The organism is Vibrio palustris, from assembly GCF_024346995.1.
Taxonomy (GTDB): Bacteria; Pseudomonadota; Gammaproteobacteria; order Enterobacterales; family Vibrionaceae; genus Vibrio; species Vibrio palustris.
The window spans coordinates 2,189,963-2,247,633 of the sequence record NZ_AP024887.1 but is presented as its reverse complement, the minus strand read 5'-3'; the positions used below and the strand labels follow the sequence as shown (position 1 = coordinate 2,247,633).

At 44.0% G+C, this 57,671-nt stretch carries 50 protein-coding genes and 1 other RNA gene (2 of these 51 running past the window's edge); 33 read left to right on the top strand and 18 right to left on the bottom strand.

The features are described 5' to 3' along the window. The 3 genes in view from leuC to leuA are tightly spaced (at most 49 nt apart) and all read right to left on the bottom strand, a layout consistent with a single transcriptional unit that may run on beyond the window. A protein-coding gene (gene leuC / locus OCU30_RS10445; protein WP_077315657.1) for a 3-isopropylmalate dehydratase large subunit crosses the window boundary here: on the bottom strand, positions 1–621 show its 5' end (the start). Its footprint begins 786 nt before the window's first position; the window shows 621 of its 1,407 coding nt (coding positions 1–621); the start codon lies at positions 619–621; the stop codon falls past the left edge of the window. A gap of 49 nt (positions 622–670) precedes the next feature. Continuing rightward, positions 671–1,762 carry a 3-isopropylmalate dehydrogenase gene (leuB, locus tag OCU30_RS10440; protein ID WP_077315656.1) on the bottom strand — a complete coding sequence of 364 codons (1,092 nt, stop codon included), beginning with the start codon at positions 1,760–1,762 and terminating at the stop codon, positions 671–673. A gap of 31 nt (positions 1,763–1,793) precedes the next feature. After that, positions 1,794–3,341, bottom strand: a complete 1,548-nt coding sequence (leuA, locus tag OCU30_RS10435; RefSeq protein WP_077315655.1) for a 2-isopropylmalate synthase — start codon at positions 3,339–3,341, stop codon at positions 1,794–1,796. 499 nt (positions 3,342–3,840) lie between these two features. On the opposite strand from leuA, the gene OCU30_RS10430 reads away from it, so the two are divergent. From OCU30_RS10430 to ilvN, 6 genes are all read left to right on the top strand, one after another. Beyond that, on the top strand, positions 3,841–4,374 hold the full coding sequence (locus OCU30_RS10430) for a phosphatase PAP2 family protein (RefSeq protein ID WP_077315654.1): 534 nt from the start codon (positions 3,841–3,843) through the stop codon (positions 4,372–4,374). Continuing rightward, positions 4,371–5,441 (top strand): MJ1255/VC2487 family glycosyltransferase, encoded by a 1,071-nt coding sequence (locus OCU30_RS10425; RefSeq protein ID WP_077315653.1) that lies wholly within the window; start codon positions 4,371–4,373, stop codon positions 5,439–5,441. The genes OCU30_RS10430 and OCU30_RS10425 overlap by 4 nt, the downstream gene beginning before the upstream one ends. 378 nt (positions 5,442–5,819) lie before the next feature. Then, complete coding sequence (gene leuO, locus OCU30_RS10420; protein ID WP_077315652.1) at positions 5,820–6,788, top strand: transcriptional regulator LeuO; 969 nt, start codon at positions 5,820–5,822, stop codon at positions 6,786–6,788. A gap of 164 nt (positions 6,789–6,952) precedes the next feature. Beyond that, the gene (locus tag OCU30_RS10415) at positions 6,953–8,743 is read left to right on the top strand and encodes an AMP-dependent synthetase/ligase (protein WP_077315651.1); all 1,791 of its coding nucleotides are present in this window, start codon (positions 6,953–6,955) and stop codon (positions 8,741–8,743) included. Positions 8,744–9,148: 405 nt separating this feature from the next. After that, positions 9,149–10,870, top strand: coding sequence for an acetolactate synthase 3 large subunit (locus OCU30_RS10410; protein ID WP_077315650.1), 1,722 nt, complete (start codon positions 9,149–9,151; stop codon positions 10,868–10,870). Beyond that, positions 10,870–11,364 carry an acetolactate synthase small subunit gene (gene ilvN / locus OCU30_RS10405; RefSeq protein WP_077315649.1) on the top strand — a complete coding sequence of 165 codons (495 nt, stop codon included), beginning with the start codon at positions 10,870–10,872 and terminating at the stop codon, positions 11,362–11,364. The genes OCU30_RS10410 and ilvN overlap by 1 nt, the downstream gene beginning before the upstream one ends. A 72-nt stretch (positions 11,365–11,436) precedes the next feature. Here ilvN and serA read toward each other — a convergent pair whose 3' ends face one another. The 5 genes from serA to OCU30_RS10380 all read right to left on the bottom strand — a co-directional run bounded on the left by serA (position 11,437) and on the right by OCU30_RS10380 (position 14,784). Then, positions 11,437–12,666 carry a phosphoglycerate dehydrogenase gene (gene serA, locus OCU30_RS10400; protein ID WP_077315648.1) on the bottom strand — a complete coding sequence of 410 codons (1,230 nt, stop codon included), beginning with the start codon at positions 12,664–12,666 and terminating at the stop codon, positions 11,437–11,439. 230 nt (positions 12,667–12,896) lie between these two features. Further along, positions 12,897–13,553 (bottom strand): ribose-5-phosphate isomerase RpiA, encoded by a 657-nt coding sequence (gene rpiA, locus OCU30_RS10395; protein WP_077315647.1) that lies wholly within the window; start codon positions 13,551–13,553, stop codon positions 12,897–12,899. 136 nt (positions 13,554–13,689) lie between these two features. Further along, positions 13,690–14,274 (bottom strand): 5-formyltetrahydrofolate cyclo-ligase, encoded by a 585-nt coding sequence (locus OCU30_RS10390; protein WP_077315646.1) that lies wholly within the window; start codon positions 14,272–14,274, stop codon positions 13,690–13,692. 3 nt (positions 14,275–14,277) lie between these two features. After that, positions 14,278–14,461: non-coding RNA, 6S RNA (gene ssrS, locus OCU30_RS10385), on the bottom strand. 23 nt (positions 14,462–14,484) lie between these two features. Beyond that, positions 14,485–14,784: a cell division protein ZapA gene (locus tag OCU30_RS10380; RefSeq protein WP_077315645.1), complete on the bottom strand. Its 300-nt coding sequence runs from the start codon at positions 14,782–14,784 to the stop codon at positions 14,485–14,487. Positions 14,785–15,024: 240 nt separating this feature from the next. On the opposite strand from OCU30_RS10380, the gene OCU30_RS10375 reads away from it, so the two are divergent. Genes OCU30_RS10375 through OCU30_RS10365 form a run of 3 tightly spaced genes read left to right on the top strand, consistent with a single transcriptional unit; the run spans position 15,025 to position 18,042 of the window. After that, the gene (locus OCU30_RS10375) at positions 15,025–15,609 is read left to right on the top strand and encodes a YecA/YgfB family protein (protein ID WP_077315644.1); all 585 of its coding nucleotides are present in this window, start codon (positions 15,025–15,027) and stop codon (positions 15,607–15,609) included. 19 nt (positions 15,610–15,628) lie between these two features. Then, a complete protein-coding gene (gene ubiH, locus OCU30_RS10370; protein WP_077315643.1) occupies positions 15,629–16,804 on the top strand; it encodes a 2-octaprenyl-6-methoxyphenyl hydroxylase in 1,176 nt (391 codons plus the stop codon). 14 nt (positions 16,805–16,818) lie between these two features. Continuing rightward, positions 16,819–18,042 carry an FAD-dependent 2-octaprenylphenol hydroxylase gene (locus OCU30_RS10365; protein WP_077315642.1) on the top strand — a complete coding sequence of 408 codons (1,224 nt, stop codon included), beginning with the start codon at positions 16,819–16,821 and terminating at the stop codon, positions 18,040–18,042. Positions 18,043–18,102: 60 nt separating this feature from the next. On the opposite strand, the gene OCU30_RS10360 is transcribed toward OCU30_RS10365, so the two are convergent. The 3 genes from OCU30_RS10360 to ygfZ form a co-directional block, all read right to left on the bottom strand. Next, entirely contained in the window at positions 18,103–18,312 is a 210-nt protein-coding gene (locus OCU30_RS10360) for a DUF1107 domain-containing protein (RefSeq protein WP_077315641.1), read from the bottom strand. A gap of 494 nt (positions 18,313–18,806) precedes the next feature. Then, the gene (locus OCU30_RS10355) at positions 18,807–19,292 is read right to left on the bottom strand and encodes an aminoacyl-tRNA deacylase (RefSeq protein ID WP_077315640.1); all 486 of its coding nucleotides are present in this window, start codon (positions 19,290–19,292) and stop codon (positions 18,807–18,809) included. Continuing rightward, positions 19,279–20,256, bottom strand: coding sequence for a tRNA-modifying protein YgfZ (gene ygfZ / locus OCU30_RS10350; protein ID WP_077315639.1), 978 nt, complete (start codon positions 20,254–20,256; stop codon positions 19,279–19,281). Before ygfZ ends, OCU30_RS10355 begins: the two co-directional genes overlap by 14 nt. Before the next feature lie 155 nt (positions 20,257–20,411). Here ygfZ and OCU30_RS10345 point away from each other — a divergent pair, with 155 nt between their 5' ends. Both OCU30_RS10345 and OCU30_RS10340 read left to right on the top strand, forming a co-directional pair. Next, positions 20,412–20,672, top strand: coding sequence for an FAD assembly factor SdhE (locus OCU30_RS10345; protein ID WP_077315638.1), 261 nt, complete (start codon positions 20,412–20,414; stop codon positions 20,670–20,672). A gap of 148 nt (positions 20,673–20,820) precedes the next feature. Continuing rightward, positions 20,821–21,060 (top strand): hypothetical protein, encoded by a 240-nt coding sequence (locus OCU30_RS10340; RefSeq protein WP_077315637.1) that lies wholly within the window; start codon positions 20,821–20,823, stop codon positions 21,058–21,060. Here OCU30_RS10340 and nadB read toward each other — a convergent pair. Further along, entirely contained in the window at positions 21,057–22,673 is a 1,617-nt protein-coding gene (nadB, locus tag OCU30_RS10335; RefSeq protein ID WP_077315636.1) for an L-aspartate oxidase, read from the bottom strand. The genes OCU30_RS10340 and nadB overlap by 4 nt on opposite strands. 369 nt (positions 22,674–23,042) lie before the next feature. Here nadB and rpoE point away from each other — a divergent pair, with 369 nt between their 5' ends. The 11 genes from rpoE (at position 23,043) to acpS (ending at position 32,193) form a co-directional block, all read left to right on the top strand. Continuing rightward, complete coding sequence (gene rpoE, locus OCU30_RS10330; RefSeq protein WP_077315635.1) at positions 23,043–23,615, top strand: RNA polymerase sigma factor RpoE; 573 nt, start codon at positions 23,043–23,045, stop codon at positions 23,613–23,615. Positions 23,616–23,649: 34 nt separating this feature from the next. Beyond that, on the top strand, positions 23,650–24,255 hold the full coding sequence (locus OCU30_RS10325) for a sigma-E factor negative regulatory protein (protein WP_077315634.1): 606 nt from the start codon (positions 23,650–23,652) through the stop codon (positions 24,253–24,255). 12 nt (positions 24,256–24,267) lie between these two features. Then, a complete protein-coding gene (gene rseB / locus OCU30_RS10320; protein ID WP_077315633.1) occupies positions 24,268–25,227 on the top strand; it encodes a sigma-E factor regulatory protein RseB in 960 nt (319 codons plus the stop codon). Between the two features lie 2 nt (positions 25,228–25,229). Then, a complete protein-coding gene (locus OCU30_RS10315; protein WP_077315632.1) occupies positions 25,230–25,700 on the top strand; it encodes a SoxR reducing system RseC family protein in 471 nt (156 codons plus the stop codon). 112 nt (positions 25,701–25,812) lie between these two features. After that, on the top strand, positions 25,813–27,606 hold the full coding sequence (gene lepA, locus OCU30_RS10310; protein ID WP_077315631.1) for a translation elongation factor 4: 1,794 nt from the start codon (positions 25,813–25,815) through the stop codon (positions 27,604–27,606). Between the two features lie 91 nt (positions 27,607–27,697). Continuing rightward, positions 27,698–28,594 (top strand): signal peptidase I, encoded by an 897-nt coding sequence (lepB, locus tag OCU30_RS10305; protein ID WP_077315630.1) that lies wholly within the window; start codon positions 27,698–27,700, stop codon positions 28,592–28,594. Between the two features lie 34 nt (positions 28,595–28,628). Continuing rightward, positions 28,629–29,306 (top strand): ribonuclease III, encoded by a 678-nt coding sequence (gene rnc, locus OCU30_RS10300; protein WP_077315629.1) that lies wholly within the window; start codon positions 28,629–28,631, stop codon positions 29,304–29,306. Further along, positions 29,299–30,267 carry a GTPase Era gene (era, locus tag OCU30_RS10295; protein WP_077315628.1) on the top strand — a complete coding sequence of 323 codons (969 nt, stop codon included), beginning with the start codon at positions 29,299–29,301 and terminating at the stop codon, positions 30,265–30,267. The genes rnc and era overlap by 8 nt, the downstream gene beginning before the upstream one ends. Before the next feature lie 86 nt (positions 30,268–30,353). Continuing rightward, positions 30,354–31,079, top strand: coding sequence for a DNA repair protein RecO (gene recO, locus OCU30_RS10290; protein WP_077315627.1), 726 nt, complete (start codon positions 30,354–30,356; stop codon positions 31,077–31,079). After that, a complete protein-coding gene (gene pdxJ / locus OCU30_RS10285) occupies positions 31,076–31,807 on the top strand; it encodes a pyridoxine 5'-phosphate synthase (RefSeq protein ID WP_077315626.1) in 732 nt (243 codons plus the stop codon). The genes recO and pdxJ overlap by 4 nt, the downstream gene beginning before the upstream one ends. A gap of 2 nt (positions 31,808–31,809) precedes the next feature. Further along, entirely contained in the window at positions 31,810–32,193 is a 384-nt protein-coding gene (gene acpS, locus OCU30_RS10280; RefSeq protein ID WP_077315625.1) for a holo-ACP synthase, read from the top strand. 123 nt (positions 32,194–32,316) lie between these two features. Here the strand turns inward: acpS and barA are convergent, their stop codons facing one another. Further along, a complete protein-coding gene (barA, locus tag OCU30_RS10275) occupies positions 32,317–35,094 on the bottom strand; it encodes a two-component sensor histidine kinase BarA (RefSeq protein WP_077315624.1) in 2,778 nt (925 codons plus the stop codon). A gap of 171 nt (positions 35,095–35,265) precedes the next feature. Here barA and rlmD point away from each other — a divergent pair, with 171 nt between their 5' ends. From rlmD to eno, 5 genes are all read left to right on the top strand, one after another. Next, positions 35,266–36,585, top strand: coding sequence for a 23S rRNA (uracil(1939)-C(5))-methyltransferase RlmD (gene rlmD, locus OCU30_RS10270; RefSeq protein ID WP_077315623.1), 1,320 nt, complete (start codon positions 35,266–35,268; stop codon positions 36,583–36,585). A gap of 67 nt (positions 36,586–36,652) precedes the next feature. Further along, positions 36,653–38,878, top strand: a complete 2,226-nt coding sequence (relA, locus tag OCU30_RS10265) for a GTP diphosphokinase (protein ID WP_077315622.1) — start codon at positions 36,653–36,655, stop codon at positions 38,876–38,878. A 102-nt stretch (positions 38,879–38,980) separates the two neighbouring features. Further along, complete coding sequence (gene mazG / locus OCU30_RS10260) at positions 38,981–39,805, top strand: nucleoside triphosphate pyrophosphohydrolase (RefSeq protein ID WP_077315621.1); 825 nt, start codon at positions 38,981–38,983, stop codon at positions 39,803–39,805. Between the two features lie 179 nt (positions 39,806–39,984). Beyond that, positions 39,985–41,622: a CTP synthase gene (locus tag OCU30_RS10255; RefSeq protein WP_261821302.1), complete on the top strand. Its 1,638-nt coding sequence runs from the start codon at positions 39,985–39,987 to the stop codon at positions 41,620–41,622. A 74-nt stretch (positions 41,623–41,696) separates the two neighbouring features. Next, complete coding sequence (gene eno / locus OCU30_RS10250; RefSeq protein WP_077315775.1) at positions 41,697–42,998, top strand: phosphopyruvate hydratase; 1,302 nt, start codon at positions 41,697–41,699, stop codon at positions 42,996–42,998. 77 nt (positions 42,999–43,075) lie between these two features. On the opposite strand, the gene OCU30_RS10245 is transcribed toward eno, so the two are convergent. Beyond that, on the bottom strand, positions 43,076–44,305 hold the full coding sequence (locus tag OCU30_RS10245; RefSeq protein ID WP_077315774.1) for a multifunctional CCA addition/repair protein: 1,230 nt from the start codon (positions 44,303–44,305) through the stop codon (positions 43,076–43,078). Positions 44,306–44,396: 91 nt separating this feature from the next. On the opposite strand from OCU30_RS10245, the gene OCU30_RS10240 reads away from it, so the two are divergent. Both OCU30_RS10240 and OCU30_RS10235 read left to right on the top strand, forming a co-directional pair. After that, a complete protein-coding gene (locus OCU30_RS10240; protein ID WP_077315773.1) occupies positions 44,397–46,034 on the top strand; it encodes an ExeA family protein in 1,638 nt (545 codons plus the stop codon). Beyond that, positions 46,024–46,800 (top strand): general secretion pathway protein GspB, encoded by a 777-nt coding sequence (locus tag OCU30_RS10235; protein ID WP_159439156.1) that lies wholly within the window; start codon positions 46,024–46,026, stop codon positions 46,798–46,800. Before OCU30_RS10240 ends, OCU30_RS10235 begins: the two co-directional genes overlap by 11 nt. A gap of 63 nt (positions 46,801–46,863) precedes the next feature. Here the strand turns inward: OCU30_RS10235 and OCU30_RS10230 are convergent, their stop codons facing one another. The 3 genes from OCU30_RS10230 to OCU30_RS10220 all read right to left on the bottom strand — a co-directional run bounded on the left by OCU30_RS10230 (position 46,864) and on the right by OCU30_RS10220 (position 49,715). Continuing rightward, positions 46,864–47,472: a TIGR04211 family SH3 domain-containing protein gene (locus tag OCU30_RS10230; RefSeq protein WP_077315771.1), complete on the bottom strand. Its 609-nt coding sequence runs from the start codon at positions 47,470–47,472 to the stop codon at positions 46,864–46,866. Between the two features lie 167 nt (positions 47,473–47,639). Further along, a complete protein-coding gene (locus OCU30_RS10225; RefSeq protein ID WP_077315770.1) occupies positions 47,640–48,899 on the bottom strand; it encodes an inorganic phosphate transporter in 1,260 nt (419 codons plus the stop codon). A 135-nt stretch (positions 48,900–49,034) separates the two neighbouring features. Next, positions 49,035–49,715, bottom strand: a complete 681-nt coding sequence (locus OCU30_RS10220; protein ID WP_077315769.1) for a TIGR00153 family protein — start codon at positions 49,713–49,715, stop codon at positions 49,035–49,037. Between the two features lie 203 nt (positions 49,716–49,918). On the opposite strand from OCU30_RS10220, the gene OCU30_RS10215 reads away from it, so the two are divergent. The 4 genes from OCU30_RS10215 to hldE all read left to right on the top strand — a co-directional run bounded on the left by OCU30_RS10215 (position 49,919) and on the right by hldE (position 57,442). Then, positions 49,919–51,439 carry a CYTH and CHAD domain-containing protein gene (locus tag OCU30_RS10215; protein WP_077315768.1) on the top strand — a complete coding sequence of 507 codons (1,521 nt, stop codon included), beginning with the start codon at positions 49,919–49,921 and terminating at the stop codon, positions 51,437–51,439. A 245-nt stretch (positions 51,440–51,684) separates the two neighbouring features. Next, entirely contained in the window at positions 51,685–52,941 is a 1,257-nt protein-coding gene (locus OCU30_RS10210; RefSeq protein WP_077315767.1) for a methyl-accepting chemotaxis protein, read from the top strand. A 154-nt stretch (positions 52,942–53,095) separates the two neighbouring features. Next, complete coding sequence (gene glnE, locus OCU30_RS10205; protein WP_077315766.1) at positions 53,096–55,945, top strand: bifunctional [glutamate--ammonia ligase]-adenylyl-L-tyrosine phosphorylase/[glutamate--ammonia-ligase] adenylyltransferase; 2,850 nt, start codon at positions 53,096–53,098, stop codon at positions 55,943–55,945. A 66-nt stretch (positions 55,946–56,011) separates the two neighbouring features. After that, the gene (gene hldE, locus OCU30_RS10200; protein ID WP_077315765.1) at positions 56,012–57,442 is read left to right on the top strand and encodes a bifunctional D-glycero-beta-D-manno-heptose-7-phosphate kinase/D-glycero-beta-D-manno-heptose 1-phosphate adenylyltransferase HldE; all 1,431 of its coding nucleotides are present in this window, start codon (positions 56,012–56,014) and stop codon (positions 57,440–57,442) included. A gap of 77 nt (positions 57,443–57,519) precedes the next feature. On the opposite strand, the gene tolC is transcribed toward hldE, so the two are convergent. Continuing rightward, a protein-coding gene (gene tolC, locus OCU30_RS10195) for an outer membrane channel protein TolC (protein WP_077315764.1) crosses the window boundary here: on the bottom strand, positions 57,520–57,671 show its end. 1,183 nt of this gene lie beyond the right edge of the window; 152 of the gene's 1,335 nt are visible here — the last part of the coding sequence; its start codon lies beyond the right edge, outside the window — the gene reads right to left on this strand; its stop codon occupies positions 57,520–57,522.

The window sequence follows — 57,671 nt, the reverse complement described above, 5'->3', positions numbered from 1 at the left end:
ACCACAGAATTCAACCACATAGCCAGTACCACCTGCTGCGGTGGTTTTGCCAATGATGGCTAGCACGATATCTTTGGCGGTAATGCCCTTTGAAACTTTGCCTTTTACTTCAATTTTCATTGTCTTAGCACGAGCTTGTTTCAATGTTTGCGTGGCTAGGACATGCTCGACTTCAGAGGTGCCGATACCGAAAGCAAGTGAGCCAAATGCACCATGTGTTGCGGTATGAGAATCACCACACACAATCGTCATCCCTGGTAGAGTAATACCCAGCTCAGGTCCCATAACATGCACAATACCTTGATATTTATGATTAATATCAAACAGAGTGACACCAAACTCTTCGCAGTTTTTTGACAGAGTTTCCATCTGGATACGTGCCATCTCACCAGAGGCATTGATATCTTTAGTTGTGGTGGATACGTTGTGATCCATGGTAGCAAAGGTTTTACTTACCTGACGTACTGGGCGTCCTTTTTCACGTAACCCATCAAACGCTTGTGGTGAAGTAACTTCATGAACTAGATGGCGATCGATGTATAAAATTGGATTTTCACCCGCTGCTTCGACGGCGACATGGGCATCGTAAATTTTTTCGTATAATGTTTTTGCTTGTGACATTGCTTTATTCCTTTAACTCGCACAGTAGGGGCAGCTCAGCCCCTACCTATTATTCGTGAGAAATATAATTTGCGATGATATCGCCCATCTCACTGGTAGACAGTGCTGGTTTCTCGCCCGCTAGATCGCCAGTAAGTTGACCGGCTGCAAGCGCTTTGCCTACTGCAGCTTCAATATCTTGCGCCGCTTGCTCTTCACCTAGGCTGTAACGCAGCATTAGGGCGGCAGAGAGAATTTGGGCGACAGGGTTTGCAATGTTTTTACCGGCAATATCTGGGGCACTACCACCGGCTGGTTCGAATAAACCAAATTTACTTTCATTGATGCTAGCCGATGGCAGCATTCCCATTGAGCCTGTTATCATTGCGCACTCATCCGATAAAATATCCCCGAACAAGTTCGAACACAGTACAACGTCAAATTGCGATGGGTCTTTGATTAGCTGCATAGTGGCATTATCGATGTACATATGTGTGAGTTCGACATCTGGATAGTCTTTGGCAATTTGTGTGACGACTTCACGCCAAAGGATAGAGCTTTGCAATACGTTGGCTTTATCAATTGAGCAAACTTTTTTTGTACGTAGCTGTGCCGACTCAAAGGCAATACGTGCAATACGTTCGATTTCGTAGCGGTGGTAGACTTCAGTATCAAACGCTTTTTCGTCAGCTCCTGAGCCTTCACGACCTTTGGGTTGGCCAAAGTAAATACCACCAGTGAGCTCACGCACAACGACAATATCAAAGCCTGTTGCTGATATATCAGCACGTAAAGGAGAGAAACCTTCTAATCCTTTATGAATTTGTGCCGGGCGCAAGTTACAGAAAAGTTGAAAGTGTTTGCGCAGTGGTAATAGAGCGCCACGCTCTGGTTGATCATTCGGTGGTAAATTTGCCCATTTAGGACCGCCGACCGAGCCAAATAAAATGGCATCCGATTCTTCACACGCAGCTAAGGTGCTATCAGGAAGTGGCTGGCCATGATTATCAATGGCAATGCCGCCAATGTCGTGTTCGGTACGTGCGAACGTCAATTGGTATTTTTTCTCAATTGCGTCCAATACTTTATTGGCTTGTTGCATTACTTCTGGGCCAATGCCATCTCCCGGCAAAACGGCAATAGTATGTGTTGTGTTTGTCATGCGAATCCTATTCGTCTTAATTGTTTTTATTTTATGCTTCAGTGTGTTTGCGCTGTTTGATTTGTTCTATCTCATCAGCACGATGCAGGCTATTAATAACATGCAATAAGGCTTCACCAGCCGCTTCAACAATATCTGTTGAGACACCGGTGCCGTGATATTTACGCCCTTTATAGTTGGCAATAATATCGGCTTGGCCTAATCCGTCTTCACCTTCACCTTTAGCGGTTAAATCGAATTTATCCAGCGTAATGTCGTAGCCTGTGACACGGTAGATACATTGGTATAGGGCATCTACAGGACCATTTCCGACAGCTGCTTCACATTTCTCTTCATCGCCGCACTGTAGTTTAATACTTGTTGTCGACATTACACTACCAGATTGCACACTCAAATAGTTCAATTTAAAGAAATCATCTTCATCTCGTAGGTTGGAGAAATACATTAGTGATTCAAGATCATAATCGAAGACTTGGCCTTTCTTATCGGCTAATTTTAAGAAGTTTTCATACAATACGTCTAGGTTATAGTCACCGTCTTTATAGCCTAATGTATCCATATGGCTTTTGACCGCTGCTCGACCACTGCGGCTTGTTAGGTTTAAGCCTTGGTTTTTTAAACCAATAGATTCGGGGGTCATGATCTCATACGTATTTTTGTTTTTTAGCATGCCATCTTGGTGTATGCCTGACGAGTGGCTAAAGGCGTTAGCGCCGACAATCGCTTTATTACTTTGAATCGGCATGTTACACAACTGGCTAACCAGTTTACTGGTACGACTGATTTCCTTGGAATTGATATTGGTGGACGCAGAGAAAAAATCACCGCGCGTTTGCAGAATCATTGCAACTTCTTCTAATGCAGTGTTACCTGCTCGTTCACCTAGGCCGTTAATTGTGCCTTCTACTTGACGTGCACCCGCTTGAACAGCAGCAATCGAGTTTGCCACGGACAAACCTAAATCGTCATGGCAGTGCACAGAGATGACGGCTTGATCAATATTCGGAACTCGGTTAAACAATTGCTCAATAATATGGCCAAACTCACTTGGAATGGTGTAGCCCACAGTATCTGGAATGTTGATGGTTTTTGCACCCGCGCTAATCGCTGATTCAACAATACGGCATAAATTATCAATCGGAGTACGGCCAGCATCTTCACACGAAAATTCGACATCATCCGTGTATTTACGCGCATGTTTGATGGATTTCATTGCCATATCTAGGACATCATCAAACGTGCGGCGTAACTTATCTTGTACGTGAATCGTCGATGTTGATAGGAAGGTATGGATACGGAATTCATCCGCGACTTTCAGTGCTTCTGCAGCAGCATCAATGTCTTTCTCAACGGCACGAGCGAGGGCACAGATACGACTACCTTTGATATTTTCAGCAATGGTTTTTACTGAATTGAAATCACCTGGTGATGACACCGGAAAGCCTGCTTCAATGACATCAATCCCTAAACGCTCTAGAGCAAACGCAATTTGCAATTTCTCTTTGACGGTTAAGCTGGCTGATAGTGCCTGTTCACCATCACGTAGCGTTGTATCAAATAATATGACCTGGTCGTTCATGTTCGCATCCTCGTTGAGATTGTCGTGTGCTTCCTGAATTTAGCTATAAAAAAACCCGCCTATTCAGCGGGTTTTTGTAATTCTGTTTAGTGGCGTCTTTCGCCCACAGCCTACCCGCGCGATGATTTCACGATAAGGAGGAGGTTGAGGAGCTGAGAAAAACGAATTGTCATAGTGATCAATATTCCACAAAATTTATTTACTAGATTAGTACCGCACTCTGTATGTAACGTCAACCCTAAAGACGTTTTTTGTCCAAATATTTATTCATAATGAGATCATTTCCTTGCAAAACAAGGTAACGTAAACATCGTCTAAATTGATGAATAGATGAACATAATTACTATGAATGCGACGAAAAACACAAAAGAATAGGGCATATACCGAGATCAAGCTTCATCACATCTACAAGAAAAGATCACGGGGCTGTCATATCCATTCACTAACGTTAGTTAAGTACCGTCACTATTGACGATGTTAGGGAAGGAGTAAAACGCTTATGAGAGTGGTTCAACCTATCGTAAAACTTGATTTGATACTGTCATCATTTTGTTTACAGCATCGTTATAGTCATTCCATTGCTCGCGTCAGTCGAGCGGTATCGCATACCGGTGACGGACACTTGTACGTGATGTTTGCCATACTCGCTTGGATGCTCGATACCTCCGATGGTCACGCCTTTGTGATGGTCGGTTTACTGGCATTCACGATAGAGCTGCCGTTGTATTGGGTATTGAAAAATAGTTTCCAGCGTCGTCGCCCACAAGAGTTCTCGCCACCTCTTCCTGCTTTTATTACTCCTTCGGATCGCTATAGTTTACCGTCGGGGCATACTGCTGCGGCATTTTTAATGGCGACAATTATTGGCCATTTCTATCCGGACTTATCGCTCGTCATGTTGACATGGGCACTGACGATTGGTGGCTCACGAATTTTCTTAGGAGTACATTTTTTAAGTGATGTAGTGATTGGAGCTCTGCTTGGCAATACCTGTGCGCTGATTGCGATTCTCCTTATGGAGAATGGAGTATGAAAATTTTGTACGGAGTGCAGGGGACGGGAAATGGTCATATAGCTCGTGCTCGTGCGATGTGCCAAGCCTTTCGTCAGCATACTGGTGTCGAGGTTGATTTCTTTTTTACAGGAAGAGATGCAGAGAAATATTTTTCCATGGAGGAATTTGGTGACTATCAAACCCGCCAAGGTATGAGTTTTTCGACCGCTCATGGCAAAGTTCGCTATGGTAAAACCGCGATTAATAATAATATGGTACGTGTCTATAAAGACATTCAAGAGCTCGATTTATCCTCTTATGATGTTGTTTTGAATGATTTTGAACCGATCTCGGCTTGGGCGGCAAAAAAACAAGGGGTTCCCTCGATTAGTATCAGCCATCAAAATGCTTTTCGTTATGATGTTCCTCTCAAAGGGGCAAGCTGGTTAGATAAGGTGATCATGAATCATTTTGCCCCTTCGGACTATTATATCGGGTTACATTGGTATCATTTTGATCAACCTATTTTACCTCCCATCGTGCATACCACTCACTCTCCACCATGCCTTAAGAATTTCTTTCTTATCTACCTACCTTTTGAACTATTGTTGGATACCATCAATTTAGTCGAGCGTTTCTCCTATCATCAGTTTATTTGTTATCACCCAGATATTACCGAGATAGAGCAGCATAAGAACTTACAATTGAGGCCATTATGTCGTGATAGTTTTCAAGAGCATTTACGAACTTGTGCTGGGGTCATTGCTAATGGCGGATTTGAGTTACCTTCAGAAGCGTTGTCTTTAGGCAAAAAAATGCTGTTAAAGCCTCTAAATGGTCAATTTGAACAACAGAGTAATGTGGCGACTTTAGAGCAGCTCGGTTTGGCATCGGGCATGGAGTATTTAGACCCTAGTGCAGTGCGACAATGGATTGATGAGGCGCCAGGAGAAAAAGTGATTTATCCCGATGTGGCATTCGCTATTTCTGCTTGGGTTGTTGCAGGTCACTGGGAAGATCAACGCTCATTATTCGACACATTATGGTCTCAGGTCAGCTACCCTTCACGCACTGAACTTCACAGTGAATCTATATTGTATCCATAAATGTGGACTCTTTTCTCGCTGAGATAATCCAATTCAAAATAGAATATATTGTTTAGATGAATACGGCTTTGGTCTATCAGGTGACTGTTAGCACACACCATAGTCGTAATAGTTTGATTGAAATCACAATTTATATTTTTTTACAATTTACTAAAGTGTTGTTTTTATATGGTATTTTCTCGTGTTGTTATAAAATAACATGAGTTTTTATCAATCGTCTTGCCATTCGTATATGAATTAGTTGATAGTAAGTTCCGAAGTTAACTCATCCAATACATAAATAATACTAACCCGGGTTATCTATTCGTATTTTACGTTCGGATATTCTATCCATCGTCCCAAGTTGATTGACGTTCCCGAAAGAGGCATAGCCCAGTTATGTTAGAAAAAGTAGACAATCAGGAAGCGATGAACACCATCGCAAGTTATCGAATGGAAAGCACGCTACGAGGTGTGGATTTAAATTTACTTACTGTCTTTGATGCCGTAATGCAGGAACAGAATATTACGAGAGCGGCACAGAATTTAAATATGTCTCAACCGGCTGTGAGTAATGCTGTGTCGCGCTTAAAAGTCATGTTTAATGACGAATTATTTATGCGCCAGGGGCGAGGTATTCAGCCGACGCAGCGAGCTCGCCAGTTATTCGGGCCAATCCGTCAGGCGTTGCAATTAATTCGTAATGAATTACCGAGCTCTGTTTTTGCTCCTGAAACGTCAACCCGCTTATTTAAACTCGCTATTTGCAGTCCATGCGATATTCGCTTTGCACCAAAAATCATGTCGTCATTACAGAAGCAAGCCCCGCACGTGCAGTTGCACTTAGATGCTGAGTTTGATCGCAATGTTGCCGAACGTATGCGTTATCAAGAAGTGGATTTTGTCATTGATTACGCTCGTTTTGATGAACAGGGCTTTTCCAGTACCGAGATTTTCCGTGATGAATTAGTCGTTGTGGCTTCTAAGCATCACCCAAGAGTGAACGGCAGCATTACGCGCGATGATCTTTTTATTGAAAAGCACGCTAAGCTGTCGAAAGTCCATGGCCAGCATAGCTTCTCCGAGCAGGCATATCGCTCATTAGATTGCCGCGCAAGTTATGAAGGCACCAGTTTGAGCAATGTTTTATATGTTGTTAGTCAATCTGAATTAGTCACTATTGCCCCGCGCTGGATGGTCGAAAACTCGGCTAATAAAGAGCAGTTACAAGTCGTGCGCTGTCCTTTTGAGAATGTCAGTATTAGTGGGTATCTAAGCTGGCATGAGTCTAGTGAAAAAGACAAAGGACACATCTGGTTACGAGATCAATTAATGTTGGTCTGTGGAGATATTGTCGCGAACGATTAATTATACGATAATATATCTAGCCCCAAGTATTCTATGAATACTTGGGGCTTTTGTTTTTTATAGATGTACGAGCGCCGAATGGGGCATAAGTTGCCTTTTCAATCTGTCCCTGTAAACTGTGCGGCCTTATTATGCCTGTACTATAGGCTTATGGTGGAAGTGAGATGACCGAAATAGATTTTCATATAGTAAAAAAAATCCGTCAAAATGTACGCGAATGTGCAGAGCAGGGAGCAATGCAGTACAGCTCTGAGCACGTATGGCATGAGTTGTCTTGGGCTCAGATGGGAGCGCAAATCGATTCGGTTTCTTTCGCTTTAATCAGTGCGGGTATCCAAGTACAAGATAAAGTCGGCATTATGGCGTCGAACACCCCACGTTGGACCATCATTGATCTAGCCGCCATGCAGGTACGCGGGGTTGTTGTCCCCATTTATCCGACGAGCCCAGTCAGCCAAGCCGCATATATAACCAATAATGCGGATATAAAAATTATGTTCGTTAATGGGCAAGAACAACTCAACATGATGGTTGAGTTGTTTTCTAATTTGCCAATATTAGAACGAATAGTGGTTATGGGGGATGATCTCGAATTACCCGATGTTGATTACGTACAAACTTGGCAAGCCTTTATTGAAATGGGGCAGTCGTTAACCCAAGCTGCCTTAGATGAGCGTTTAGACTCTTTACAGAGAGAGGATTTATTCACCTTAATTTATACGTCAGGTACCACAGGTGAGCCTAAAGGGGTGATGCTCAATCATCATAACCTTAATGCTCAATTAGTTGGGCATGATCAGAAAGTGAATACGAGCTCTGGCGATGTCTCTTTATGTTTCTTGCCTCTATCTCATGTTTTCGAGCGAGCATGGAGTTTATATGTGCTTTATAAAGGCGCTAAAAACTGTTACTTACATGATGTGCGTGCGGTAAGAGATGCACTAGAACAAGTTGCGCCAAACGTGATGTGTGCGGTGCCACGTTTCTACGAAAAAATTTACTCGGCTATTCATGATAAAGTATCCCAATCTTCTTGGATAAAAAGACACTTATTTCGTTGGGCGGTTAGAGTCGGTAAGCAGGTCTCGTCTGCTAAGCAACAGCAGCGTAATCCTAGCGCTTGGTTAGCACTTAATTATGCATTGGCTGATCGGTTAGTACTGAAGAAGTTACGTAACTTATTGGGCGGTCGTATGCGCTTAATGCCTTGCGGAGGAGCCAAATTAGAAGCGGAAGTCGGCCGTTTTTTCCATGCGATTGGTATTAATGTAAAACTTGGTTACGGTATGACCGAAACGACCGCGACCATTTCTTGTTGGCCAGATAATACGTTTGATGCTGAGTCCATTGGCGATGTTATGCCTAATGTGGATGTTAAAATTGGCGCGGATAACGAAATCTTGGTAAAAGGTTCTATTGTGATGCAAGGCTATTACAAGCTGCCTGACGCAACCAAGCAAGCCTTTGATGAGCAGGGATACTTTAAAACAGGTGATGTTGGGCATTTAGGCGATGACGGTACTTTGTTTATTACCGATCGTTTAAAAGAGCTGATGAAAACCTCGGGTGGGAAGTATATTGCGCCGCAGAGAATTGAAGGTAAGTTGGGTCAAGACCACTTTATTGAGCAAGTCGCCGTTATTGCCGACACCCGAAAATTTGTCTCAGCCTTGATTGTTCCTTGCTATGATTCGTTAGAAAATTACGCTAAGTCTTTGAACATTCGCTATCATGACCGCTTAGATTTACTTAAACATCATAAGATCATCGAGCTGTTTGATCAGCGCTTGGAGCAGTTACAAACTGAGTTGGCAGGGTTTGAACGCGTAAAACGATTCACCTTATTACCGAAAGAGTTCTCGTTGGATTTAGGTGAGCTGACCCCAACGTTGAAGCTGCGTCGCAAAGTAATTCAGCATCACTATGCCACTGAAATTAATGCCATGTACCATTAACTACGCGTACCAAGTGATGAGAAAGCTCAAAAAAACGGGCCGCTAGCGGCCCGTTTTTTTATTGTTCAGAACAACCAAGTCGCGTAAACCGTTTTTTAAGTATTACAGGGTAATATTTAATGTTATTTTTCAATATAACTCATAACTTAAATGCTGTGTTGTATTTTCTTTGTGGTTGTTTAGTTTGATTTTTTACATATATATGGATGTTTATCTATTTTGTGCGTTGGAGCACGTTAGACCCCCTCACGTTTAATCGTTACAGTACTCTCTATTCGTGACCGTTATGACGGCACGACCATAGCCGAAAACGAACGTTTTTCATTTAGGCTAAAAATAAGCCCTAAACTATGTAAATCACCGATGGTGGCCGACCGAGTTATCTAGGTGTATAGAGGAGACAATATGGCAATGCTATCTGGCGCGGAGATGATCGTGCAATCTCTTATTGAAGAGGGAGTTGAACAGATATTTGGCTATCCAGGCGGTTCCGTTTTGGATATCTACGATGCGCTACACGAAAAAACAGAGCAAATTAAGCACGTTTTAGTGCGTCATGAACAGGCCGCAACTCACATGGCTGATGGGTATGCACGTGCGACGGGTAAAACCGGTGTGGTCTTAGTGTGCTCAGGGCCAGGGGCGACCAATACGGTAACAGGTATTGCGACAGCCTACATGGACTCGATCCCAATGATTGTGATCTCCGGTAACGTTCCTAATAACTTAATTGGTAATGATGCCTTTCAAGAGTGCGATATTGTCGGGGTTTCCCGTCCCATCGTTAAGCACAGCTTTCTAGTTAAAAAAGCGGAAGATATACCTGAAATTGTGAAAAAAGCATTTTATATCGCCTCAACGGGTCGTCCTGGTCCGGTGGTGATTGATCTTCCGAAAGACGTCATGAATCCGCAAGTTAAATTGCCGTATCAGTATCCCGAAGAAATAAAAATGCGTTCTTATAATCCCACTACCACAGGGCATAAGGGACAAATTAAAAAAGCATTGAAAGCGTTACTCGACGCGAAGAAGCCGGTTTTATATATTGGTGGTGGTGCGATTATTTCAGAAGCGGATAAACAAATCCTTAAGTTATCCGAAGCGCTAAACTTACCCGTTGTAAGTACGCTGATGGGGCTAGGCGCTTTCCCAGGAACTCATCAACACTCCCTTGGTATGTTAGGTATGCATGGAATGTATGAGGCGAATATGGCCATGCATAATGCGGATCTCATTTTTGGCATCGGAGTCAGGTTTGATGATCGTACGACGAATAATCTTGAAAAGTATTGTCCAAATGCCAAAGTGATGCATATCGATATCGATCCGTCATCGATCTCGAAGAATGTTCCCGTCGATTTACCGATTGTGGGCTCTGCCGATCAAGTGCTTGATACGATGCTTAAGTTATTAGCTGATAGCAAAGAAAGTAATGATGCATCCGCATTAGAAAGCTGGTGGCAAGAGATTCAAGTATGGCGTCAACGTGAGTGTTTGTCTTATAGCCAAGACAGTGAACGAATTAAACCTCAACAAGTGGTTGAAACACTCTATCGTTTAACAAAAGGCGATGCTTATGTGGCTTCTGATGTTGGTCAACATCAAATGTTTGCCGCCCTTTACTATCCTTTTGATAAACCAAGACGTTGGATCAACTCTGGTGGCCTGGGCACCATGGGCTTTGGCTTGCCCGCAGGCATGGGAGTGAAGTTTACTCATCCTGATGAAGAAGTAGTTGTCATTACTGGGGATGGCAGTATTCAGATGAATATTCAAGAGTTATCGACTGCACTTCAATACGATATCCCTGTTAAAATTATCAACTTAAATAACCGTTTCCTTGGTATGGTCAAACAGTGGCAAGACATTGTTTATCAAGGGCGCCACTCAAACTCCTACATGAGCTCTGTTCCGAATTTTGTCGCTATTGCTGAAGCTTATGGTCATGCAGGTATCCGTATTACGTCTCCTGATGAGCTAGAGTCTGGATTACAAAAAGCACTGGATATGAAAGATCGCTTAGTCTTTGTGGATATCAGTGTCGATGAGACGGAGCACGTTTACCCTATGCAAATTAAGGGTGAAGGTATGGATAAAATGTGGCTAAGCAAAACGGAGAGAACGTAATGAAACATATTATTTCACTACTATTAGAAAACCAACCTGGCGCTTTGTCTCGTGTCGTTGGCCTGTTTTCTCAGCGTGGCTACAATATTGAAAACCTGACGGTGTCGCCAACGGAAGATGATACTTTGTCTCGCTTAAATATTACGACTGAATCTGATGACTTACAGCTCGAACAAATACAGAAGCAGTTGCATAAGCTGATTGATGTGCTCAAGGTTCAAGATGTCAGTGAATTTGATCATATTGAGCGTGAGCTCATGTTGGTTAAGGTCCGAGCTTCTGGTGCTGTGCGTGAAGAGGTGAAAAGCATGGCCGATATTTTCCGTGGCCAGATTGTCGATGTGACACCGAGTCATTACACGGTACAAATGACAGGAGACGGTGAAAAGCTTGATGCTTTTGTAGACTCAGTGGCTAAGTTTACAGATGTGGTAGAAGTGGCGCGTAGTGGCATTGTTGGTATTGCACGCGGTGAACGCTCGCTTAAAAGCTAAATCCGATTGCTCGGATGTGGTGACACATTAAAAAAACCAGCCTACTTAGGCTGGTTTTTTTATACGCGATGACTAGAACAAAATACGTGTACGTATCGTCCCGTCGATCTGGGCGAGCTTGTCGAGAACATCTTGAGAATGCTCGGATTGTACATCAACCACAACGTAGCCCATGCTTGGCGTGGTTTGTAGGTACTGAGCTGAGATATTGATGCCTTCTTCGGCAAAAATAGTATTAATCTTATTTAGAATACCAGGGCGGTTTTCGTGGATGTGCAATAAACGTGAGCTGTTACGTTGCTCGGGTAGCGACACTTCAGGAAAGTTCACACTCGATAACGTAGAACCATTATCTGAGTATTTAGCCAGCTTGCTTGCCACTTCTAATCCAATGTTTTCTTGAGCTTCTTGTGTTGAACCACCGACATGTGGTGTTAGAAGAACATTATCAAATTTGGTAAGAGGGGATACAAACTCTTGTGCATTAGATCCAGGCTCCACAGGGAATACATCCACGGCAGCGCCAGCGAGGTGTTTACTTTCTAAAGCGTCACACAACGCAGGGATATCAACGACCGTGCCACGTGCCGCGTTGATGAAGATAGAGCCCGGTTTCATGCGAGAGAATTGCTCTGCTCCCATCATATTTTTGGTTTCATCGGTTTCGGGTACGTGCAAAGTGATGACATCACACATGTTCAATAGCTCGGTCATATTGTGCACTTGAATGGCATTGCCTAATGACAATTTATTTTCGATATCATAATAGTATACCGACATACCAAGCCCTTCAGCCAAGATGCTGAGCTGTGTACCAATATGCCCATAACCAATGATACCTAATTTTTTACCACGCGCTTCAAATGAATTGTCAGCACTTTTTTTCCAGATACCGCGGTGAGCCAACGCATTTTTCTCTGGTACGCCGCGTAATAAAAGAATGGTTTGGGCTAATACCAATTCTGCCACACTACGTGTGTTGGAGAATGGAGCGTTGAAAACAGGAATACCGCGCTCAGAGGTAGCGTCAAGATCAACTTGGTTCGTGCCAATACAAAAGCAGCCAATCGCAACGAGTTTATCAGCGGCTTCAACCACTTTACGAGTCAGGTGAGTACGAGAACGTAGGCCTACAAAATGCGCGTCTTTGATTGCTTCTAGTAATTGTTCTTCAGGAAGAGCGCCCTTGTGATACTCGATATTGGTGTATCCTGCGGCTTGTAATGCTTCAACGGCCGTTGAATGCACGCCCTCGAGGAGCAGGATTTTAATTTTGTCTTTTTCCAGTGAAACTTTAGCCATTCTTCTCGTCCTTAAATATGGTAAGGGAAAAAATTATAAATACTGTTATTTTGAGGAAATGTTGTGTTTTTATCATACGCAAACGTTTTCCTTTGGTATGTACACTCCATAAATTAACAAAAAAAACGGTGTTTGGGTAAGAAAATTACGGAATAAGACAGAAATAAAATGAGCCATAAGCATAAAAAAACGGTACCAATTGGCACCGTTTCTTATATCAAACGTCAGTATTACTTAATAATACGTGCACCCTGCGAGGAGCCAACAATCACGATATCTGCACCCCGAGCAGCAAACAACCCGTTGGTCACCACCCCAGGTAGCGCGTTCAGTTGACGCTCCAGTTCTTTAGGATTCGCAATTTTCATATTGTGAATATCAAGGATAATATTGCCATTGTCTGTAACGACCCCTTCACGATAGGCAGGATCGCCACCTAATTTTACAATCTCACGACCAATATAAGAACGTGCCATTGGGATAACTTCAACGGGCAATGGAAACTCACCTAGCATATCGACGGTTTTTGTTTCATCGATAATACATATAAATTTATCAGCAATAGCGGCGACAATTTTTTCACGGGTTAATGCTGCACCACCGCCTTTAATCATATCTTTATAAGGATTGATTTCATCGGCGCCATCGACATAAATATCAAGGTGGGAGACTTGGTTGCAATCGAATACTTCGATACCCAAAGCTTTTAACTTCTCTGTTGAAGCTTCAGAACTTGAGACAGCACCTTCAATATCATTTTTTATAGAACCAAGTGCATCGATGAAGTGATTCACTGTTGAGCCGGTGCCCACGCCGACAATACTGCCTTTTTCTACGTACTGTAAAGCGGCCCAACCAGCGGCTTTCTTCATTTCATCTTGCGTCATACCAATCTCCTGATAGCAAATAAATAGGGTGCATGAGTGTGATTATATACTGAAAGCGAAGGCTGTGACGAGGGATAAGTCGCGATGTTGGCTCTCGTAACTCTTTCTTTGGGAAAGAAAGAAACGACAGATATATTTAGCGTTGCCAGATATGAGTAGGAGTGATGATCTGTGGGAGTGGGATATCCCACGGTTCAATCGGAATGTTATCAACACGCTGGCAGTCATGGGCAAGACCGAGCGGTTTAGCGCCAACGCCAGTTGCAAACCATCGGGATAGTGTACGGTCGTAATAGCCGCCTCCCATACCTAAGCGTTGACATTGACTATCGAAAGCGACTAAAGGTGTACAAATGAGATCTAATTGCTGCGCCGGGATAATGGCTCGTTGATCGAGCTTGGGCTCAGCAATGCCAAAACAGTTGTCTACCATTGTACTTTGTGGCGTGTAATGTAAAAACAATAATTGTCCCTTTGCGAAAGGGTGCAATACGGGTAAATAAAGAGATTTACCTTGTAACCAAAGTGCTTGGATAAGTGGAGCTGTGTCTAATTCGCCATCATTGGATAAGTACAAAGCTATATGTTGGCTATCGATGAATGCTTGTGAGGTTACGCATTGTTTGACCAGTTGCTCGGCAGCGCTTTGCTGGAATTGAGGTGTTAACTTTTGACGCAGAGTACGGACGTGCGAGCGAATGTCTTGACGAGATTGTTGCATAGAGGGTACCCCAGAGTGCCGTTTAGGATTTTGACCCTTGAACCAGTAGGTTCAAGGCGGATCAGACTGTTAACCGTAGGCTTCTCGATACGAGCCGAGCTTGCTCAATAGCTACCAAGTACTAACCCTTGTTTGTTGCTTATCGGCTCAGGGACGTAAATCCTAGTCACGTACACCCCAGGGTAAATTCTTTTGTAGTACAGGTTTACGCTATCCTTGCTTAACCTTACTTAGCGCGTTTTCTAACGCTGTCGTTAGATTTTCCATGCGCTGTTGCATTTTTTCATTATCGCTTTGTTCTTGCTTTGCTTCATTTAGCTCATAGCTAATATTTAAAGCCGCAATAGTCAGTAACTTCACTTCATTTGTTACTTTAGTACGTTCAGCCATTTCTTTCAATCGATGATCGAGTTCCATAGCAGCATTAATCAATGACTCTTTCTGCCCGTCAGGACAGTTAACTCTAGTGATTTTTCCTAAAATTTCAACGTCAACCGCTTGATTACTCATGATTAATGACTCTGTTAGCGTACATCAAGATGCTATCTGTCGAATAACACCGAGAGGGAACTATAGGAAAAGCGGACCTAAGATTCAAGCCTTTAAAACGCTTAAGTCGATATTAAGGGAATAAAAACTCAGTTATTGGTCAATTTGGGCAAAAGCTAAACATAATTGCCAACATGGTCGTTTAAGCAGGATCCGTGAAGTGGTAGGATAGGATTTATTTTTTGCGAAACAGATCCGATTATGAGTGATAACAAACTGCCAGATTACGACCTCCTTACCACCGAACTTAAGCAAGCGGGGATTGCTGTCAATGCCGCCGAACTGCATGGATTGTTGACCGGCATGCTCTCTGGAGGGATCGATATCACAGAGAATGATTGGCAAGCCGTATTATTTGATTATACCAATGAGGGATTGGCGTGGCCGAGTCATCTTTTGCAACAAGCTAAAGCATTACTCACGTTTACCCATGAAGAAGTAAGCGAACTGAGTTTATCACTGAGTCTCGTTATCCCTGATTCTGACGATAGTGCCGATGTGATGGCGATAGCTGATGGTGTCGCCGATTGGGTAAATCATTTCATTTCGGGTATCGGTCTTAGCAAAGCGGAAGTCAAAAAAGGCTCAGAAACAGCTAAGGAAGCGTTGGGCGATCTTGAAGAGATCTCAAAGCTTGCCGTGGACGAAGATGACGATCTAAAAGAACAGGCTGAATTGCTGGAGCATGTTATTGAGCATACTAAAGCTTGTGCTCTCGCTTTACATGCTGAATTTGCTATTCGTGCTGAAGAGCCAGAGCAGCCAACACAACCGACATTGCATTAATTGAATTGGAGAATCTTGGGTGAAAACATTTGATGTCATCATCGCTGGTGGAGCCATGGCTGGGGGAACCCTTGCTTTAGCAATAAGTCAATTGAGCCATCAAACCTTATCTGTTGCTGTTATTGAAGCTTATCAGTCTGATAATCAGTCTCACCCAGGATTTGATTCTCGAGCGATTGCCTTGTCTTATGGTACGGTTGAAACCTTAAAAACATTTGGTATCTGGCCGCACCTTGCTGGGGTTGTTACGCCGATTAAGCATATTCATGTGTCTGATCGTCAGCATTTCGGTATGACAGACATTGATCATAATGATGTTGATTTAGAAGCATTAGGTTATGTGGTGGAACTTGCCGATGTTGGTAATGTATATAGTGAGCTATTATCTCATCATGAGAATATCGATGTCTTCTGTCCTGCAAAAGTGGCAGGTATCGAGCGCTTTCAAGATAGTGTAACGGTGTCTTTATCAAATGGTGAGCGGGTTCAAGGTCAATTATTGGTAGCAGCGGATGGTGCGTTATCGACGTGCAGTGAATTAGTTGGGCTTGAATTTACTGACCATGATTTTGGACAGCACGCGATTATTGCCAATGTTGTCGCCAGTGAGTTACATCAAGGCCGCGCATTTGAGCGGTTTACTGAGCATGGCCCCATCGCGATGTTACCAATGAGTGATAACCGTTTATCTCTGGTGTGGTGCGTCCCTCCTGAAAAAGTTCACGAGATAATGAACTGTGCAGATGATGCGTTCCTAGCAGAGCTGCAACGTATGTTTGGTTGGCGTTTGGGAGAGTTTAAGCGCGTTGGAGCGCGGACCAGCTACCCACTGCAGTTACGGGTGCGTGATAAAAATATTAGCCATCGGTTTGCTATTGTGGGTAATGCTGCCCAAACTTTACATCCTATAGCAGGTCAAGGATTTAACCTCGGTATTCGAGATGTTGCTACCTTAGCGGAAGAGATTACCGCGAATGATTGTATTGGTGAATATCGTCAATTAGCGCGTTTTCAACGCCGCCGAGAGGAAGATCGTCATGCGACGATCACACTGACTTCGTCATTGGTCCATCTATTTTCTAATCAGTGGGCAACATTATCGTTAAGTCGTAGTCTTGGTCTTTTTACTGTCGACAATATTCCTCAGTTAAAAGCACCGCTGTTGAAGCGAACATTAGGGATCGTTAACCGATAGAAGGTAATCAAATTATGATGCAAAGTGTGGATATTGCGATAGTTGGTGGCGGAATGGTTGGGCTCGCATTGGCGGCAGCGTTTAAGCATACCGATGTCAGAATTGCGGTCATTGAAGGTAAAGTACCGGATGAAACGCTGAATAATACACCGGATGTTCGAGTGTCAGCATTAAGCCGCTCGACTGAGATGGTTTTACGCAACCTTAACGCATGGGATGGTATTATCGCGCGCCGCGCCGCCCCTTACCAAGCGATGGAAGTATGGGAGCAAGATAGTTTTGCGCGTATCGAATTTAGTGCCGAACAAATGACTCAACCGAATCTCGGGCATATTGTTGAGAATCGCATCATTCAATTATCTTTGTTGGATCAAGTAAAAAAGCAAGCCAATGTTTCTCTATACATGCCATCTAAAGTGCAATCTTTAGCCATTGGAGAAAGCGAATCTTGGTTGGCGCTCGATGATGGTCAGGCCATTACCGCTAAACTCGTTGTTGGCGCTGATGGTGCCAATTCCTGGGTGCGTAAACAGTTAGATATTCCATTAACACATTGGGATTATGGTCATTGTGCCGTAGTGGCTAATATTCGTACTAGCTCTGCTCATGATGCTGTAGCAAGACAAACTTTTACGCCTGATGGGCCTTTAGCATTTTTGCCTTTTGCGGATCCTCATTTAAGTTCGATTGTTTGGTCAACGGATCCAGTAAGAGCGGAACGTTTGATAGAAATGAGCGATGCGCAATTTAATAAAGCGTTAACGGCCGAATTCGATGCTAAGTTGGGATTATGTGAAGTGGTCGCAGAGCGTCAAGCCTTTCCCCTTAAAATGCGTTATGCCCGCGATTTTGTTGCAGAGCGAGTCGCATTAGTGGGTGATGCCGCCCATACCATTCATCCACTGGCAGGCCAAGGGGTCAATTTAGGCTTATTGGATGCGGCGAGCCTTGCACAAGAAGTGATCGCTTTGTGGAACAATGGGCAAGATATTGGTGCAAAACGTAACTTGCGTGAATATGAGCGTTGGCGTAAAGCTGAGGCAGCCAAGATGATTGCCGCTATGCAAGGGTTTAAAGATTTATTCGAAGGAAATAATCCGGCTAAAAAACTTATTCGAGGCTTAGGGATGCACCTGGTGGGTCAGTTGCCAGGAGCTAAAGATGAGATTATGAAACGTGCTTTAGGTCTAAAAGGTGAGTTGCCTAATTTAGCGAAAAGTGTCCCTAGCGTGCATTAGAGCGAGAGTCTGTTTATTGATGAAGAAAAGGGCTGATGGTTATCAGCCCTTTTTTTATAATTAATTAGATACAGCGCAGCGTAATTTTTTCACTTCTTGGTTGATTTCGTTTACTGCTTGATAATGTCGAGTATCTGCACACGATGGAAGGATGAGTTTACCGTTATCAAACTCGAATTTGCCAATATCATTAATGTAGATGTTTCCTTTAAAAAGCCGACTGATGTGTTTAGCAATCATACTAGGAGCGTAGTGCGTAAACAGTCTCATTACTGAGGTCCTTATTGTTCTTAAGCCAGAGTCAGAGTAAGCCTAGTTGATTTTCAAAAAAGATACTCAGCGAATGGCGGAGCACCTGTGAAGAAAATACAAAAGTGTGTGGTCATAGGCACTTTTACTAGTCTTTGGTTCCTTCATTGATGCAAGATTTCTTCCAACTTTTATTTTTATACCATTTAGTAGGTGAGAGCAGGCGTGGGTAAAGTCAGATTGGCCGAGCGAGGGAGTGGCAGATAGATAAAAAAATGCCCGCACTGATGCGGGCCAATAGTCACAGATGCATTACACAAAAAGTGGATTACTGAAAGCTCAGTGGACTCACTTTTGCAGTTGGTTTATTCAACGTTTAGGTTTATTAACCAACAGAGCCAGACTACGACAAAAAAACGCCAATGACTATTTATGTTTTTAATTTGATTACATATTCATGAGATAATGTTGTTATTTGCGAGCTTCATCACACTGAAATGTAATGGTTTTCACTGTCATTGATCTGCTTTCTTTATTTTTGCCCAAATTGGCTTGGCTAGATATTCCAAATCATTGATATTAATGGCAATGCCTGCCATTGGTGAGCCGCTGCTTATCGTGACTTCTGAGCATGTTGATAACGATTCATCAAAGATGATGGGCATGGGGTTTTTTAGGAGCAAAGGTGTGATAGTGCCAACTGCATAACCAGTTATATCATATAACTGTTCGGTTGCAACGCAGGTCATTCTACGCCAGTTTAGTATGGCGCGAACTTTTTTAGGATCTATTTGGGTATCACCAGCCGTGCAGGCTAGGGCATAGCGGTTAGACATATCCCGCAAAACCATGCTTTTGACCATCTGTGAAGGGCATACATTACGTTGCTTGGCGGTTTCTTCGATGCTAACAGTTGGGGATTGATGAGGCAGCAGGCGAAATTCGACCTGCTGACTTTCCAAGAATGCACGAAGTTTTTCGGCTTGGTTATTCATTATCATCTAATGAATAAGGCAGAGGTTGTATGGTCCAACGCGTGTCCGGTTGATCGGCAATGCGCAGCACAGTATCCGCCTCTAAGTTATTCGGTAAGACGATTAAACCGATCGCGTTATTATCGTTAAAACAATAATGAGCAAGTAGTGTACTTGCACTGCGCCAGTTGTCGCCAACTGCGCGTTCCATTGTGATAGGTTCAGCGCTCTCAAGCGACGTGTTGAACGTTCCTGCGACAATATACATCGCGCGTTTATTGGTACCACGAAATTTAGCGCGAGCGACAGTTTCTTGTCCTGTATAACAGCCTTTATTGAAATTAATGCCATGTAAGGCTTGCAGGTTTAATGCTTGAGGAATATGAGTATTTTGACTATGTTCTGTGATCATTGGCACTGCTTCTTCAATATCAAAGCGTGTCCAGAGCGCTTCTGTTACCAATGTTCCATCGAAGTTTTCCATCAGGCGTTGAGCTTTATCTGCCGTAAGTAATAATAGCCATCTTTGAGCAGAAACTTTCACTGCTGTGCCACCTTCTATGGAGCGGACATCGCCTTCGGTATCCGTGGTGACGGTTTGGATCCATTGTTCAGCCTGTGCCCCCATGACTCCGAGTGTCACATCTTGAGATTGTTCAATGGTCACTTTTGAGAATATGGCGTATTTTTTAATTTCTTTTAGTTCGGTTTCTATACCGGAAAGTGGTTGAAATAACGCGTACCCACCATTGTGATGAAATAAACGAAAAATTGACCATACTTTACCTTTGGGATCGCAATGAGCACCTAAGCTAGCTTGTTGTGTTCCTAATGCGGCCACATCACAGGTAACTTGTCCTTGTAAGTAGCTAGTTTGATCATCGCCGAACATGGTGATCGCACTCCATGAAGGCAGGTGAGCGAGCATAAGTTGAGGTAAGCTGTCTTGAGTTGAAAGTGATAGCGGTGTCACTGGGGTTGTCATATTCATAATGGACCACTTAAATGAGTAAATAGTGTTTGTATGGTAATCGCCGTAGGTTTTTTTGTCAGCTTGAACTGAGTCTTTGATTCAGGTCACTGGCTGAGTCTGATAACCCTTGTTACACTGGCAGCATACAATAATTCTAGGGATTGGGGAAAACGATGTATTCAGTAGAACAAAAAGCTCGTATTAAATGGGGATGTCGACGTGGGATGTTAGAACTCGATGTCGTAATGATGCCCTTTTTTGATGAGTGTTTTGAGAGTTTGACTCTTGATGAACAAGACAACTTCGTTTCTTTACTGGAGTGTGATGATCCTGATTTATTTCAATGGATAATGGGGCACGGGCGTTCTGATAATCTTAAGCACGCTGCTATGGTAGATAAAATTGTCGCCTATAACCTTAGTAAAACACGTTAAGCTTACTCTCCAACCATCTTTTCATTTTTTTGTAACCGCGTATGCCTGTTTTTCTCTTTTGCTATGGGCGGTTACAATCTCTGCTATACCTCTGGTCGCCAGTGTGGTGTGCGGTGCTATTGTTTGGCAGTATTGCACTCCTGCTCGCATGTTTCACAGCGCTTTGCTTGGTGATGTCCGAATCGTCCCTGAGCAGCGATTGATTGAGTGTGAGCGAGTGATTGCTTATCAAAAAGTCGATCTGACTTATGCGGCCGTGTTGGTTATTTTTACCGAAAGTTCGACCCAAAAATGGTTGTTATGGCGCGATGCGTGTCATGAAAAAGACTATAGGCAATTACTGGCGTCGCTAAAACGAGAGCAACAAGGCTCTCGTTCTTCTCTTTAAGCTGTTTGTGATGAGTTCTCAGGTGTTAATATTGTCGGTGCGTTTGTTGTCAGCTTGTCTGGGTAGTCGAGAGTATAGTGTAACCCGCGACTTTCTTTACGTTTAATCGCACATTGCACCATTAAGTCGGCAACTTGAAGTAAGTTACGTAACTCAATGAGGTTATTTGATACTCGGAAATGACTGTAATATTCATGTGTTTCTTTTTGTAATAATTGAATGCGATGTAAAGCACGCTCTAGGCGTTTATCGGTACGTACAATTCCCATGTAATCCCACATAAATAGACGTAATTCATGCCAGTTATGTTGAATCACCACTTCTTCATCTGAACACGAGACTTGGCTTTCATCCCAAGGCGGTAATGAGTCAGGTATAGTAACGAGAGGCAAGCGAGTGACGATATGTTTAGCGGCTGACCAAGCATAAACGACGCATTCGAGTAATGAGTTAGACGCCATACGGTTAGCGCCGTGCAGCCCAGTATAGCTTACTTCGCCAATGGCATATAAGTTAGTGATATCCGTATGCCCATCTCGATCGACCATGACTCCGCCACACGTGTAATGCGCCGCTGGGACGATAGGAATCGGCTCTTTAGTCATATCAATGCCTAATTCCATGAGGCGAGCGTGAATCATTGGAAAGTGTTTTTCGATGAATTCTGCAGGTTTATGGGTAATGTCGACGTACATACAGTCGGCACCTAAGCGTTTCATTTCATAATCAATGGCGCGTGCGACGACATCACGTGGAGCAAGCTCTTCACGGTCATCAAATTCGGGCATAAAACGCGAGCCATCTGGACGTCGCAACAATGCCCCTTCCCCTCTTAATGCTTCGGTGAGTAGGAAATTACGCGCATCAGGGTGATATAAACACGTTGGATGAAATTGATTAAATTCTAAATTAGCAACACGACACCCTGCACGCCAAGCCATGGCAATGCCGTCACCTGATGAAATATCTGGGTTCGATGTGTATTGATACACTTTGGATGAGCCACCTGTCGCCAGTACGACAAATTTAGCTTTGATGGTTTCAACATGCTCATCTGCACGGTTCCAGACATAAGCGCCTTTGACGATTTTCTCGTTATTGATGTCCTCGGTGATTAAATCTAAGGCGTTATGGCGTTCAAAAACGTCGATATTACTTTGTTGCTGAACGTTATTTTGCAGTGAGGTTTGCATCGCCATTCCAGTGGCATCAGCTGCGTGAAGAATGCGGCGGTGACTGTGCCCACCCTCGCGAGTTAAGTGATAGCGTGGGGTTGTACTGTCTTGGTCTTCCATGCGGTCAAAAGGTACCCCTCCATCGATAAGCCACTGGACACATTCACGAGCATTTTCAGCAATGAAACGGACACTCTCTTCATCACACAGACCATCGCCGGCGATTAATGTATCTTGAACATGAGAATCGACGCTGTCCGCTTCATCAAATACTGCAGCAATGCCACCTTGAGCATAATAAGTAGCCCCTTCACTGAGCGGACCTTTACTTAATACAATAACATGACAATTGTTAGCAAGACGCAATGCCAAAGAGAGACCGGCTGCACCACTACCGACCACTAACACATCACACTGATACTCACGATTAGTGCTCATAAAAGACTCATTTTAAACGGGGAGGATAATCCGAGTATTTTAAGCGACCTAAGGTCTAGGTTCTATTGTTTTATTACATTGAGTCTTAAGGGGATAGAAAATTGTCGACCATTTCAAGAAACATCGGTGGTAAATTAGTGTAACGTCGGTTTTTTGAGTTTCTCTAGCTAATCTTTTACACTAAAATTCACCTTAGAGATTCGGTGTTTTTATGTCAGCTTATGATGAAAAATTGACAAAAAATTGAACTTTATTTTAACGACTGGGTCACAATAGTGCTCATATAAGCAGTGGTATCCAAATAACCTGCACAATTAATGCCCATACCTGAGAAGGTAAGGGATAATAACAATAGGAGTAACCGCTCGAATGAACGAGCAACTGACCGATCAAGTATTGATTGAGCGAGTTCAGAACGGAGATAAACAGGCTTTCAATTTGTTAGTGCTTCGCTACCAAAACAAAGTGTGTAATCTTATTTCTAGGTATGTGAGCAATTCGGGAGACGTTGCCGACGTTGCGCAGGAAGCGTTTATTAAAGCGTATCGTGCGATCCCAACTTTTCGTGGAGATAGTGCGTTTTATACCTGGCTGTATCGCATCGCTGTCAATACTGCTAAAAATCATATTGTGGCTCAGAATCGTCGCCCACCTGCTAATGATGTTGATGCGGAAGATGCTGAGTATTACGAATCAGGAAGTGCTTTAAAAGAAATTTCGAACCCTGAAAACCTAACGCTGTCCAAAGAGTTAAAGAAGGTGGTGTTTGGGGCAATTGAAGCATTACCTGAAGACCTGAAAACCGCAATGACTTTACGTGAGCTCGATGGCTTAAGTTATGAAGACATTGCCCAAGTTATGGATTGTCCTGTAGGTACGGTGCGTTCGCGTATTTTCCGTGCTCGTGAAGCGGTAGAGAAAAAGATAAAACCTTTGCTCTAATACCGTTATTAGCAACGATTTTATGGTGGATATAATGGCTGACAAAGAAAAACTTTCAGCATTGATGGATGGGGAAATGATCGATAAATCGCTGATCCAAGAGTTGGAAGCGGATCGTGACTCTCTCGACACCTGGAAGCATTACCATTTAATTGGTGATGTTCTACGAGGTGATGCTCCCCAAAAGGCGGAGTGGAATATTGCTGAAAGTGTGGCGCTGGCTTTGGAAAACGAGCCGACACACAACCAGCACAGCGCCCATGCTCATGAGGCTGTTCCGATAGAAGCGCAGCCGCAACCGACGAAAGTACGTCGCCAACTACCGGGCTGGTTAAGCCAGTTAGGACAAGTTGGAGTCGCTGCGTGTGTATCGTTAGTGGTGATTTTGGGGGTGCAGCAATATGGCGGAGAAGACCAAGTTGCGTCTATGCCGCAAAATGATCAGATTCCAGTATTAAAAACGATCCCTTTATCTGGTACTGCTGAGCCAGTTAGCTTGACGCGCAACTCTGTACACCGTCAAGGTAGCGAAGAGAATATGCAAGTGCAACGCCGTCGAGTGAACGCGCTGTTGCAAGATTATGAACTCCAACTGAGGTTGAATAGTGAGAGGCAAGCCGCGTCTCATGATGCTCAATAAATCGGTAATTGAATGAAAACATTTCTGATCAGTGTACTGGTGCTGCTCTGCTTGAACTCAACACCTGTTTTTGCAGATAACACGTCAGCTAAGGCATTGTTACATGATATGAGCAAGGCTAGTCAGCAGCTTAATTATGAGCTGTCTTATATCTTGATTAAGAAAAACAGTATTGAGCCGCTGCTTTATCGTCATGCTCATGAAAAACAGCAGCAGTTTGCTCATTTAGTCTATCTTAGTGGTCCAGTGCGCGAAGTGATTCGCCGCGGAAATGAAATCAGCTATATTGAGCCTGGAGTGAAGCCTTTCACTATTGCCTCACACCATATGGTTGCTCCTTTAATTCCGCTATTAAATAGTGATATTGACCAACTGAGTCAACATTACGATTTTGTTAATATTGGACGTGATCGTGAGGCCGGAACACCATGCCATGTTATTCGTATTGTTCCGAAGGATGGCTTACGCTATTCCTATGTGTTGTGGGTCGGTGAACATAGCAACTTACCACTACGTGCTGATTTAGTGGACAGAGATGGCGAGGTGCTTGAGCAATATCGCACGATTTCTTACTCTGTTAATGATAAACTTGTCGATATTATGTCGGGTTTGAAAAATGTCCACTTACCGGATGTATTAAGTGTTCCCAAAAGCAACGTTAAGCAAGCGACGTGGAAAGTGAACTGGGTGCCAGATGGCTTTAAATCTTTAGAAATCAATCGCTACCGTATGGTCATCACGAAGCGAGTGGTAGAAAACCAAATGTTTTCTGATGGCTTGTTTAGCTTTTCGGTTTATGTGGCACCGAAAGATGACCACTCATTAAGTAATCAGCTGATTCGCCAAGGGCGTAGAACATTGCAAACGGTGACTCGTGGTAACTATGAAATCTCTGTTATTGGAGACTTACCACCGACAACTGCACAACGCATTGCTAAATCAGTGGTATTCAATGCGCAAGAGGCCAAATAGATATGATGACGGCATTAGCGACCGTAAAGGGTGTCCAATCTGATTCAGGTGAGTATCACATTCAGCTGAGTTGTGAGCAAAAAACCAGTTGCAGTAGTTGCGCATCGAAAAAAAGTTGCGGAACAGGTTTAGTGTCGAATGTGGTTAAAAGCAAAGCACTGTTGTGGCATCTAACCACGAAAAAAAGTGTGCAAGCCGGACAAGTTGTTGAAATTGGTTTTCCTGAAAAAAGTCTATTACAGTCGGCGGCTTTGGTTTATATCGTTCCTTTACTAATGATGATGTTAGGGACCGCGATTGGTCAACATTGGGTGGCTCCTCTTCTAGGGACAGGGGAAGGTGCTTTGATTGTATGTGCGTTTATTTTTATGGCCTTGGGGATTTATCTCGCCAAGTTTTTATCCCCTCAGTTGGAAAAACGTTCACAACAAGAAGTGGTGTTGCTGCGTGTGCTCGGAGAACCTATTGTTTAAATAAGGTGCGAAGTGTAGTGAAATTCGTTAGAATCGCCCCACTCGAAGGAAGCGCTAAGTCATTCAGCGCTTCCATGTCTCAAATTTACCAGAGTTAAGTCATCCCGAACCTATGAAGCACATTCGTAACTTTTCGATTATCGCCCATATCGACCACGGTAAGTCGACACTATCTGACCGCCTTATTCAAGATTGTGGTGGATTGACCAGCCGTGAAATGGCGGCGCAAGTTTTAGATTCTATGGATCTAGAGCGTGAACGTGGTATCACCATCAAATCTCAGAGTGTGACTCTTGATTATAAAGCGAAAGATGGCGAAACCTACCAACTGAACTTCATCGACACACCTGGACACGTTGACTTCTCTTATGAAGTATCACGTTCGCTGGCGGCGTGTGAAGGTGCATTATTGGTTGTGGATGCAGGGCAAGGTGTGGAAGCACAAACCTTAGCGAATTGCTACACCGCCATTGATATGGATCTCGAAGTCGTTCCAGTTCTCAATAAAATTGATCTACCCGCTGCCGATCCCGATCGTGTCGCTGAAGAAATTGAAAATATCGTCGGTATTGATGCCATGGATGCAGTGCAATGCTCTGCAAAAACTGGACAAGGTATTGAAGATGTTTTAGAAAACATTGTGCGTTCTATTCCTGCTCCTCAAGGGGACCCTGATGGTCCTTTACAAGCGTTGATTATTGACTCTTGGTTTGATAACTACTTAGGTGTGGTATCTTTGGTACGAATCAAAAATGGTTCACTAAAGAAGCATGACAAAATTAAAGTAATGAGCACCGAGCAAACATGGGGTGTGGATGGCATTGGTATCTTTACACCTAAGCGTGTGCCTACCGGTGGTCTGAATACGGGTGAAGTTGGCTGGGTTGTGTGTGGAATTAAAGATATCCTCGGCGCTCCAGTCGGCGATACGTTAACTCACGCGAAAAACGGCTGTGCAGAACGTGTTCCTGGTTTTAAGAAAGTTCGTCCACAAGTGTACGCAGGCTTATTCCCAGTCTCTTCTGATGACTACGAAAGCTTTCGTGATGCACTTGGCCGTTTGGCTCTTAATGACGCTTCATTGTTCTATGAACCAGAATCTTCTGCGGCGTTGGGCTTTGGTTTCCGTTGTGGCTTCCTAGGTATGCTGCATATGGAAGTGATTCAAGAGCGTTTAGAGCGTGAATATAATCTCGACCTTATCACAACTGCGCCAACGGTAGTTTATGAAGTGGTTAAGACCGATGACGAGATTATTTACGTTGATAGCCCAGCTAAATTACCCGCAGTCTCTGATATTGAAGAAGTTCGTGAGCCAATTGCACGCTGTAATATTCTAGTTCCTGATGAGTACCTAGGTAGCGTGATTACACTATGTGTTGAAAAGCGTGGTGTTCAGGTGGATATGGTTTATCACGGTAATCAAATCGCGTTAACCTACGATCTACCTATGGCGGAAGTGGTGTTAGATTTCTTTGACCGCTTGAAGTCAACGTCACGAGGTTACGCGTCATTAGAGTATAACTTCCAACGTTATGAAGCCTCTGACATGGTGCGTGTTGATGTCTTGATGAATGGTGAGCGTGTTGATGCACTTGCTATCATTACACACCGTGACATCGCTCAGAGCCGTGGTCGTCTTTTGGTTGAGAAAATGAAAGAATTTATTCCTCGCCAAATGTTCGATATTGCTATTCAAGCCGCGATTGGTTCACATATCATCGCGCGTTCGACGGTGAAACAGTTGCGTAAAAATGTTATTGCGAAGTGTTACGGTGGTGACGTTAGCCGTAAGAAAAAACTATTGAAGAAACAGAAGGAAGGTAAGAAACGTATGAAGCAAATCGGTAACGTCGAATTGCCTCAAGAAGCGTTCTTAGCTATTTTGCATGTAGGTAAAGATTAACGCCTTGCGAAATATAGTGTTTTTCATGTATTAATCGTTTAAGTGAAAGGGCCTAGCTCTTTCACTTTCGTATTTATAGATAAGGGAAGTCATGGCCAATCAATTTTCACTTTTTCTAGTTATTTTCACCCTTGTAACCGGTGTTGTTTGGGTATTAGAAAAACTGGTATGGGCAAAAAAACGCCAACAAAAACTGGAAAAGCTGCAAGCAGAAACCAATGGCCTTGATCCTAAATTAGCTGACAAGATTGATCCGCAACCTTGGTGGGTAGAAAATAGTGTTTCGCTATTTCCAGTGATTGCGTTTGTTTTGATTCTGCGTTCATTTATTTTTGAGCCGTTTCAGATTCCGTCAGGCTCCATGATGCCGACCTTGCTGGTGGGTGATTTTATTGTCGTTGAAAAATATGCTTATGGATTAAAAGATCCGGTATGGCATAAAACGTTAATCAAAACATCAGAACCAAAACGTGGCGATATTGTGGTCTTCCGTTATCCATTAGATCCGAGTGTCGATTACATTAAACGTTTAGTTGGCTTACCTGGAGATACGATCCGTTATAGCCGTACTAAGCAGGTTTGTATTCAGCCCAAAGGCGAATCACAATGCAAACCAGTGCCACTGAGCCATGTGCAGAAAAGCCAATTTATGCAGAGAGGAGTTCCTCTAATGCAATTGGATGAGCAATTAGGTAAAGTGGATCATAAAATTTTGCTCAACCCTATGCATGCTGATCGCGTGAGCGACTACCGTCCTCGTGCGGGTGTTAATGAATGGGTTGTGCCTGAAGGTCATTATTTCATGATGGGTGATAATCGTGATAATAGTGCCGATAGTCGCTTTTGGGGATTTGTTCCTGAAGCTAATTTAGTCGGTAAAGCCGTTGGGATTTGGATTAGCTTTACGTTTGATCGCAAACCTGATGATGTCTTACCAACTTGGGTTCCAACTGGTGTACGTTTTAATCGCATCGGTGGGATAGAATAGTCTAGAATTTCTAGCATCAACGCATCGAGAGAGTATGAATTCTCCAATTTATCAATTAGAAAAAAAGATCGGCTACTCGTTTAATAGTGCCGATCTTATGGAATTAGCGCTGACGCACCGTAGCGCTAATGGAAAACATAATGAACGTCTTGAGTTTCTGGGCGATTCAATTTTAAGTTTTGTCATTGCCGATGATCTTTACCACCGTTTCCCTAAGGTGAATGAAGGGGATATGAGTCGTATGCGTGCGACGTTGGTGAGAGGAAATACGTTGGCTGAACTGGGTCGAGAATTCGGTCTAGGAGATTACTTAAAATTAGGTCCAGGTGAATTGAAAAGCGGCGGTTTTCGTCGTGACTCGATATTAGCCGATGCAGTCGAAGCTATTATCGGAGCAGTTTACCTTGATAGTGATCTAGAAGTGGTACGCGGTATCATTTTAGGTTGGTATCAACCTCGCTTAGAAAGTATTGAGCCTGGCGTGTCACAGAAAGATCCGAAGACTCGTTTGCAAGAGTTTTTACAAGGCAGACGCAAGCCACTTCCGATCTATACTGTTAGCAACATTAAAGGTGAAGCACACAACCAAGAGTTTACGGTTGCATGTGATGTTGCAGGCTTTGGAGAGCCTGTTATTGGAAAAGGTACCAGTCGTCGCAAGGCAGAACAAGCGGCTGCGGAATCAGCGTTAGAGCAATTGACCAATGTCTGAAAATAACGAGTTTGATATTGATGCATTCTTTGCATCCCCAGAAACCGCACCGTCTTCGCCAGAGAACCAACATTGTGGTTTTATCGCGATAGTTGGTCGTCCTAACGTAGGTAAATCCACGTTATTGAATAATCTACTGGGACAAAAAATTTCGATTACATCGCGTAAGCCGCAAACCACACGCCACCGTATTATGGGTGTGGACACCGAAGGTGATTACCAAGCGATTTATGTTGATACACCAGGGCTACATATTGAAGAGAAGCGTGCGATTAACCGCTTAATGAACCGCGCGGCGAATAGCTCTCTAAGCGATGTGAATTTGGTCCTGTTTCTTGTCGATGGTACCCATTGGACTGCTGACGATGAAATGGTCTTTACCAAGCTACAAAAAGCCAACTTCCCAGTGGTGTTGTGTATCAATAAAGTTGATAACGTCAAAGAGCGTGCTGATGTTATGACACACATGCATGAATTGACACAGCGTTATAACTTTGTGGATGTTGTGCCGATTTCGGCTAAGCATGGAACGAATGTGGATGTATTGCATAAGCATGTACGCCAGCATTTACCAAAAACGATTCATCACTTTCCCGAAGAGTATGTCACCGATCGCTCACAGCGCTTTATGGCGTCAGAAATCTTACGTGAAAAGCTGATGCGTTTTACTGGGGAAGAGCTGCCATATTCTGTCACGGTTGAAATTGAACGCTTTGACTACAACCCAGATACCGATGGTTTCCGTATTAACGCTTTGATCTTAGTTGAGCGTTCGGGCCAGAAGAAAATGGTGATTGGTACCAAAGGCGAAAAAATTAAAACGATCGGACAACAAGCACGTCTCGATATGGAAGAGTTGTTTGGCCGTAAAGTGTATTTAGAAACATGGGTGAAAGTGAAGTCAGGTTGGGCTGATGATGAGCGCGCATTGCGCTCTCTTGGTTACATCGACGATTTATAAACTCATGCAACAAAGAGTCATACACAAGTATGGCTCTTTGCTTTCTCTCCTTTTTTATGTGCTAAGCTGTCATTGGATATCACATTATGACTGACGGTTTACAGCGTTGCTTTGTTTTACATCGACGTCTTTATAGCGAATCGAGCTTGATTCTTGACGTGTTTAGCGAAGAATACGGACGTTTATCCATTATGGCAAAAGGGGCGCGAGGTAAGCGTTCTAATTTGAAAGGTGCTTTGCAGCCTTTTACCCCCCTGTTACTCAAATGGTCTGGCAAAGGCTCGATGAAGACGTTGCGGCAAGCTGAGCCGATAAGTTTGGGTATACCGTTGACGGGAATTAATCTTTACTCAGCAATGTATGTTAATGAGCTGATAGACCGTATTATTTCGCCAGAAAGTCCATACCCAGAATTGTTTCACGATTATTTGTCAGTACTCACTGAACTAGCACAAGCCTCTAACCCTGAACCGGCGTTACGACGCTTTGAGTTAGCGTTACTCTCCTCTTTGGGATACGGCGTCGACTTTTTGCACTGCGCTGGAACAGGAGAACCGATTGTGCCGACGATGACATATCGTTATCGTGAACAAAAAGGCTTTATTGCTTCGGTAAGAAAGGATAATCTCACTTTCTTAGGGGATGAACTGGTTGCGATTAGTGAGCGACGTTTTCAAACCTCAACCCAATTACAAGCCGCGAAGCGTTTCACGCGAATTGCCTTAAAACCTTACCTTGGCGGTAGACCATTAAAAAGTCGGGAGCTGTTTAGACGAACAGTTTTACCCAGAGCACGGAGTACAGACAAATGAGCTCAATTTATCTAGGTGTAAATATCGATCATATTGCGACCTTGCGTAATGCGCGAGGCACTAAGTATCCAGACCCTGTACACGCGGCTGATATTGCTGAACGTGCGGGCGCTGATGGTATTACGGTTCATTTACGAGAAGATCGCCGTCATATCCAAGATCGTGACGTGCGTTTATTGCGTGAAACCCTGCAAACGCGCATGAACCTAGAAATGGCTGTGACAGACGAAATGGTGGGGATTGCGCTCAATGTGCAGCCTGAATACGTGTGCTTAGTTCCCGAAAAACGTGCCGAGCTGACGACAGAAGGTGGGTTGGATGTACTTGGCCAGCATGAGAAAGTAAAAGCGGCCACAGAAAAGCTAACGGCAGCGGGGATCCGCGTCTCTTTATTTATTGATGCAGACCGTGAGCAAATTGATGCGGCAAAAATGTGCGGCGCTCCGTTTGTAGAGCTTCATACTGGGCATTATGCCGATGCCGAAACAGAAGAAGAGAAACAAGCGGAACTGAAAAAAATCTCTGCGGCTGCTAGCTATGCCGCGGATCTTGGCTTAACCGTGAATGCAGGACATGGATTGACCTACCATAATGTGGCGGCTATCGCGAAAATCCCTGAAATCTATGAATTGAATATTGGGCACTCGATCATGGGCCGAGCAATGTTTGAGGGTCTAGATAAAGCTGTGCTGGATATGAAACTCGCGATGATTGAAGCGCGACGTTAAATATTATGCTGATAGGTTTAGGGACCGACATTTGTGAAATTGATCGCATTGAACGCGTATTAGAGCGCACTGGTCAAGCTTTTGCTGCGCGGATTTTAACTCCCAATGAGCTGGTAGTGTTTACGCAAACCAAGCAGCCAGCTCGTTATCTAGCCAAGCGCTTTGCTGTCAAAGAAGCCGCTTCAAAAGCATTAGGAACAGGTATTGCTAAAGGTGTTTCTTTTCAAGATTTTGCTGTAGCGAATGATGAGTTGGGTAAGCCTATCTTGAATGTCTCTGGCGTTGCCAAGCAGCTTTCTTTAGAGAAAGGCATTGTTCACTATCATATATCGATTTCTGACGAAAAACATTATGCCGTTGCCACAGTCATCGCTGAATCGGCTTAAATTGTCAGGCAAGTAGAGTAAATGGATGCCGATAATGATTATAAAAAAACGACGCATTTGCGTCGTTTTTTATGTTACAGCGGGTTAATGTTTACCCGCATTGATGCAGATGCAGATCATGAATTAAGCCGGTAAATACTGCTCGGCTGAGGTGATAACTTTGTCCATCTCATCTTGAAGTTCAAACAACTCAGGCTCAATATCAATGACATTAGAGCCTGCCCGTAACAAGTTTTCCAATGTGCCACATAACGATTGTAACCGTGGTACACCGCTGTAGGCGCAGCTACCATGCAGCTTATGAATATGATGCAACAGGTCTTCGATAGAATAATCATCATCCGCTAACGCTTCCTCGATAACCTGCGATACTTGTGGGATGTAATCCACTAACATACGCAACATTTCCTGAGCTAAATCGGTTTTGCCTGCTGCTTGTTTTAGTGCCGCCTCCCAATTGATTGCCGTCTCGGTTGCGCTGACCACCGGCCCAGTTTCTGGTGATGCATCAAAGCGCACGGTTTCAAGTTGCTCTGGATCGCGATGAGGGTTCCAGTTGCTCAGAACTTGCTGAAGGACATGCTCCTCAATTGGCTTAGTCAGGTAGTCATCCATCCCCGCTTTCAGTAGTCGGTCGCGCTCCCCACTCATTGCGTGAGCGGTGACGGCAATAATCGGTGTTTGGCTGTTAATGTCCGTCGCCCGAATCTTTTCACTGGCAGCGACGCCATCCATGTGTGGCATCTGGATGTCCATCAAAATGATATCGAAATGACGTTGCGTGGCTTCTTGCACTGCGTCCATACCACTTTTGCAGCTAATGACGTTGGCGACTCGCTCTTTAAGTAATGCGGTAATGAGTTTGAGGTTCGCTGGATTATCATCAACAGCCATGACCGTGAGCGGTAGACGATCGATGCTATCTGGCGTACTGAGTTCTTTGAATGTGACTGGGCGATGGGTCAGTAAGGCATTAAGAAGCTTTTTCCGTGAAATCGGTTTAGTGATACTGAGTACCGCAAAGTCTTTCATTAATTCATCTGCAAGTGCAATTTCAGTACTTGGTACACCGACAATTAAATGGTGGCTAATGGTTTTTAAGGCGCCCAAATTTTCATGCAGCTCAGAGCGATTAATCTCTTGGCCTGGCGATAAATTATATAATACAAAGTCATATTGCTGACTCTCTTGCGTTACTCCAGAACGGTACACCACTTTAATGCCACATTCATCGAGGAAGTGTTGTAAAACAGAAGCCGCTTGGCGGTTAGGTTCAATTAATAATAGAGACTTATCTTGTAAGGTATCAAGCTCTAAAAAGCTACTGCTCATTGGCATATCAGTTTGATGCAAGCGTAGGGTAAACCAGAAAGTGGAGCCTTGATGTAAGCGGCTCGTTAAACTGATTTCTCCGTCCATTTGATTGACCAGTTTTTGGGTAATTACCAGTCCGAGCCCTGTACCGCCATAGCGACGTGAAATGCTGGCATCCGCTTGGCTAAAGGCTTGGAAAAGTTGCGCTTGCTGGCGCTCGGAAATGCCGATACCAGTATCACGTACCATGAATTGCAGTTCGACATAATCTTCATGCTGTGCGCGCATTTCAACACTAATATCAATGTTGCCATGCTCAGTAAATTTAATTGAATTGCCCATTAAGTTAGTTAAGATTTGTTGGATACGTAATGGGTCGCCGACTAAGCCTGCAGGGATAGTGCTATCAACTTTGAGCGTCAGTTCTAAGCCTTTTTCATGAGCCGTGGTGGCTTGCAAGCTAATGACTTCTTCCAGCGCATCTTGGAACTCAAATGGAATGTTTTCGAGGGCGAGTTTACCGGCTTCTAGTTTTGAGAAATCTAAAATATCATTAATGATATTCAGTAGGTTATTAGCTGATTTTTCAATGGTTTGTAGATAATCTTTTTGGCTGTTTGTCATTTGCGTTTTCAGCATTTGACGGGTAAACCCAATCACACCATTCAAAGGGGTACGCAGCTCGTGAGACATGTTAGCCAAAAACTCCGATTTAATCCGTGCGGCTTCTTGGGCGCGCTTTTTGGCAATATCTAACTCAACGTTTTGAATTTCTAATTGTTCGAGTGTTTCACGTAAATCGGATGTGGCTTGGTCAATACTATGTTGCATTTCTACATGATATTCCGAGAGCGACATCGCCATCGCATTGATGCCTTTTTTCAGATCGTCGAGTTCACCGTGTAGAGTTCCTTCTATCCGTACATCAAGGTGACCACGCCGAATTTTGTCGACCACGTTTTTCATATTGGTGATCGGTTTGGTGACATCATGCATTAAACGTACGGCAAAGATTCCTGATAAGATCAAACCAATAATTAAGACGATACAGGCCGAGAAAATTTCTTGATATTGCTGTAAGCGCAGCGAAGAGAGATCGAGTTCAATGGCGATATAGCCCAAAATAGGCGCTGTGGTTTCATTGAGGTTACTATCGACTAATCGGCTTTCATCGAGGATAGGAGCTCGTAATATGAGTGTATTCTCATCGAGTAATGAGGTGTTTAGTGTCGGGATCGGTTTACCCTTCGGATACATCATTTTTTCAAAGTTAGGGTGATAATTCGACGTGACAAACAATTCATTATTGGCATCGAATACCGCAATACTGCGCACAAAATCCGAGTTTTTACGATGCGCATAGCTGATGATACGCCTCACCGCCTCACGGCTGTTGTGGCGTAGTGAATCTTCACTGGCGATGGATAAAGGCTCAATAATATTAGAGCCATCTTTGACCACTTGATTTTCAAGATCGTGATAACGATTGAAAGAAAACAGCGCACTGAGCAATAATCCAATGATCAGTGTCGGTGCTAGGGTCAGCGTAATAACGCGCGCGCGCAAGCCATATCGGGATTTAATCATTATTATCTAAACATTGTGCTGTGGATATGGGAAAATAACCAAGCATGGCAGTACGCTGGTTATTCAATAAGTGACTTAGCTTAATCAACTCCACCCCATTCGACAATCATCCCGAAGCAGAATAGTGATACACGGGCAAAAACAACCAAAAAAATAATATAGGTAGTAAGCATGGCGCGTTTTTACCAACCGAAGAAAAATACCTCGATCAATAAAAAGCATCAGTCGGTCTTGATTGATAAATTGGATCACCAAGGCTCAGGGATTGCCTTCTTAAATAAGAAACCCGTCTTTATTGATGGGGCGTTGCCAACAGAAACCGTATTGATGCAGTTGACGGAAAGTAAAAGTAAATACGCTCGGGGGCAATTGATTAAGGTACAAAAGCCGAGTGAACAACGTGTTGTCCCGTTTTGTCCACATTATCAAGTATGTGGTGGTTGCGATTTACAGCATCTGGAGCGCGCAGCACAAGTTGAGTATAAACAGCAGACGCTGTCGCAGTTGATGGCAAAATTTGCAGGAGAATCTTTGTCACTTGCTAAACCTATTCTTGGACAAGACACCCAATATCGCCGCCGGGCGCGTTTAAGTCTGTTTTGGAGCAAAACTCAGCAGCAATTGCAGTTTGGTTTTCGTCAGCGCCAAAGTAAGCATATTGCGACCATCACAGAATGTCCGGTACTGACGCCACGTTTAAATCGTCATTTAGCGCCTTTGAAAGCAATATTAGAAACGTTTAAACGCCCGGATATGTTGGGTCATCTAGAGTTAGTTGAAGGCAGTAATGGCGTAGGGGTATTGTTGCGGTTTCTTTCAACACTTTCTGAGCAAGATGCCAGCAAATTGCGTGATTATGCACAGAACGAGCAGATTACGTTATATTTCATGCCGGAAAATAATGAATTAATTCGAGAGATTGGCGAAGAACTTTATTATGATGAAAATGGGGTAAAGACCCCGTTTACGCCTGTGAACTTTATTCAGGTAAACCGCGATGTGAATGAGCACCTGGTGACACAAGCAATGGATTGGCTTGAAGTGAATAAAGAAGATCGGGTGTTAGATTTGTTTTGTGGTCTAGGTAATTTCAGTTTACCAATGGCACAACAAGCGCAACATGTGACCGGGATCGAAGGCATTGATGAGATGGTTTTGAAAGCTCAAGACAATGCTCGCATCAATCAATTGGATAATGTGTCATATTATCAAGCCAACTTGGCCGATGATCTCACTGAACAAACGTGGGCACAGCAGACATTTGATAAAATCCTGCTCGATCCTGCGCGAGCGGGAGCAACAGGCCTGATTGATCAAATGGGACATTTTGCAGCACAGCGCATAGTCTATGTTTCTTGTAATCCTGCGACGCTTGCCCGTGACAGTCAACGTTTGCTGGCACAAGGGTATAAATTAGCGAAACTGGGTATGTTGGATATGTTCCCTCATACCAGCCATTTAGAATCAATGGCGTTATTTATTAAATCTTGATTGGGAGCCTGACACGCAGAGGCTGGTATACTAGGTTCACAATCACTAAGACATTAGGACGATATCCATGGTTGCGGTACGGAGCGCACATTTAAACCCCGAACAGCAGTTTGAATTGGATTCTTGGGTGACCAGTTTAGGGCTCGAGACCAAAGTCGCTGCACGGCTGACCGAAGTGTATCATCAGTGTGAGGTCTTATTAGAAGGCAATGCACAGGGCGGTATACTGCTGTGGCGTGGTCGTGAAATGATTGAGATTTTAATCACGCTCTCGATGGATAAACCGTCGTTGGTTGCCGCCCTATTGTTGCCGATTGCGACGAGCGGTGTGTTGGAAGAGGAAGAAATCACCGAAGTTTACGGAAAAGAGATTCTCAAATTAATCATTGGCGTCGAAGAAATGGCGGCCATTGGCCAATTGAATGTGACTTTGCACGGCAGCGAAGCATCTGCTCAGGTTGATAACGTGCGTCGTATGCTGCTCGCCATGGTTGATGATTTTCGTTGTGTTGTGATCAAGCTTGCTGAACGTATCTGTAATTTACGTGAGGTCAAAGATGAGCCTGATGAAATACGTCGTGCTGCAGCAAAAGAATGTGCCAATATTTATGCTCCTTTAGCGAACCGTTTAGGGATTGGTCAGTTAAAGTGGGAAATCGAAGATTACGCTTTCCGTTATCAGCAACCCGATACCTATAAGCAAATCGCCAAACAATTGTCGGAACGACGCATTGTGCGCGAAGAATATATTCAAGAATTTGTTGATGACTTACATCAGGAAATGCGCGCCTCCAATATCAATGCTGAAGTCAGTGGCCGGCCTAAGCACATCTATAGCATTTGGCGTAAAATGCAGAAAAAGAGCTTAGCATTTGATGAGCTGTTTGATGTTCGAGCGGTACGAATTATCGCCGATCAACTGCAAGATTGTTATGCTGCTCTAGGTGTGGTTCATACCAAATATAAGCATTTACCGAATGAATTTGATGATTATGTTGCTAACCCTAAGCCCAATGGTTATCAATCGATTCATACGGTTATTCTAGGCCCTGAAGGCAAAACCATTGAGATCCAGATTCGAACCAAGCAAATGCATGAAGAGTCGGAACTTGGCGTTGCCGCGCACTGGAAATACAAAGAAGGCTCAACCGCTGGGCGTAGTGGCTACGATGAGAAGATTACTTGGCTACGTAAGCTGATTGATTGGCAAGAAGAAATGTCTGACTCTGGTGAAATGCTTGATGAATTACGTAGCCAGGTGTTTGATGATCGCGTGTATGCGTTTACTCCTCGTGGCGATGTGGTGGATTTACCGATGGGCTCTACGCCCTTAGATTTTGCTTACCATATTCACTCAGAAGTTGGGCATCGCTGTATTGGTGCAAAAGTCGGAGGGCGCATTGTCCCGTTTACTCATAAACTGCATATGGGCGATCAGGTCGAGATCATTACCTCGAAAGAACCTAATCCATCACGTGATTGGCTAAATCCCTCACTAGGCTTTGTGCATTCTGGCCGAGCTAGAGCGAAAATTAATGCGTGGTTCCGTAAGCAAAGCCGCGAGAAAAATCTCGAAGCAGGACGCGATATTCTTGAAGCCGAGTTGAGTAAAATTGGCGCAACGCTCAAAGATGCGGAGCAGTACGCGCTGAAGCGTTTTAACCTGAATAGTTTGGATGAATTGTTTGTCGGTGTCGGGAGTGGTGATTTAAGAATTAACCAAATCATTAATCATATTAATGCATTAGTGAATAAGCCGACCGCTGAAGAAGAAGACCAAATCGCACTTGAGCGTTTACAGCAAGATGAGGCCAAAGCGCAACAAGCGCATCAAAAATCGAAAAAAGATGCGGTTGTGGTCGAAGGTGTTGATAACGTAATGACTCACTTGGCGCGTTGTTGCCAGCCGATCCCAGGCGATGATATTCGTGGTTATATCACGCAAGGTCGCGGGATTTCCGTACACCGTAGTGATTGTGAGCAATTAGCGGAACTTAACCACCATGCGCCTGAACGAATTATCGATACGGTCTGGGGCAGTGATTTTGTGGGGAACTACATCCTGACGATGCGCGTGGAAGCGATGGAGCGTAGCGGGTTACTCAAAGACATCACTTCACTGCTCGCCAATGAAAAAATGAAGGTCACGAGCATGAAAAGTCGCAGTGATTATAAGCGCCAAATGATCGTGATGGATTTTGATCTGGAAGTGAGAAATATCGAGATACTTGGACGTGTGTCTAAACGTATTGAACAAATTAAAGATGTTATGCAAGTGAGCCGTTTAGGCTAAATGTACCAGTAGCAATATGTAGGCTTATCAGTGAGCCACTAATCGGCGGGCTAAACGATTGATATTAAGCCTCACTTGATGACAGAACAAAAGAGTAGAATTATGGCGAAGTCTTCAGCACGCTCCATTGAGCAATTACAGGCGATTATGGCGCAGTTACGCGACCCAGAAACCGGATGCCCGTGGGATAAAAAGCAAACTTTTGATTCGGTTGTCCCCCATACGATTGAAGAAACGTATGAAGTGGTTGACGCTATTCAAAAGCAAGACTGGTCGAATTTACGTGAAGAGCTGGGCGATCTACTGTTTCAAGTGATTTTTTATAGCCAATTGGCGCAAGAAGAAGGGTTATTTGACTTTAACGATGTGGTGGCAGAAGTAAACGACAAGTTAGTACGTCGTCATCCTCACGTGTTCGGGGATCAACACTTTGCCACACAAGCAGAGCTCGATGCCAATTGGGCTGAACAAAAAGACCGTGAAAAGCAGAGCAAAGGTATTGAAGAGCAAAGTATTCTCGATTCCGTGCCGGATGCTCTGCCGGCATTAATGAAAGCGAATAAAATACAAAAAAAATGCAGTCAATTTGGCTTTGACTGGGGAGAGCTTTCACCGGTCGTTGATAAAGTGCGTGAAGAGCTTGATGAAGTCGTTGAGGAAGCAACGCAAAAGCCGATGAATGAACAGCGCGTTCAAGAGGAGTTGGGAGATTTATTATTTTCGGTGGTCAATTTGTCACGCCATTTAGGTCATAACCCTGAACAAGCCCTGAGTCAGGCAAATCATAAATTTATCCGTCGTTTTAGAGGAGTTGAGCAACAGGTACGCCGCAATGATAAAACGTTGTCAGACTGTTCTTTAAACGAATTAGATGGTTACTGGAATAAAGTAAAAGTAATGGAAAAAACCGATATGTCTGAAAAATAACGGTTAATGATTGTAACTCGTGAGATTGTGCCTATTGGCGCACCGGAGTTTGATTTAAAGCAATAAAGAAAAAACTGAGTGTGATAGATTTCACGTTGTGGCAGTAAGTGGGTTCTGGTATCATTTTATCCCGTCCAGAAGAAATTCATTTCCCTCTTTCAACCAATTTCAGGTTAAACATGACGACAAATTATATTTTTGTTACTGGCGGGGTTGTATCCTCTCTAGGTAAAGGTATTGCAGCAGCATCATTGGCAGCGATCTTAGAAGCACGTGGTCTTAAAGTGACAATTATGAAGCTTGACCCGTACATTAACGTCGATCCAGGTACTATGAGCCCAACACAGCACGGTGAAGTGTTTGTGACTGAAGATGGTGCAGAAACCGACCTTGACCTTGGTCACTACGAGCGTTTTATTCGTACCAAAATGACCAAACGTAACAACTTTACGGCAGGGCGTGTTTATGCTGATGTACTTCGTAAAGAACGTCGTGGTGATTACCTAGGCGCAACCATTCAGGTTGTTCCTCACATCACAAACTCCATTAAAGATCGTGTGATTGCCGGTGCAGAAGGCTATGACGTCGTCTTGGTTGAAATCGGTGGCACGGTAGGTGATATCGAATCTCAGCCATTCATCGAAGCGATTCGTCAATTAGCGATTGAAGTTGGTCGTGAACATACCTTATTTATGCACCTAACGTTGGTTCCTTATTTGGCCGCAGCAGGCGAAGTAAAAACCAAACCGACACAACACTCGGTGAAAGAGTTATTGTCGGTCGGTATTCAGCCTGATGTCTTGGTATGTCGTAGTGACCGTGTGATCCCAGCTAACGAACGTAAGAAAATAGCGTTGTTCTGTAACGTTGCTGAAAAAGCTGTGATCTCAATGAAAGATGTGGATTCAATCTATAAGATCCCTCAGTTGATCAAATCACAGGGTCTGGATGATCTCGTATGTCGTCGTTTCGGGATTGATGCGCCAGAAGCGGATTTGTCTGAATGGGAACAGGTTATCTATGAAGAAGCTAACCCAACGGGCGAAGTCACTATCGGTATGGTTGGTAAGTATGTGGAATTACCAGATGCTTACAAATCCGTCAACGAAGCATTAAAACATGCTGGACTGAAGAATCGTTTAAGTGTCAAAATCCAATTTGTTGATTCAGAAGATATCGAAAGCAAAGGCACTGAAGTACTAGAGAACTTAGATGCAATCTTAGTTCCAGGTGGTTTCGGTGATCGTGGCGTTGAAGGTAAAATTCGTGCCGCGCAATATGCACGTGAAAACAATATTCCATACCTTGGCATTTGTTTAGGTATGCAAGTCGCATTGATTGAGTTCTCACGTAATGTGGTGGGTTGGACAGATGCGCATTCAACAGAATTTAACAAAAAGACCAAACACCCTGTGGTAGGATTAATTACCGAGTGGGTTGATGAAGAAGGCAAAGTAGAAGAACGTAACGAAACCTCGGATCTTGGCGGCACTATGCGTCTTGGCTCGCAGCTATGTCACTTAACGGAAGGGACAAAAGCGTACGAGTTGTACGGTAATGCAGCTATCCATGAGCGTCACCGTCATCGTTACGAAGTGAACAATGTTCTACGTCCTAAGCTGGAAAAAGCGGGTTTGAAAGTATCCGGTTTATCAGCAGATAAAAAATTAGTTGAGGTAATTGAGAATCCTGCTCACCCTTGGTTTGTAGCAGCTCAGTTCCACCCAGAATTCACGTCAACCCCTCGTGATGGACACCCACTGTTCTCTGGATTTATTAAAGCAGCGGGCCAATACCAGCGTGGCGAGTTGGAGTAAAAGGATACGGGGGCACTGATTATTTTAGTGACCCCTTTAGTTTTGACATTTAAATTCAATGAGAGGAAACATTAATGTCTAAGATCGTTAAAGTTCTAGGTCGTGAAATCATCGATTCACGCGGTAACCCAACAGTAGAAGCAGAAGTACACCTAGAAGGTGGTTTTGTGGGTATGGCTGCTGCACCATCAGGAGCATCGACGGGTTCACGTGAAGCGCTTGAGCTACGTGATGGCGACAAATCTCGTTTCCTAGGTAAAGGCGTGACTAAAGCAGTAGCAGCTGTTAATGGTCCTATCGCTGAAGCTGTGACTGGCAAAGATGCGAAAGATCAAGCGTCTATCGACCAAATCATGATCGACCTTGATGGAACAGAGAACAAATCTCAGTTCGGTGCGAACGCTATCTTAGCGGTTTCTCTTGCTAACGCAAAAGCAGCTGCAGCATCAAAAGGCATGCCTCTTTATGAGCACATTGCTGAATTGAACGGCACTCCTGGTCACTTCTCTATGCCTCTACCAATGATGAACATCCTAAATGGTGGTGAGCACGCAGATAACAACGTTGATATTCAAGAATTCATGATTCAACCTGTTGGCGCGCCAAACTTCAAAGAAGCGGCTCGTATGGGTTCAGAAGTTTTCCATAACCTAGCTAAAGTACTGAAAGCGAAAGGCCTTAGCACTGCAGTTGGTGACGAAGGTGGTTTTGCTCCTAACCTAGACTCAAACGCTGAAGCACTTGCTGTTATCAAACAAGCCGTTGAAAACGCTGGTCTTGAACTAGGTAAAGACATCACGCTAGCGATGGACTGTGCTGCGTCTGAGTTCTACGACAAAGAAGCGGGCAACTACAACATGAAAGGCGAAGGTAAAGTCTTCACTTCTGAAGAATTTAACTTCTACCTACAAGATCTAGCTAATCAATACCCAATCGTTTCAATTGAAGATGGTCTTGATGAATCAGATTGGGATGGCTTCAAGCACCAAACTGATCTACTTGGTGACAAGTTGCAACTTGTTGGTGATGACCTATTCGTAACTAACACTAAGATCCTGAAAGAAGGTATCGAAAAAGGTGTTGCGAACTCAATCCTCATCAAATTTAACCAAATCGGTTCTTTGACTGAGACACTTGCTGCAATCAAAATGGCGAAAGATGCTGGCTACACAGCTGTTATCTCTCACCGTAGTGGTGAAACAGAAGATGCAACGATTGCTGATCTTGCTGTTGGTACTGCTGCAGGTCAAATCAAAACAGGTTCTATGAGCCGTTCTGACCGTGTTGCTAAATACAACCAGCTTATCCGCATCGAAGAAGCGCTTGGTGAACGTGCTGCGTTCAACGGCCTTAAAGAAGTGAAAGGCCAAGCTTAATTTAAGCTGGCTTTAAAGCGAATTGAAAAGCGCCTCTACGGAGGCGCTTTTTTTGTTTGTGCGGTCAAATGATAGATTCAGGCTAAATATGCTGTTTTAAAGTTAGCGATCGCTTGGATCCGACGGCGGCTTTGTTCTTCACTAATATCTTTACCTTTAAAACCATCGTTAATGATATCCTGTGCCTTGATTTGTTCCGCAGTTTTAAAGGCTTCAGTGACGTATTCATGTATAGGGTACGCTATGTGTTCGCAGCCTAAACGACCTTTATGGTCAGCCGCGCAGGCGAGTAATACTTGTTCTAAGCGTTGCGGTTGACGCCATAATTTTAGTTTATTGAATATCTTCACTAATGTGGCGGGTTTGAGTTGCAATGCATTATGAAGATTGGTGTGCTGCTCACAGACATCGAGCGCTAAATCACGATACTCACTGGGAACGCGGACTCGTTGACATAATGCTTTAATGATTTTGATGCCGGTGTAGCAATGTCGTTTATGGCTTGGCCATTCTTCTTTTGGCGTAACCCCTTTTCCAAGATCGTGGACTTGAGCGGCAAAACGAACCACCGGAGAGTGACTCAGTTGTGCTGCTTGCTCGGCCACCATTAAGGTGTGAATGCCAGTATCAATTTCAGGGTGCCATTTTTCTGGTTGAGGTACCCCAAATAATGCATCAATCTCCGGTAATACATATTCTAACGCGCCACACTCTTTAAGAACTTCGAGAAATTTATGAGGTGTTGGTGTTGTCAGAGATTTGTGCCATTCTTGCCAGACTCGCTCAGGGGTTAGATGATTTAACTCGCCAGATAAGGCCACTTGGCGCATTAAGTCGATGGTTTCATCGGCGACACAAAACCCGAGATGATGGAGTTTAGCGGCGAAGCGTGCGACTCTTAAGACTCGTAGGGGATCTTCGGCAAAAGCATCAGAGACATGGCGTAATTGTCGCTGTTCGAGATCATCGATACCATGATAAGGATCAATAAGGTTCCCTTGCGGATCTTGAGCAATCGCATTGATCGTTAAATCTCGACGCATTAGGTCTTCTTCAATGGTGACTTCTTTTGCAAAATAGCAGTCGAATCCGGTATAGCCCAGTCCGGTTTTGCGTTCGGTTCTGGCGAGTGCATACTCTTCTTTACTGGTGGGATGAAGAAACACTGGGAAATCTTTACCGACGGCTTGATAGCCATGTGCACGCATATCCTCAGGGGTTGTGCCGACTACGACCCAGTCTCGGTCATGAACAGGAAGATTGAGCAGTTGATCACGGACTGCTCCGCCGACGAGATAAACTTGCACTTAAAAACCTCAGTGATTGGGGGATTAATTTACGAATAATTACGATGAGTAATAATACGTTGCTCCTTGTTGTAATGATAGAGAACGAGACATGTATCAGGAACATTTTGGCTTTCACGAATTACCGTTTTCCATAGTACCGAATTCTCGCTATTTATTTCTTAGCCATCGCCATCAAGAAGCCATGACTTACCTGAAATCAGGATTAGGTGATGGCGGCGGGTTTGCCTTACTCACTGGCGAGGTGGGGACAGGGAAAACGACGGTGGCTAAAGCGGTGATAAACGACCTATCAGCCCAGACACAATGCGGATCTTTACTCAACCCGACTTTTTCTATTCAAGAGTTGCTTGCCAGTATTTGTGATGAATTTTCAATTAGTTACCCCGAAAGTGCTACGTTAAAGCAATTAAGAGATCGGCTGAATCAATTTCTTCTAGAGCAAGACGCACAAGGCCACAGTACATTACTAGTGATTGATGAAGCGCAGCACCTCACTCCGGATGTATTAGAGCAGTTGCGATTATTAACCAACTTAGAGACAGAGCAACGTAAGTTACTTAAAGTATTACTGGTTGGGCAGCCTGAATTACAAAATAACCTCCAACTCCCGCAATTGCGACAGCTTGCCCAGCGGATCACCGCTCGTTACCATATTTTGCCGTTAGATAATAATGAAGTGAATGAGTACTTACAATTTCGTCTCCAGCGGGCTGGTGGGGATCCCGACTTATTTCCAGCGCCAGCGAAGCAGTGGATAGCGAAACATTCTCACGGTATTCCGCGACTGATTAACTTGATTGGCGATGCCACATTAAAACTCAGCTATCAGCAAGGTAAGCGTCATATTGAGTTGCACGATGTCAAAACCGCGACGACACAAGTCATGAGTTTTCAATCAACGGTTTATCAGCAGCCGCAGACAGAGCGATGGGTCAGACCTTCACAAGCATGGCAAGCCGCAAGGTATTTAGGATTAGGTGGATTGATGGCGGCGGCGCTTGTCGTCAGTTGGCAATGGACAGGACAAGCGCTCATTGATCGAGCACTCCCGATGCCTGATGCTCCTCAGCCCGTAGTAAAAACCGTGTTACCTCAGGCTATCAATCAAGCATTAACTCATGCGACAGATAAAGAAGCGGCAATAACGACGCTATTTGCGCTCTGGGGATATCAAGCGTCAGTCAGCGATACGTTATGCCAAAATAATGAACGCCAAACGATACAGTGCCAGGCGTTTCACGGTGACTGGGCAGAGATAAAAAAATTTAATCGACCAGTGGTACTGAAATTAACCCTGCCCGGTACTGAGGCGTATGCCATTTTAAACCATATTGAGCGGGATGAGGTAGAGGTACTGATTGATGGTAAAGCATATCGAGTGCAAGCGAAGTGGTTATTACCTTATTGGCAGGGGCAGTACTGGGCGGTTTGGCAGCACCAATTTACCCGTACGTTGAAAGAGGGCATGCAAGGGCAAGATGTGGTGCAGTTAAATCATACCCTCGCCACGTTACTACGTGAGCCTATTGTGCAATCGAGTACGTTTGATAAAACACTTAAGCATAAAGTGATGACATTTCAACGTTGGCAGCACATGACGGTGGATGGCGTCGCTGGCATGCAGACATTACAGCGTATCGATAGGCTTAACCCTGCCGCGGCACCGACATTACAAAACCAACGGCTTAGCTCTCAGCAAAATAAGGAGCCTCTTGATGCAAAATAATACGATGTTACCTATTTGGGTGAAGGGCGCGTTGCTGATGGCACCTGTGGCTGTTGTTGCTGTGGTAATGGGAGGCGCGGCATGGCATGCCAGACAGCAGAGTATTCATCAGCAACAGCATTTAGCTCCGGCCACTCATATCCAGCCAGCGGATTACCAAAAGGGGTCTTATCCATCGTTTAAGCATTTAAACACGATTCCAATGATACCGATGAGAGACGCACAGCAAGCTCAAGATGCGAGTAATCATTCACTCTCCCAAGGAGTAACGAAAAAGAATAAAAATGCGTCAGCGGCTTCTGAGGAGCAACCAGAGATTACTGAAGAGGCCATCAAACAGGCAATTACACAAGCTAAGCATGCAAGAACTCAGCAGCGTACAGAGAAGCCTTCACAGGTACAGCAAGGGGATGATGCTTTAAGTCATCTCGATATGAGTAAATTATCCCCTTCACTCCAGTCACGAGTAGAGGCGGCGTTGAAAGGTGAGCATAATGCTCGTAAGCAAGGCGAGTCTCAAGATGCAATGGATATTCGTCAGCATATCACTGAGTTTTCTGGTCAGTTACCGCCATTGAATTTTCAAAGCCATGTCTATACGACCGATGTAGTACGCCGCTGGATAAAGGTCAATGGAGTTGAATATCGTCAAGGCGATAATATCGGGTCAAACATACAATTATTAGATATCAAACCGCAAAGTACTGTGATTAAATTTAAAGGTAAACTCATTGAAATTCCGGCACTTTATGACTGGAAAGGATAGAGCTTTATCGTATAAAAAAGCGACCATTAAGGTCGCTTTTTTTGTATTCTATTAGGCCGTTTTTTATGCCCAGCCAGAAGGTGAGCGTTTACGACGTGGAATAATATGCGGCAGAATAAGACCCAGTAACAAACCAATACCAGCAACGCCACCACCATACATAAAGTATTTCAGCAGTAAGTCTTCTTTTTGTGTATCGAGTTTGGCTCGTAATTGACGAACTTCTGCTTGTGAATTGGTGAGCTTATTACTGATATCACCGTAATTTTTTTCAAGATCAGAGATTTGTTTATTACGTACTTCAAGAGATTCCGCTAATCCCGCTTTTTCTTCGTCCGCGGTTTTTTGTGCAGTCGCAAGTTTGCTTTTCACTACCGCCAATTCTTTTTCTAGTTTTGGCATGCGAATCGCTCGGCTTTCTGTTTTCGTAACAAAACGGCTTTGTACCCAGCCTGTACGACCTTTCTCATCGACGATCTTGGTAAAGCCTGAGTCTTTATTTTCATCAAGCTGTTTGACTTTTTCACCGGCGTTGACGCTACCAATAATACGATACTTGTTCGTCGGACCTGAGTGCATGTAAGTAAACAATTCATCCGAAATATAACGTTCCTGTGCCAATAGCGGAGTCGCAATCAGAGACAGAAGTACCATGCAGAGCAGTTTTTTCACAGTAAATCCCTTAGCGTTTTTGAGTTTTGCTTCAATAGAGTTTTGTTTAATACATTGATAGTAAAAATTTTCCGGCTTCGGTGCAACAAAGAAGGGAGGCTAAGCCTCCCTTTATGTGTATTTATGTGAGAATTTACTTCTCATTTACAAAGATATGACTCGCGTCGTTAACTAAATACCGCTTGAATGGCGTAAAAGAAGATTACGGCCAACAATGCGCCTGCTGGTAGCGTGATGATCCAGGAAGCTACAATATTACGTACTACGCCAAGATTTAGAGCGGCAATGCCTCGAGCAAAACCAACACCTAAGACCGCACCGACCAATGTTTGTGTGGTTGAAATTGGTAAACCTGTACCTGAGGCAAGGACAACCGTACACGCCGTTGCTAGCTGCGCTGCAAAGCCGCGACTTGGGGTCAATTCAGTAATCCCCGTACCAACTGTCGCCATCACTTTATGACCAAGCGTCGCTAGGCCCACTACGATACCGACACCACCAAGTGGTAAAATCCACCACGCGATATCACTTTTCGCGCCAATCTCACCCATGTTTTGCACTGTGGCAACCACGGCAGAGAGTGGACCGATAGCATTGGCAACATCGTTTGAACCATGTGCGAATGCCATTGCACATGCCGTAATGACCATCAATACGCTGAAAATGCTTTCAACGCTGTTTGAGCCATCATTGTTATCACGATTAGAGAAGTGTTTCGCAATGTAAATATAACCACCAATCATCACCATGGCTGAAACGGCAATAGACCATATCCATGCCTCTAGTGAGGTAAGGTTTAGACCCACATGGCTCAAGCCTTTTTTGATTGTTACCAATGCAATGACCATCGTGGTAATAAACATGTAAACAGGAACAAAACGTTTTGCATTCAGTAGTGGCGTATCGGTATCAAAAATCAGACGTTGAGCACTAATGAAAATCAAGTATGCAAAGAAACCAGAAATGATGGGGGTAACAATCCAACTTCCCACAATACCTTGGACAGATGACCAATCAATCGCATGCGTCCCTACAGATATGCACGCGAAACCAATAATGGCACCAATGATGGAGTGAGTAGTAGAAACGGGCCAGCCCATATACGAGGCGACAAGTAGCCAGGTGCCAGCGGCTAATAGTGCCGAGAGCATGCCGTAGATCAATACATCAGGGTGAGCTGTAAATAAAGACGTTTCAATCACGCCTTTACGAATAGTGTCAGTAACTTCGCCACCGGCCAAATAAGCGCCAGCAAACTCAAAAATCATAGCGATTACTATCGCTTGTTTAACGGTCAGTGCTTTTGAGCCTACGGAAGTGCCCATCGCATTCGCTACATCGTTTGCACCGATGCCAATTGCCATTAATAAACCAAAAGCGGCTGCGACTAAAATCAGGACAGTGCCGTAGTTAGCAAGGATATCCATCGTAATACCTAGTTGTTGATAACAAGCGGAGCATTTATGTTTTTCAACACACGCCTAGCCCGTGAGCGTAAATATATTCGCTTAAATCGGACAAAGTTCGTTAAATACTCTTTGTTATTGGGTTAACTTTTATTCTTATGAGCGAGACAACATTACTTCCAAACGAGCACCTACGCGCAACGCTTGATCTGCAATACCACCGACCCATTCAAAAATTTTATAAAGGAAAATAACATCAATAGGGTTCAACTCTGCTTCCATCGCTAATAGCTGTTGGCGCAGGTTAATCTGCATATTGTCAGTATCGTCTTCTATTACGTCTAGTTGGTTGATCATTTCAGCAACTAATGTGACTTCACGCCCTTTAAATCCAGCTTCGAGTAGTTCATCAAGCTCATTAATGACTTTTTCAGCTTGTGAAGCAGCATCGAGGCAGCGTTGCACATAGAGAATAAAATCCTCTTGCATTGATTCGGGAATGCCTAGTTGTCGACCGAGTACTCGGCCTGAAATGTCTTTGGCAAGGTTGGCGAGTTTATCTTGTTGCGTTAATAGCTCTAACATGTCAGTACGATCGACTGGCATGAATAAGCCACGAGGCAACTTAAGACGAATCTCTCGTTTTAGGACATCTGCTTCTTTCTCTAAATGAGAGATTTGAGAACGAAGTTCTGCTGCCTTCTCCCAGTCACCTCTGTTTGCTACTTCAAAGAAGTTGACTAGATGAGAACAACATTCGTTCACACAGACTACATGTTGCTGCAAAGGCTTTATAGGGGACTTTGCAAATAACCCCATTATTGTATTCACTGGCATGGTGATTCAACCCAATTGCTATAACCTAAATTAAACATACGTCATTTATGGCGAAATGTTGAGCGTTGGCTATAAAGGCGCGCATGTTACCCCATTCAGAGCGGCATTAAAATAGTTTAGATCATCAAATGCTCGATATTTCTCTCTTGCTCAAGTCTCGAATAGACAATATCCTGTCGTCATCTTCTTCGAAAGGTATAGCTATGGAAACCGAGATAGAACTGAAGTTTTTTGTTTCTCCAGAATTTGCAGATATTTTACGCGAAAAAATCTCTGATGCACGGATACTTCAGCACAGTTGTCGTGATTTAGGCAACACCTATTTTGACACACCGGATAATTGGTTACGTAACCACGATATTGGTTTGCGTATCCGTCGTTATGATGATGTGTATATTCAAACGGTTAAGACAGCCGGTCGGGTTGTGGCGGGGTTACACCAACGGCCCGAGTATAATGCCGAACACTCGGGCGATGATCCTGATTTGACATTGCATCCCGACAATATTTGGCCAGAAGGCAAAACGGTGGCAGCCTTACAAGACGAGTTGGTGCCGTTATTTGTGACTGACTTTAATCGTGAAACTTGGCTTGTTGCCATGCAAGATGGTAGCCAGATAGAGATCGCCTTTGATAGTGGTGTTGTGTCTGCTGGTGGCTTATCGGAAGATATTTGTGAGGTCGAACTGGAGCTCAAATCTGGTCAGGTGGATGCTTTGTTCACCTTAGCTCGTCATATCAGTGAGCATGGCGGTATGCGTTTGGGAAATCGCAGTAAAGCGGCCAGAGGGTATCGCTTAGCCTACCAACAGCCTATCGACACGGTTAGTACTCTTCAGCCCGTCACAGTACGTTCTCAAGATACGGTTGAAACTTGTTTTATTAAATCACTCGAGCACGCGTTATCGCATTGGCAGCGCCACGAACAAATCTATGTTGAGCAAGATAATAATGAAGCGCTCAATAAGATCCGTTCTTCTGTTTGTTTTATTCGTCAAATTCTTACTGTGTTCAGTAGCATTGTCCCTCGTCGAGCGAGTGCGATTCTTCGCCAAGAACTTAAATGGTTAGAAGATGAATTACGTTGGCTAAGAGATGACGACTATCTGAATAACTTGCTTGATGATAAAGGATATGCGCTTCGTAAGTTGGATACGCGTAAGCGTTTAGTGAATGAGCTGAAAGAGTTAAAATCTGCCCTGCCGACCAGAGCAGACACATTGGCTTTGATAGATTCTAGTCGCTATACCGCTTTGCTTTTAGACTTAAGTCGGTGGATTTTAACACGAGGGTGGCAGCCATTTTTGGATGAGCAGGCGCAAGAAAACATTGATTGTCCGGTAACGGATTTTGCGATGAAACAGCTTGATCGTTCATGGGCAGAATTGATTGAAGCGTTTCCGCCTGAGCATAAAGTGACGAAACAAGGCTATATTGAGCAGCAAGAGCATTTGACACGTAACCTGTATACGGGGATGTGTTTTTGCCATTTGTTCACCGATGAAGAGTGCCAATCGTTTCGCTTACCTTGGGAAGATCTGCTGGATGGCATCGATGATCTGCTTATGTTGCAGCCGATTGAGGGCCTTGTCGACAAGCTTGAGGATAGTGAGCAGCACGCACAGCTACTTCGTTGGATCACTCGTCAAGAGCATTCAATTTTGCATGCGATGGATCAATCACGTTTTAGTGGTTTTGATGCCAAGCCTTATTGGCGGGATTAAACTTTCTCAAATTCGGTATGAAAAAAAAGAAGCCATTGGCTTCTTTTTTTGTTATCCGTCACAAAACATTGTAATTAGTGAATATTTGTATTCAAGTTTAAGACTCTGTGGGCGATCACAAATTAAGGGATTAACCCCAAACCAAGTAGGTTCATTCTTATACATTTTGTTAGTATGACATAGCTTAGATTGGACTTTGATCCAAAAAACTATAATTACAATGTAATAACTATTCGGAGAAAGATATGACAACAATGGCCTTTACGCCATGGGAACGGATCATCACTGACGTTCGGCTAGTTCCTAGAATGATACTGTTAATGGTATTTAGTACCATATTAATCATTACTAAGCAGTTATGGGATGCTCACACTTTTTATCAAGCAATTCTTGTTGCAACCCAAAGCGCTGATATTGCCCAAAAGCATTACGAGGATTATTTAGTCCAAGTGGCTTGGCAAACCTGTGGCATGATTGTTGTCTTTGTGATTTTGCTTTTGTTTGCAGCGCGCGTCATGCTCAAACAAACACAGTATCTTAGCTTGGTGATTAAGCGAATGGCGCAACGCGATCTCTCGCAACCGATCGCTATGGAGTGTAAGGATGAGTATGGCGATGTGGCTCGTGAGCTGGAAAAAACTCGTCTTCAATTAAATGATTTGATTAAAAACCAAATTCAATCCTCGAATGAGCTGGCAGAAATCACCGGTGTTATGGCGACGAGTATGGCAGAAACCAAACAGTCAGCTCAGGAAGAATTTAATGAGATCGACATGCTCGCCACTGCGATGAGCGAGATGACATCGACGGTACAAACGGTGGCAGACAATGCTCATAGCGCGTCAACACTGACAGATAGTACGTCACAGCAAGCCAGTTCTGGACAACAGTTCGTTAATAGCACTGTGGTGAAAATGCGGGCGCTTTCTAATGATATTTCCGAATCCGCCCAAGCGGTTAATCAAGTCGAAGAAAGAGTAGAAGTGATCGGTAGTGTCGTTGATACCATTCGAGGAATTTCCGATCAAACCAATTTATTGGCTTTGAATGCCGCCATCGAAGCCGCGCGAGCAGGGGAGTCAGGCCGAGGTTTTGCGGTTGTCGCAGATGAGGTGCGTAACCTAGCACAGAGCACACAAAATGCGACAGTTGATATCCAGAGTATGATTGAGCAGTTACAGCAAAGCGCCAATCAAGCCGTGTCTCTTATGGAAAAAAGTGTTGTGGAAGCGGCAGATGGTGTTGAGCTGGTCAGTAACGCTGGATCTGAGCTTGATAATATTGTTGACCATGTTAAACAAATCAATGACATGAACTTCCAAATCGCGACAGCCGCGAGTCAGCAAAGCACGGTCGCGGAAGAAATGAATCAAAATCTAACCAATGTTAGAGGCTTAGTGGAAGTATCGGTGTCTGTGATTGGTGAGTTACAAGAAACCTCACAGGCTCTGGAGCATAATGCGGCAACCTTAGATAAGAAAATTATGGAGTTTACGGTGTAGTAGGCCGTACCTGTTTTACAACTCAAAAGCACCAATTGTATTGGTGCTTTTTTTATGTCTTAGATTCAATCTTTTGGGGATTCATCTGGCGGCTTTTTTGTACTTCAGTATACTGATTTTACACCCTGTTTGAGCACGTACATAAGGATTTCACATGCCGTTACCCTCGCCACTTCAAGCTCTGGCTGAGCAAGAATTCTCTCAGTTGCTTGAGGTATTACCTCAGGTAGCTGAATGGTCAGACGAATTACAACAGCAAACTTGTGAAGTGATGGGGTTAAGTCCATTCGTTGCTGAAACCTTGAAAAGGGGGCCTGAATGGGCAGGGGATTTACCGAAACGCATTCCCTTTAAGGTTAATGACCCTGTGGCATATCGAGATGTCTTATCGCAGCAACTGTTAACCTGCGAATCAGAAGTGCAAGCGATGGCGATTTTACGTCATTTTCGTCAAGAGGAAATGACGATAATTGCTTGGCGAGATTTCCATCAGTTATGGAGCATCCAAGAGAGTTTGCACCATTTATCTGAACTGGCTGAGGCGATCATTTTTGAAGCCTATCACTGGCTCTATCAAATGTGCTGTCGGGAGTGGGGAACACCGATGAGCGTCGATGGGCATCCGCAATCGATGCTCATCATTGGTATGGGGAAACTGGGCGGTACAGAGCTGAATTTTTCTTCGGATATCGATCTTATTTTTACCTATCCAGAAAATGGAGAAACTCAGGGAACACGCCGCTCAATTGCGAATGCACAATTTTTTACTCGCTTAGGACAACGCCTCATTAAACTGCTTGATCAACCCACTGTTGATGGTTTTTGCTATCGCGTCGATATGCGCTTACGACCTTTTGGTGAAAGCGGGCCTTTAGTCATGAGCTATTCGGCTTTGGAAGATTATTACCAAGAGCAAGGGCGGGATTGGGAGCGTTATGCCATGGTAAAAGCGCGTGTGATGGGGCGAGAAATGTATGCACATTATCAAGAGCTACGTGAAATGCTGCGTCCATTTGTGTTTCGTCGTTATATTGATTTTAGTGCCATTCAATCACTGCGCCGTATGAAAACCATGATTCGCAGTGAAGTACGCCGACGAGGTTTGCATGACAATATTAAACTAGGAGCGGGAGGCATACGCGAAATTGAGTTTATTGTTCAAGCGTTTCAATTGATCCGCGGTGGGCGTGAACCCGCTCTACAAGAGCGTGGTTTGCTGTCTGCTCTAGAGGGCATTAAGCAGCTAGAGTTAATGCCTGAATTAGCCATAACGCAATTATATCAAGCCTATTTATTTTTGCGCCGTTTAGAAAACCTCTTACAAGCGCTTGAGGATAAACAGACACAAACCTTACCGCAAGATAGCGCTAATCAAGCACGTTTAGCCTATGCCTGTGGCTTTACTGATTGGTCGGCTTTAGTCGTACAACTGCGTCAGCATATGCAAAACGTTCATCAAGTGTTTAATGATGTGATTGGTGAAGAAGAAGAGCATACTCAAGACTGTGCGCCGGAGTGCTATCAAGAATTGTGGCAGTTATCTGATGATGAAGAAATGGTGAAGCAAATCCTTCATGATGAGTTGTCTATTTCTATTAAGGCGAACCTTCATCAACAACTGGTGAGTTTTAAACACGATTTAGATAAAAAAACGATTGGTCCGCGTGGACGAGATGTATTGAATCACCTGATGCCCAAAGTGTTTCATGCGATTTTCATCCATCCAGATGCTGAGTTTGGTTTTGAGCGTGTTCTTTCATTATTAAATCATATCGTGACTCGAACAACCTACCTCGAGTTATTAGATGAATACCCTGCGGCGTTAACCCAGTTAGTTAATTTATGTACCGCGAGCCCAATGGTGTCGAAAAAACTCTCGCGTTATCCCATTTTGCTTGATGAATTGATTGACCCTGAGCAGCTATATCATCCGATTGACGTCTCTGAGTATCACCGTGAGTTGCGTGACTTTATGGCGCGAATTCCAGAAGATGACATGGAACAGCAAATGGAGGGGCTGCGTCAGTTTAAGCAAATTGCCATTTTACGTATCGCCGCGGCTGATATCACTGGAGTGTTACCGGTGATGAAGGTGAGCGATCATTTAACTTCGCTAGCAGAAGCGATCATTGCTAGCGTGGTTAAGCAAGCGTGGCAACAAGTGACGGAAAAATTTGGGCAGCCAACGCATCTCTCTGAGAGAGATGGGCTCGGATTTGCGGTATTGGGATATGGTAAAGTCGGCGGGTGGGAGCTCGGCTACAATTCGGATCTCGACTTAGTCTTTTTACATGATTGTCCTGATCATGTGCTGACCGATGGTGCGAAAGAAATAGATGGTAAACAGTTTTATTTACGGTTAGCGCAGCGTATTACACATTTATTTTCTACCCGTACTCCTTCAGGTATTTTATATGATGTCGATACCCGCTTACGTCCATCGGGAGCCGCCGGACTATTAGTTAGCCCCCTGACTTCCTTTGCACAGTATCAGCAAGAAAATGCGTGGACGTGGGAGCATCAAGCACTGGTTCGGGCGCGAATGGTGTATGGTGATGAAATTTTAGAGCGAGGCTTTACGCGTGTACGTCATGATATTTTAACCATCCCCCGCAATGAGGCGACTTTAAAACAGGCTGTCGCCGATATGCGAGAGAAAATGCGTAAACATCTCGCTGGTAAAAAAGCCGGTCGATTTATGCTTAAACAAGATTCGGGTGGGATCACTGATATTGAGTTTTTGGCTCAGTATCTGGTACTACGTTATAGTCATACAAAACCACAACTTACACGGTGGTCAGATAATGTGCGTATTTTTGAATCTCTGGCACAGCAAGCGGTATTGAGCTCTGAGCAAGCAGCACAATTAACTCATGCCTATACGACGTTACGCAACCAGATCCACAGACGTAACTTATTGAATCTTTCAACGGATGTCGCGTTATCGCGTTTTACAAATGAACGTGAGCAGGTCATTGATCTTTGGAATACATGGCTGGGCTGAGAGAGTTTTAGTCATTGTCATGCTTGTGATAGACTTCGCGGCATAACGAAAATTGGAGAACCATGAATGAAGCCAATCCTACCTGATTACAACGATGCAGGGGTATTGATCATCGGTGATGTCATGCTGGATCGATACTGGTATGGCGCGACCGGGCGTATTTCGCCTGAAGCACCTGTGCCAGTTGTGAAAGTGGAACAAAATGAAGAGCGTCCTGGCGGTGCAGCCAACGTCGCGATGAATATTGCGTCTTTGGGAGGTCGTGCGCATATTGTCGGTCTAACAGGACAAGATGAACCTGCACAGGTATTGAATGACAAACTGAGTTCTCTCAATGTGAAGTGCGATTTTGTGGCATTACCCGATTATCCAACTATTACTAAGTTGCGTGTATTAAGTCGTGGTCAGCAACTGATTCGTTTGGACTTTGAAGATAAGTTTGAAAATACCGATGCCCAATTGATTTTGGAGCGTATGGATGCCGCGCTACCTAACGTACGTGCGCTGATTTTATCTGATTATGCGAAAGGTGCTTTAGAGCATGTACAGCAATTTGTTCAAAAAGCGCGTACAGCGAATATCCCAGTGTTGGTGGATCCCAAAGGTGCGGACTTTGAACGCTACCGTGGAGCCACAATTCTAACTCCCAACATGTCTGAATTTGAGCAGGTGGTCGGGAAGGTTAAAACAGAAGAAGAATTAGTGGAAAAAGGGCTCGAGCTGATTGAGCAGTTTGATCTTGAAGCGCTACTGGTGACGCGTAGTGAACATGGTATGACGCTATTACGTCGTGGTGAATTGCCATTTCACTTACCGACCTTGGCGAAAGAAGTGTATGACGTAACAGGAGCGGGTGATACGGTTATTTCAACACTGGCGGCATCAGTAGCTGCGGGTAAACCACTGGACGAAGCCTGTGCCTTAGCGAATGCTGCGGCGGGGATCGTAGTCGGTAAGCTGGGGACATCCACGGTATCTACTGTTGAATTAGCCGAAGCGGTGCATGGCTCTCGTGACACTGAATATGGTGTAACGACGGAAGAAAAGCTCATAGAAGCGGTTAAGCAAGCTAAACGTCGTGGTGAGAAAGTCGTGATGACCAATGGCTGTTTCGATATTTTACATGCAGGTCATGTGTCTTATTTAAATAATGCTGCGCAATTAGGTGAACGTTTGATCGTTGCCGTAAATTCTGATGAATCGGTAAAACGATTGAAAGGCTCAGGCCGTCCTGTCAATACACTCGATCGACGCATGGCAGTATTAGCCGGCTTAGAAGCGGTGGATTGGGTGGTACCATTTAGTGAAGATACACCGCAGCGCGTGATCGCCGAGATCCTTCCTTCGTTATTGGTCAAAGGTGGCGATTATAAGCCAGAAGAAATCGCGGGTGGTAAAGAAGTGATCGCAGACGGTGGTGCGGTCAAAGTACTGAATTTTGAAGATGGTTGCTCAACGACAAAAATCATTGAATCTATTAAGAAAAATGAAGAGTAAGTTACTTTTTATCTGATGATTCGATATAAAAAAACGCCGACAATGTCGGCGTTTTTTATTGCTATGATAATCACACATTAACTACCGTTTGACGGAGCTTTTTGTAGACCTGCATTGATGTCTAAAATATCTTGCTCGCTCAATGTGCCTGTTGCTTTACGTAGTTTTAATACATTAATAATGTAGTCGTAGCGCGCATCCGCTAAATTCTTCTTCGCATTGTATAAGC

Excerpts from the sequence above, each read along its gene's own strand:
- OCU30_RS10390 (WP_077315646.1), bottom strand. The coding sequence starts at position 14,274 with ATGCAACAATCTCGTCAAGACATTCGCTCGCACGTCCGTACTCTGCGT.
- relA (WP_077315622.1), top strand. The coding sequence starts at position 36,653 with ATGGTTGCGGTACGGAGCGCACATTTAAACCCCGAACAGCAGTTTGAA.
- mazG (WP_077315621.1), top strand. The coding sequence starts at position 38,981 with ATGGCGAAGTCTTCAGCACGCTCCATTGAGCAATTACAGGCGATTATG.
- pdxJ (WP_077315626.1), top strand. The coding sequence starts at position 31,076 with ATGAGCTCAATTTATCTAGGTGTAAATATCGATCATATTGCGACCTTG.
- leuO (WP_077315652.1), top strand. The coding sequence starts at position 5,820 with ATGTTAGAAAAAGTAGACAATCAGGAAGCGATGAACACCATCGCAAGT.
- lepA (WP_077315631.1), top strand. The coding sequence starts at position 25,813 with ATGAAGCACATTCGTAACTTTTCGATTATCGCCCATATCGACCACGGT.
- leuA (WP_077315655.1), bottom strand. The coding sequence starts at position 3,341 with ATGAACGACCAGGTCATATTATTTGATACAACGCTACGTGATGGTGAA.
- OCU30_RS10415 (WP_077315651.1), top strand. The coding sequence starts at position 6,953 with ATGACCGAAATAGATTTTCATATAGTAAAAAAAATCCGTCAAAATGTA.
- era (WP_077315628.1), top strand. The coding sequence starts at position 29,299 with ATGTCTGAAAATAACGAGTTTGATATTGATGCATTCTTTGCATCCCCA.
- OCU30_RS10240 (WP_077315773.1), top strand. The coding sequence starts at position 44,397 with ATGTATCAGGAACATTTTGGCTTTCACGAATTACCGTTTTCCATAGTA.
- OCU30_RS10235 (WP_159439156.1), top strand. The coding sequence starts at position 46,024 with ATGCAAAATAATACGATGTTACCTATTTGGGTGAAGGGCGCGTTGCTG.
- OCU30_RS10430 (WP_077315654.1), top strand. The coding sequence starts at position 3,841 with ATGAGAGTGGTTCAACCTATCGTAAAACTTGATTTGATACTGTCATCA.
- OCU30_RS10325 (WP_077315634.1), top strand. The coding sequence starts at position 23,650 with ATGGCTGACAAAGAAAAACTTTCAGCATTGATGGATGGGGAAATGATC.
- OCU30_RS10210 (WP_077315767.1), top strand. The coding sequence starts at position 51,685 with ATGACAACAATGGCCTTTACGCCATGGGAACGGATCATCACTGACGTT.
- ygfZ (WP_077315639.1), bottom strand. The coding sequence starts at position 20,256 with ATGAATATGACAACCCCAGTGACACCGCTATCACTTTCAACTCAAGAC.
- OCU30_RS10380 (WP_077315645.1), bottom strand. The coding sequence starts at position 14,784 with ATGAGTAATCAAGCGGTTGACGTTGAAATTTTAGGAAAAATCACTAGA.
- OCU30_RS10410 (WP_077315650.1), top strand. The coding sequence starts at position 9,149 with ATGGCAATGCTATCTGGCGCGGAGATGATCGTGCAATCTCTTATTGAA.
- leuB (WP_077315656.1), bottom strand. The coding sequence starts at position 1,762 with ATGACAAACACAACACATACTATTGCCGTTTTGCCGGGAGATGGCATT.
- serA (WP_077315648.1), bottom strand. The coding sequence starts at position 12,666 with ATGGCTAAAGTTTCACTGGAAAAAGACAAAATTAAAATCCTGCTCCTC.
- eno (WP_077315775.1), top strand. The coding sequence starts at position 41,697 with ATGTCTAAGATCGTTAAAGTTCTAGGTCGTGAAATCATCGATTCACGC.
- hldE (WP_077315765.1), top strand. The coding sequence starts at position 56,012 with ATGAAGCCAATCCTACCTGATTACAACGATGCAGGGGTATTGATCATC.
- lepB (WP_077315630.1), top strand. The coding sequence starts at position 27,698 with ATGGCCAATCAATTTTCACTTTTTCTAGTTATTTTCACCCTTGTAACC.
- OCU30_RS10425 (WP_077315653.1), top strand. The coding sequence starts at position 4,371 with ATGAAAATTTTGTACGGAGTGCAGGGGACGGGAAATGGTCATATAGCT.
- OCU30_RS10255 (WP_261821302.1), top strand. The coding sequence starts at position 39,985 with ATGACGACAAATTATATTTTTGTTACTGGCGGGGTTGTATCCTCTCTA.
- rpiA (WP_077315647.1), bottom strand. The coding sequence starts at position 13,553 with ATGACGCAAGATGAAATGAAGAAAGCCGCTGGTTGGGCCGCTTTACAG.
- OCU30_RS10340 (WP_077315637.1), top strand. The coding sequence starts at position 20,821 with ATGTTTCACAGCGCTTTGCTTGGTGATGTCCGAATCGTCCCTGAGCAG.
- OCU30_RS10375 (WP_077315644.1), top strand. The coding sequence starts at position 15,025 with ATGAGTGATAACAAACTGCCAGATTACGACCTCCTTACCACCGAACTT.
- rpoE (WP_077315635.1), top strand. The coding sequence starts at position 23,043 with ATGAACGAGCAACTGACCGATCAAGTATTGATTGAGCGAGTTCAGAAC.
- nadB (WP_077315636.1), bottom strand. The coding sequence starts at position 22,673 with ATGAGCACTAATCGTGAGTATCAGTGTGATGTGTTAGTGGTCGGTAGT.
- rseB (WP_077315633.1), top strand. The coding sequence starts at position 24,268 with ATGAAAACATTTCTGATCAGTGTACTGGTGCTGCTCTGCTTGAACTCA.
- OCU30_RS10215 (WP_077315768.1), top strand. The coding sequence starts at position 49,919 with ATGGAAACCGAGATAGAACTGAAGTTTTTTGTTTCTCCAGAATTTGCA.
- OCU30_RS10315 (WP_077315632.1), top strand. The coding sequence starts at position 25,230 with ATGATGACGGCATTAGCGACCGTAAAGGGTGTCCAATCTGATTCAGGT.
- barA (WP_077315624.1), bottom strand. The coding sequence starts at position 35,094 with ATGATTAAATCCCGATATGGCTTGCGCGCGCGCGTTATTACGCTGACC.
- OCU30_RS10365 (WP_077315642.1), top strand. The coding sequence starts at position 16,819 with ATGATGCAAAGTGTGGATATTGCGATAGTTGGTGGCGGAATGGTTGGG.
- recO (WP_077315627.1), top strand. The coding sequence starts at position 30,354 with ATGACTGACGGTTTACAGCGTTGCTTTGTTTTACATCGACGTCTTTAT.
- ilvN (WP_077315649.1), top strand. The coding sequence starts at position 10,870 with ATGAAACATATTATTTCACTACTATTAGAAAACCAACCTGGCGCTTTG.
- OCU30_RS10220 (WP_077315769.1), bottom strand. The coding sequence starts at position 49,715 with ATGCCAGTGAATACAATAATGGGGTTATTTGCAAAGTCCCCTATAAAG.
- glnE (WP_077315766.1), top strand. The coding sequence starts at position 53,096 with ATGCCGTTACCCTCGCCACTTCAAGCTCTGGCTGAGCAAGAATTCTCT.
- OCU30_RS10225 (WP_077315770.1), bottom strand. The coding sequence starts at position 48,899 with ATGGATATCCTTGCTAACTACGGCACTGTCCTGATTTTAGTCGCAGCC.
- OCU30_RS10355 (WP_077315640.1), bottom strand. The coding sequence starts at position 19,292 with ATGATAATGAATAACCAAGCCGAAAAACTTCGTGCATTCTTGGAAAGT.
- rnc (WP_077315629.1), top strand. The coding sequence starts at position 28,629 with ATGAATTCTCCAATTTATCAATTAGAAAAAAAGATCGGCTACTCGTTT.
- OCU30_RS10345 (WP_077315638.1), top strand. The coding sequence starts at position 20,412 with ATGTATTCAGTAGAACAAAAAGCTCGTATTAAATGGGGATGTCGACGT.
- rlmD (WP_077315623.1), top strand. The coding sequence starts at position 35,266 with ATGGCGCGTTTTTACCAACCGAAGAAAAATACCTCGATCAATAAAAAG.
- OCU30_RS10360 (WP_077315641.1), bottom strand. The coding sequence starts at position 18,312 with ATGAGACTGTTTACGCACTACGCTCCTAGTATGATTGCTAAACACATC.